This window comes from Citrobacter sp. Cpo030, from assembly GCF_030333005.1.
Lineage (GTDB): Bacteria > Pseudomonadota > Gammaproteobacteria > Enterobacterales > Enterobacteriaceae > Citrobacter > Citrobacter portucalensis.
The window spans coordinates 1-57,671 of sequence record NZ_JAOWGT010000060.1 but is presented as its reverse complement, the minus strand read 5'-3'; the positions used below and the strand labels follow the sequence as shown (position 1 = coordinate 57,671).

Annotated in this window: 52 protein-coding genes, 1 tRNA gene and 1 pseudogene (1 of these 54 running past the window's edge); 31 read left to right on the top strand and 23 right to left on the bottom strand. The window is 53.0% G+C overall.

Translation table 11 applies throughout. The annotated features are described in order from the left end of the window. Positions 1 to 731, bottom strand: the 5' end (the start) of a protein-coding gene (locus tag OGY37_RS11490; protein WP_003846749.1) for an EmmdR/YeeO family multidrug/toxin efflux MATE transporter. Its footprint begins 757 nt before the window's first position; only the first 731 of its 1,488 coding nucleotides appear in the window; it begins with the start codon at positions 729 to 731; its stop codon lies off the left edge, out of view. Positions 732 to 891: 160 nt separating this feature from the next. On the opposite strand from OGY37_RS11490, the gene OGY37_RS11485 reads away from it, so the two are divergent. Next, positions 892 to 967: transfer RNA gene (locus OGY37_RS11485), tRNA-Asn, on the top strand. Between the two features lie 82 nt (positions 968 to 1,049). On the opposite strand, the gene paaZ is transcribed toward OGY37_RS11485, so the two are convergent. Further along, positions 1,050 to 3,095, bottom strand: coding sequence for a phenylacetic acid degradation bifunctional protein PaaZ (gene paaZ, locus OGY37_RS11480; RefSeq protein ID WP_286620824.1), 2,046 nt, complete (start codon positions 3,093 to 3,095; stop codon positions 1,050 to 1,052). A gap of 285 nt (positions 3,096 to 3,380) precedes the next feature. Here paaZ and paaA point away from each other — a divergent pair, with 285 nt between their 5' ends. From paaA to paaY, 13 genes are all read left to right on the top strand, one after another. Continuing rightward, on the top strand, positions 3,381 to 4,310 hold the full coding sequence (paaA, locus tag OGY37_RS11475) for a 1,2-phenylacetyl-CoA epoxidase subunit PaaA (protein WP_032942998.1): 930 nt from the start codon (positions 3,381 to 3,383) through the stop codon (positions 4,308 to 4,310). Positions 4,311 to 4,320: 10 nt separating this feature from the next. Continuing rightward, on the top strand, positions 4,321 to 4,608 hold the full coding sequence (gene paaB, locus OGY37_RS11470; protein WP_286548355.1) for a 1,2-phenylacetyl-CoA epoxidase subunit PaaB: 288 nt from the start codon (positions 4,321 to 4,323) through the stop codon (positions 4,606 to 4,608). 7 nt (positions 4,609 to 4,615) lie between these two features. Further along, a complete protein-coding gene (paaC, locus tag OGY37_RS11465) occupies positions 4,616 to 5,371 on the top strand; it encodes a 1,2-phenylacetyl-CoA epoxidase subunit PaaC (protein WP_020996485.1) in 756 nt (251 codons plus the stop codon). Positions 5,372 to 5,383: 12 nt separating this feature from the next. After that, complete coding sequence (gene paaD, locus OGY37_RS11460) at positions 5,384 to 5,881, top strand: 1,2-phenylacetyl-CoA epoxidase subunit PaaD (RefSeq protein ID WP_286548353.1); 498 nt, start codon at positions 5,384 to 5,386, stop codon at positions 5,879 to 5,881. 7 nt (positions 5,882 to 5,888) lie between these two features. Next, complete coding sequence (gene paaE, locus OGY37_RS11455; RefSeq protein ID WP_286548352.1) at positions 5,889 to 6,959, top strand: 1,2-phenylacetyl-CoA epoxidase subunit PaaE; 1,071 nt, start codon at positions 5,889 to 5,891, stop codon at positions 6,957 to 6,959. Next, positions 6,956 to 7,723, top strand: a complete 768-nt coding sequence (gene paaF, locus OGY37_RS11450; RefSeq protein ID WP_286620822.1) for a 2,3-dehydroadipyl-CoA hydratase PaaF — start codon at positions 6,956 to 6,958, stop codon at positions 7,721 to 7,723. The genes paaE and paaF overlap by 4 nt, the downstream gene beginning before the upstream one ends. A gap of 2 nt (positions 7,724 to 7,725) precedes the next feature. After that, a complete protein-coding gene (gene paaG / locus OGY37_RS11445) occupies positions 7,726 to 8,514 on the top strand; it encodes a 2-(1,2-epoxy-1,2-dihydrophenyl)acetyl-CoA isomerase PaaG (RefSeq protein ID WP_126318447.1) in 789 nt (262 codons plus the stop codon). Positions 8,515 to 8,517: 3 nt separating this feature from the next. Further along, complete coding sequence (paaH, locus tag OGY37_RS11440; RefSeq protein WP_148362110.1) at positions 8,518 to 9,936, top strand: 3-hydroxyacyl-CoA dehydrogenase PaaH; 1,419 nt, start codon at positions 8,518 to 8,520, stop codon at positions 9,934 to 9,936. After that, the gene (gene paaI / locus OGY37_RS11435; protein WP_148362109.1) at positions 9,929 to 10,351 is read left to right on the top strand and encodes a hydroxyphenylacetyl-CoA thioesterase PaaI; all 423 of its coding nucleotides are present in this window, start codon (positions 9,929 to 9,931) and stop codon (positions 10,349 to 10,351) included. Before paaH ends, paaI begins: the two co-directional genes overlap by 8 nt. Next, a complete protein-coding gene (gene pcaF, locus OGY37_RS11430; RefSeq protein ID WP_148362108.1) occupies positions 10,351 to 11,556 on the top strand; it encodes a 3-oxoadipyl-CoA thiolase in 1,206 nt (401 codons plus the stop codon). Before paaI ends, pcaF begins: the two co-directional genes overlap by 1 nt. 28 nt (positions 11,557 to 11,584) lie before the next feature. Continuing rightward, positions 11,585 to 12,904, top strand: a complete 1,320-nt coding sequence (gene paaK, locus OGY37_RS11425) for a phenylacetate--CoA ligase PaaK (RefSeq protein WP_003832244.1) — start codon at positions 11,585 to 11,587, stop codon at positions 12,902 to 12,904. Between the two features lie 144 nt (positions 12,905 to 13,048). Continuing rightward, entirely contained in the window at positions 13,049 to 13,975 is a 927-nt protein-coding gene (gene paaX, locus OGY37_RS11420; protein WP_020996484.1) for a phenylacetic acid degradation operon negative regulatory protein PaaX, read from the top strand. 11 nt (positions 13,976 to 13,986) lie between these two features. Next, positions 13,987 to 14,583 (top strand): phenylacetic acid degradation protein PaaY, encoded by a 597-nt coding sequence (gene paaY, locus OGY37_RS11415; RefSeq protein WP_003832248.1) that lies wholly within the window; start codon positions 13,987 to 13,989, stop codon positions 14,581 to 14,583. 22 nt (positions 14,584 to 14,605) lie between these two features. On the opposite strand, the gene fhuE is transcribed toward paaY, so the two are convergent. Beyond that, positions 14,606 to 16,771, bottom strand: a complete 2,166-nt coding sequence (gene fhuE, locus OGY37_RS11410; protein WP_198579735.1) for a ferric-rhodotorulic acid/ferric-coprogen receptor FhuE — start codon at positions 16,769 to 16,771, stop codon at positions 14,606 to 14,608. 349 nt (positions 16,772 to 17,120) lie between these two features. On the opposite strand from fhuE, the gene hinT reads away from it, so the two are divergent. The 8 genes from hinT to OGY37_RS11370 all read left to right on the top strand — a co-directional run bounded on the left by hinT (position 17,121) and on the right by OGY37_RS11370 (position 23,899). Next, positions 17,121 to 17,480: a purine nucleoside phosphoramidase gene (gene hinT, locus OGY37_RS11405; protein WP_003030826.1), complete on the top strand. Its 360-nt coding sequence runs from the start codon at positions 17,121 to 17,123 to the stop codon at positions 17,478 to 17,480. A 2-nt stretch (positions 17,481 to 17,482) separates the two neighbouring features. Then, the gene (locus tag OGY37_RS11400; protein WP_003832254.1) at positions 17,483 to 17,857 is read left to right on the top strand and encodes a YcfL family putative periplasmic lipoprotein; all 375 of its coding nucleotides are present in this window, start codon (positions 17,483 to 17,485) and stop codon (positions 17,855 to 17,857) included. Positions 17,858 to 17,870: 13 nt separating this feature from the next. Continuing rightward, entirely contained in the window at positions 17,871 to 18,512 is a 642-nt protein-coding gene (lpoB, locus tag OGY37_RS11395) for a penicillin-binding protein activator LpoB (protein ID WP_003832255.1), read from the top strand. Beyond that, complete coding sequence (gene thiK / locus OGY37_RS11390; protein ID WP_149385045.1) at positions 18,493 to 19,317, top strand: thiamine kinase; 825 nt, start codon at positions 18,493 to 18,495, stop codon at positions 19,315 to 19,317. The genes lpoB and thiK overlap by 20 nt, the downstream gene beginning before the upstream one ends. Positions 19,318 to 19,327: 10 nt before the next feature. Further along, complete coding sequence (nagZ, locus tag OGY37_RS11385; protein ID WP_149385044.1) at positions 19,328 to 20,353, top strand: beta-N-acetylhexosaminidase; 1,026 nt, start codon at positions 19,328 to 19,330, stop codon at positions 20,351 to 20,353. A gap of 21 nt (positions 20,354 to 20,374) precedes the next feature. Next, positions 20,375 to 20,917: an alpha/beta hydrolase YcfP gene (gene ycfP, locus OGY37_RS11380; protein ID WP_003030817.1), complete on the top strand. Its 543-nt coding sequence runs from the start codon at positions 20,375 to 20,377 to the stop codon at positions 20,915 to 20,917. 970 nt (positions 20,918 to 21,887) lie between these two features. Continuing rightward, a complete protein-coding gene (ndh, locus tag OGY37_RS11375) occupies positions 21,888 to 23,192 on the top strand; it encodes an NADH-quinone dehydrogenase (RefSeq protein ID WP_003832263.1) in 1,305 nt (434 codons plus the stop codon). A gap of 167 nt (positions 23,193 to 23,359) precedes the next feature. Then, the gene (locus tag OGY37_RS11370) at positions 23,360 to 23,899 is read left to right on the top strand and encodes a glycine zipper 2TM domain-containing protein (protein ID WP_003030814.1); all 540 of its coding nucleotides are present in this window, start codon (positions 23,360 to 23,362) and stop codon (positions 23,897 to 23,899) included. A 57-nt stretch (positions 23,900 to 23,956) separates the two neighbouring features. Here the strand turns inward: OGY37_RS11370 and OGY37_RS11365 are convergent, their stop codons facing one another. After that, positions 23,957 to 26,137, bottom strand: coding sequence for a TonB-dependent siderophore receptor (locus OGY37_RS11365; RefSeq protein WP_148362100.1), 2,181 nt, complete (start codon positions 26,135 to 26,137; stop codon positions 23,957 to 23,959). 255 nt (positions 26,138 to 26,392) lie between these two features. After that, positions 26,393 to 27,028 carry a TetR family copper-responsive transcriptional repressor ComR gene (comR, locus tag OGY37_RS11360; RefSeq protein ID WP_008784432.1) on the bottom strand — a complete coding sequence of 212 codons (636 nt, stop codon included), beginning with the start codon at positions 27,026 to 27,028 and terminating at the stop codon, positions 26,393 to 26,395. Between the two features lie 243 nt (positions 27,029 to 27,271). Between comR and bhsA the strand changes: the two genes are divergently transcribed. Continuing rightward, positions 27,272 to 27,529 (top strand): multiple stress resistance protein BhsA, encoded by a 258-nt coding sequence (gene bhsA / locus OGY37_RS11355; protein WP_003030810.1) that lies wholly within the window; start codon positions 27,272 to 27,274, stop codon positions 27,527 to 27,529. 86 nt (positions 27,530 to 27,615) lie between these two features. Here bhsA and ldtC read toward each other — a convergent pair whose 3' ends face one another. The 3 genes from ldtC to OGY37_RS11340 all read right to left on the bottom strand — a co-directional run bounded on the left by ldtC (position 27,616) and on the right by OGY37_RS11340 (position 33,366). Then, positions 27,616 to 28,581, bottom strand: a complete 966-nt coding sequence (gene ldtC / locus OGY37_RS11350; RefSeq protein ID WP_032944376.1) for a L,D-transpeptidase LdtC — start codon at positions 28,579 to 28,581, stop codon at positions 27,616 to 27,618. Positions 28,582 to 28,736: 155 nt separating this feature from the next. Further along, positions 28,737 to 32,183: a transcription-repair coupling factor gene (mfd, locus tag OGY37_RS11345; protein WP_126956043.1), complete on the bottom strand. Its 3,447-nt coding sequence runs from the start codon at positions 32,181 to 32,183 to the stop codon at positions 28,737 to 28,739. 118 nt (positions 32,184 to 32,301) lie between these two features. Next, positions 32,302 to 33,366, bottom strand: coding sequence for an acyltransferase family protein (locus OGY37_RS11340; RefSeq protein ID WP_286620820.1), 1,065 nt, complete (start codon positions 33,364 to 33,366; stop codon positions 32,302 to 32,304). A 261-nt stretch (positions 33,367 to 33,627) separates the two neighbouring features. Between OGY37_RS11340 and lolC the strand changes: the two genes are divergently transcribed. The 5 genes from lolC (at position 33,628) to cobB (ending at position 38,603) form a co-directional block, all read left to right on the top strand. Next, positions 33,628 to 34,827, top strand: a complete 1,200-nt coding sequence (lolC, locus tag OGY37_RS11335; RefSeq protein ID WP_032934420.1) for a lipoprotein-releasing ABC transporter permease subunit LolC — start codon at positions 33,628 to 33,630, stop codon at positions 34,825 to 34,827. Next, on the top strand, positions 34,820 to 35,521 hold the full coding sequence (gene lolD / locus OGY37_RS11330) for a lipoprotein-releasing ABC transporter ATP-binding protein LolD (RefSeq protein ID WP_003832278.1): 702 nt from the start codon (positions 34,820 to 34,822) through the stop codon (positions 35,519 to 35,521). The genes lolC and lolD overlap by 8 nt, the downstream gene beginning before the upstream one ends. After that, positions 35,521 to 36,765: a lipoprotein-releasing ABC transporter permease subunit LolE gene (lolE, locus tag OGY37_RS11325; RefSeq protein WP_003030804.1), complete on the top strand. Its 1,245-nt coding sequence runs from the start codon at positions 35,521 to 35,523 to the stop codon at positions 36,763 to 36,765. The genes lolD and lolE overlap by 1 nt, the downstream gene beginning before the upstream one ends. An 89-nt stretch (positions 36,766 to 36,854) precedes the next feature. After that, positions 36,855 to 37,766, top strand: a complete 912-nt coding sequence (gene nagK / locus OGY37_RS11320) for an N-acetylglucosamine kinase (RefSeq protein WP_149335811.1) — start codon at positions 36,855 to 36,857, stop codon at positions 37,764 to 37,766. A 15-nt stretch (positions 37,767 to 37,781) separates the two neighbouring features. Further along, positions 37,782 to 38,603 carry a Sir2 family NAD+-dependent deacetylase gene (gene cobB / locus OGY37_RS11315; RefSeq protein WP_003832281.1) on the top strand — a complete coding sequence of 274 codons (822 nt, stop codon included), beginning with the start codon at positions 37,782 to 37,784 and terminating at the stop codon, positions 38,601 to 38,603. A 103-nt stretch (positions 38,604 to 38,706) separates the two neighbouring features. On the opposite strand, the gene potD is transcribed toward cobB, so the two are convergent. The 4 genes from potD to potA are packed head-to-tail and all read right to left on the bottom strand — an operon-like array spanning position 38,707 to position 42,534. Next, a complete protein-coding gene (gene potD, locus OGY37_RS11310; protein ID WP_149281618.1) occupies positions 38,707 to 39,753 on the bottom strand; it encodes a spermidine/putrescine ABC transporter substrate-binding protein PotD in 1,047 nt (348 codons plus the stop codon). Between the two features lie 27 nt (positions 39,754 to 39,780). Next, a complete protein-coding gene (gene potC / locus OGY37_RS11305; protein WP_003030794.1) occupies positions 39,781 to 40,560 on the bottom strand; it encodes a spermidine/putrescine ABC transporter permease PotC in 780 nt (259 codons plus the stop codon). Continuing rightward, positions 40,557 to 41,414: a spermidine/putrescine ABC transporter permease PotB gene (potB, locus tag OGY37_RS11300; protein ID WP_003832285.1), complete on the bottom strand. Its 858-nt coding sequence runs from the start codon at positions 41,412 to 41,414 to the stop codon at positions 40,557 to 40,559. Before potB ends, potC begins: the two co-directional genes overlap by 4 nt. After that, positions 41,398 to 42,534 (bottom strand): spermidine/putrescine ABC transporter ATP-binding protein PotA, encoded by a 1,137-nt coding sequence (gene potA, locus OGY37_RS11295; protein ID WP_003832287.1) that lies wholly within the window; start codon positions 42,532 to 42,534, stop codon positions 41,398 to 41,400. Before potA ends, potB begins: the two co-directional genes overlap by 17 nt. 250 nt (positions 42,535 to 42,784) lie before the next feature. On the opposite strand from potA, the gene pepT reads away from it, so the two are divergent. Then, positions 42,785 to 44,011 carry a peptidase T gene (pepT, locus tag OGY37_RS11290; protein ID WP_020996480.1) on the top strand — a complete coding sequence of 409 codons (1,227 nt, stop codon included), beginning with the start codon at positions 42,785 to 42,787 and terminating at the stop codon, positions 44,009 to 44,011. Between the two features lie 100 nt (positions 44,012 to 44,111). On the opposite strand, the gene roxA is transcribed toward pepT, so the two are convergent. The 9 genes from roxA to rluE form a co-directional block, all read right to left on the bottom strand. Then, positions 44,112 to 45,233: a [50S ribosomal protein L16]-arginine 3-hydroxylase gene (gene roxA / locus OGY37_RS11285; protein WP_003030786.1), complete on the bottom strand. Its 1,122-nt coding sequence runs from the start codon at positions 45,231 to 45,233 to the stop codon at positions 44,112 to 44,114. Positions 45,234 to 45,325: 92 nt separating this feature from the next. Further along, positions 45,326 to 46,789 carry a two-component system sensor histidine kinase PhoQ gene (gene phoQ / locus OGY37_RS11280; RefSeq protein WP_126318419.1) on the bottom strand — a complete coding sequence of 488 codons (1,464 nt, stop codon included), beginning with the start codon at positions 46,787 to 46,789 and terminating at the stop codon, positions 45,326 to 45,328. Further along, positions 46,789 to 47,460: a two-component system response regulator PhoP gene (gene phoP, locus OGY37_RS11275; RefSeq protein WP_003846709.1), complete on the bottom strand. Its 672-nt coding sequence runs from the start codon at positions 47,458 to 47,460 to the stop codon at positions 46,789 to 46,791. The genes phoQ and phoP overlap by 1 nt, the downstream gene beginning before the upstream one ends. 195 nt (positions 47,461 to 47,655) lie before the next feature. After that, the gene (purB, locus tag OGY37_RS11270; RefSeq protein WP_003832400.1) at positions 47,656 to 49,026 is read right to left on the bottom strand and encodes an adenylosuccinate lyase; all 1,371 of its coding nucleotides are present in this window, start codon (positions 49,024 to 49,026) and stop codon (positions 47,656 to 47,658) included. Positions 49,027 to 49,029: 3 nt separating this feature from the next. Beyond that, positions 49,030 to 49,671, bottom strand: coding sequence for a high frequency lysogenization protein HflD (hflD, locus tag OGY37_RS11265; RefSeq protein WP_003832401.1), 642 nt, complete (start codon positions 49,669 to 49,671; stop codon positions 49,030 to 49,032). A gap of 34 nt (positions 49,672 to 49,705) precedes the next feature. Beyond that, complete coding sequence (mnmA, locus tag OGY37_RS11260) at positions 49,706 to 50,812, bottom strand: tRNA 2-thiouridine(34) synthase MnmA (RefSeq protein ID WP_003832402.1); 1,107 nt, start codon at positions 50,810 to 50,812, stop codon at positions 49,706 to 49,708. 53 nt (positions 50,813 to 50,865) lie between these two features. Next, on the bottom strand, positions 50,866 to 51,327 hold the full coding sequence (locus OGY37_RS11255; protein WP_286620817.1) for an NUDIX hydrolase: 462 nt from the start codon (positions 51,325 to 51,327) through the stop codon (positions 50,866 to 50,868). A 9-nt stretch (positions 51,328 to 51,336) separates the two neighbouring features. Continuing rightward, a complete protein-coding gene (locus OGY37_RS11250; protein WP_126318416.1) occupies positions 51,337 to 52,275 on the bottom strand; it encodes a hypothetical protein in 939 nt (312 codons plus the stop codon). Positions 52,276 to 52,309: 34 nt separating this feature from the next. Next, complete coding sequence (rluE, locus tag OGY37_RS11245; RefSeq protein WP_003832405.1) at positions 52,310 to 52,933, bottom strand: 23S rRNA pseudouridine(2457) synthase RluE; 624 nt, start codon at positions 52,931 to 52,933, stop codon at positions 52,310 to 52,312. A gap of 202 nt (positions 52,934 to 53,135) precedes the next feature. Between rluE and icd the strand changes: the two genes are divergently transcribed. Continuing rightward, the gene (gene icd, locus OGY37_RS11240; protein ID WP_003030769.1) at positions 53,136 to 54,386 is read left to right on the top strand and encodes an NADP-dependent isocitrate dehydrogenase; all 1,251 of its coding nucleotides are present in this window, start codon (positions 53,136 to 53,138) and stop codon (positions 54,384 to 54,386) included. A 309-nt stretch (positions 54,387 to 54,695) separates the two neighbouring features. Beyond that, positions 54,696 to 56,012 carry a hypothetical protein gene (locus tag OGY37_RS11235; RefSeq protein ID WP_148362096.1) on the top strand — a complete coding sequence of 439 codons (1,317 nt, stop codon included), beginning with the start codon at positions 54,696 to 54,698 and terminating at the stop codon, positions 56,010 to 56,012. Positions 56,013 to 56,136: 124 nt separating this feature from the next. Here OGY37_RS11235 and OGY37_RS11230 read toward each other — a convergent pair. Then, positions 56,137 to 56,466, bottom strand: a pseudogene (locus tag OGY37_RS11230) (tyrosine-type recombinase/integrase); the annotation flags it as partial. 14 nt (positions 56,467 to 56,480) lie between these two features. Beyond that, positions 56,481 to 57,592, bottom strand: a protein-coding gene (locus tag OGY37_RS11225; protein ID WP_103848104.1) for an IS3 family transposase whose coding sequence is annotated in 2 segments (ribosomal slippage) — positions 56,481 to 57,331 and positions 57,331 to 57,592 — 1,113 coding nt in all. Because the reading frame shifts where the segments join, the coding sequence is not laid out codon by codon here. Positions 57,593 to 57,671 lie beyond the last annotated feature (79 nt).

The window sequence follows — 57,671 nt, the reverse complement described above, 5'->3', positions numbered from 1 at the left end:
ACCCAGATGATGGCAATCGCCCCGATGTAGCGCGAAATGGTCAGTCCCAGGCCTGCTCCCACAAATCCCAGACCTTGCCAGGAAAAGATCCCGTAAATCAGGATGCTACTGATGATGATATTCAGGATGTTCATGCCGCCGTTAATCAACAACGGTATTTTTGTATTTCCGGCTCCACGTAGTGCGCCACTGCCGATCAGCGCAATGGCTGCCGCCGGGTAGCTGAGCACCGTCAGCTCCAGATAGGTGAGTGCCAAAGCTTTAACGTCTGGCGTTGCTTCACCTGCCACAACGTCAATAATCTGTTGACCAAAATAGTGAATGACAGCTGCCAGAACGGTAGCAAAAATTGTCATGATCACCAGCGATTGTCTGGCCGCGGCTCTGGCCCGTCGACGATCTCGTTTCCCGAGGCTAAATGCTACAACCACGGTGGTGCCCAGATCGATGGCGGCGAAAAATGCCATGATGACCATATTAAAGCTGTCGGCGAGTCCGACACCGGCCATCGCTTCTTTTCCCAACCAGCTGACCAGGAAGGTACTCAGAACACCCATCAATAGCACACAGGTGTTTTCCAGAAAAATGGGGACAGCCAGCGGAGTGATTTCGCGCCAAAAGAGAACCTTATAGCTCTTGCGTTTGGCATACCAGGGCGTGCGGGAAGCGACCTGGCGTAAGGCAGCGGAGACGTTCAAAGTGGACCTTAACGAAGAAAGTTGAAACCTCATTTCAAATGATGAGGGAGAATCAAAAAAGCTGCAAAGTTTTTTCTATTTAAAATGTCTGTAAATGCAACAAACTGTCGAGAGAAGCATCAATTGATTCGCATTCGAGGAAATGGGGTTTGACAAAATTTTTTTCGCCGCTAAGATAAGCCTCCACAACGATTCCTCTGTAGTTCAGTCGGTAGAACGGCGGACTGTTAATCCGTATGTCACTGGTTCGAGTCCAGTCAGAGGAGCCATATTTAAGAAGCCTGCTTAGGAAACTAAGCAGGCTTTTTGCTTTTTGTTTCAAGCCTGATCGAGCGAACCTACACCGGAATCTTACGCCGGGAAATCCCCATGCTGACGCGCAACCAACGTCAGAATGGAATACAGCGCCACCGCCTGCTGGTGCTGATTAAAGATCTCCACCGACCACTCCACCACGCCGGTCGCTTTTTCTTCGGCATTGCGCTGACGTTTCACTGTTTTGCGTTTGCAGGTTAAACGCACCTGGATAGTGTCGCCCGGCTTAACCGGCTCGATAAAGCGCAGGTTTTCCATGCCATAGTTGGCAATCACCGGACCGACGCCCGCGTCAACAAACAGACCGGCTGCGGCGGAAATCAGGAAGTAACCGTGCACCACGCGCTCGCCGAAAATGGAATCGGCTGCTGCAATCTTGTCCATATGGGCGTAGAAGTGGTCACCGCTGAGGCAGGCAAAGTTAACGATATCCGCTTCGGTCAGTGTACGACGTGGCGTCAGCAGGCTGTCGCCCGGCTGGATCTCTTCGAAGTATTTACGGAACGGGTGAATACGATCTTCCTCTACCCGAGCGCCACGCACCCACTGTTGGCTTACCGCCGCGAGCATGGTTGGGCTGCCCTGAATGGCGGTGCGTTGCATGTAGTGTTTCACCGCACGCAGACCGCCCAGCTCTTCACCGCCGCCTGCACGTCCAGGCCCGCCGTGGACCAGCTGTGGCAGCGGAGAGCCGTGACCGGTCGATTCCGTCGAGGACTCTTCGTTCAGCACCTGAATACGCCCGTGGGCGCGGGCCGCACCGAGGATAAACTCTCGCGCCAGTTCGCCGCTCGCCGTCACCAGCGTTCCTGCCAGACTGCCTTCACCGGCGCGCGCCAGCGTCATGGCATGCCCGGTATTTTGATACGGCATCAGCGTGGCGACCGGACCAAAGGCTTCAATTGCATGTACCGCGGCAATTTCATCCGGCTGCGGACAAAACAGCAGCGTTGGCGGGAAGAAAGCCCCAGCCGTGCTCAGATCTGCTTTTCCGCCCAGCAGCACCTCACACCCGGCTTCAACCAGACGATTCACATTATCCTGCACGTCCTGACGCTGATCATTATTCACCAGCGACCCCATCTTCACGCCTTCCTGCGCCGGATCGCCCACTACCACTTTTTGCAGACGGGTAATCAGCGCCTCGCTGACTGCTTTCACCTGCGCCTGTGGCACGATAATGCGGCGGATAGCGGTACATTTCTGCCCGGCTTTGGTCGTCATCTCGCGCACGACTTCACGTACAAACAATGCAAACTCAGGCTGTTCTGGGGTGACGTCATCACCAAGCACACAGCAGTTGAGTGAATCCGCTTCCATGGTGAATGGAACCGATTTAGCCACCAGGTTGGGGTACACGCGCAACTGCTGCCCGGTATGAGCAGAACCGGTAAAGGTCACCACATCCTGGCTGTCGAGGTGATCGAGCAGGTCACCCGCGCCGCCACAGATAAGGCTAATTGCGCCGTTCGGTACCAGGCCACTGTCGATAATCGCTTTCACCATTGCCTGAGTGAGCTGCGCGGTGGCGGTTGCAGGTTTGATAATGGCTGGCATCCCGGCAAGCCAGGTTGGCGCCAGCTTCTCCAGCATACCCCAGCAGGGGAAGTTAAAGGCGTTGATATGCACCGCAACACCGGATTTGGAGGTCAGCACGTGGCGTGCGGCAAAACCGCCCTGTTTGGACAGCGGGATCAGTTCGTCTTCCGGCCACAGTGTATCGTCCGGCAGCTCGCGGCCACCGAGACTGGCATAAGTGAAAAGCGTGCCAATGCCGCCTTCGATATCGACCCAGCTGTCACCGCGCGTTGCTCCGGTTTGCGCAGATATGGCATAGAAATCGGCTTTCAGTTCCATTAAATGCTTCGCCACCGCTTTTAGCATCGCGCTGCGCTCAATAAAACTCATTGCCTGTAACGCTTTGCCGCCGTGCTCAATAGCAAAGCGGCGCGCCTGCGCCATATCCAGTCCAACGCTTGTCACTTCCCAAAGCGCTTCACCGGTAAGGGCGTGGTGGATGGTGCGGGTGCGGCCCCGGCCTGTCTGCCAGGCACCGGATAAATAACTGGCTAACTGCTGCATCGTTAATCTCCAGATGTGTTCCGTAATATCTCTTTAAATAGTTCTTTTATGAATCACAAAATGCAAGCGAGATTTTAATAATTTATTAACAATGAGATCGCGAACACTTTACCTTTATTGGTTATCTATCTGTTATTAATGGATAAACAAAAACCATTTGCGACAAGTATCGCAAAACCAGCAAACAAAATTTGTGGTTTTATTTAACCAAGATGTAACTTTTATAAAATAAAGTGATTCGCAAATATTGATTTGTTGAAATTATCGGAATCATAAGGTGATGACGTGACAGAAGAACAACGCTTTGACCAGCGCATCGCGCAGGAAACGGCCATCGAGCCGCAGGACTGGATGCCGGACGCATACCGTAAGACGCTGATCCGCCAGATTGGCCAGCATGCGCACTCGGAAATTGTCGGCATGTTACCGGAAGGCAACTGGATAACCCGCGCACCCACGCTGCGGCGTAAGGCCATTCTGCTGGCAAAAGTACAGGACGAGGCCGGACACGGACTGTACCTCTACAGCGCGGCGGAAACACTGGGCTGCGCGCGTGAAGATCTGTACCAGAAGATGCTCGACGGCCAGATGAAATACTCCTCCATTTTCAACTACCCAACTCTGAGCTGGGCGGATATCGGTGTGATCGGCTGGCTGGTCGATGGCGCGGCGATTGTTAACCAGGTGGCGCTGTGTCGTACCTCCTACGGCCCGTATGCCAGGGCGATGGTCAAAATCTGCAAAGAAGAGAGCTTCCATCAGCGTCAGGGCTTCGAAGCGTGTATGGCGCTGGCTACCGGTAGCGAGGAACAGCGTCAGATGCTGCAGGACGCCATCAACCGTTTCTGGTGGCCTGCGCTGATGATGTTTGGCCCGAACGACGACAACTCACCGAACAGCGCCCGCAGCATGGCGTGGAAAATCAAACTGCACTCCAACGACGAACTGCGTCAGCGCTTTGTTGATAACACGGTCCCGCAGGTAGAAATCCTCGGTATGACCGTGCCGGACGCCGACCTACAGCTTGATGAAGCGACGGGGAAATATCGATTCGGCGAGATCGACTGGCAGGAATTTAATGAGGTCATCAACGGTCGTGGTGTCTGCAACCACGAACGTCTGGGCGCAAAGCGTAAGGCCTGGGAAGAAGGGGCATGGGTGCGCGAGGCCGCACTGGCGCACGCCGAAAAGCAACAGGCCCGCGACGCGGCGTAAGGAGAGAGTCATGAGCAAAATATACTGGCCGTTATACGAAGTTTTTGTCCGCAGCAAACAGGGGTTATCGCACCGTCACGTTGGCAGTCTGCATGCCGCCGATGACCAGATGGCGCTGGAAAATGCCCGCGACGCCTACACTCGCCGCAGCGAAGGCTGCTCCCTCTGGGTGGTGAAAGCCAGCGAAATTGTTGCGTCGCAGCCGGAAGAACGCGGTGAATTTTTCGACCCGGCGGAGAGCAAAGTCTATCGCCATCCCACGTTCTACACCGTGCCGGACGGCATGGAACATATGTGAGGCAACGATGAATAACCTGAATCCCGTTGCAACCTATGCCTTGCGTCTGGGCGATAACGGCCTGGTGCTGGCTCAGCGTCTGGGTGCCTGGTGCGGCCATGCGCCGGAGCTGGAGATTGATCTGGCGCTGGCTAATATCGGCCTCGACCTGCTGGGGCAGGCGCGCAACTTCCTCAGCTACGCAGCCGAACTGGCGGGTAGCGGCGACGAAGACACGCTGGCTTTTGGCCGTGACGAGCGTCAGTTCCGCAACCTGTTGCTGGTAGAACAACCTAACGGCAACTTTGCCGACACGATCGCTCGCCAGTTCTTTATCGACGTCTGGCACGTGGCGCTGTTCACTCGTTTGGTTAACAGCCGCGATAAGCAGATTGCGGCTATCGCTGCCAAAGGACTGAAAGAAGTGCGTTATCACCTGCGCTTCAGCCGCGGCTGGCTGGAGCGACTGGGGAATGGTACTGACTACTCCGCGCAACTGATGCAGAAGGCGGTGGACAATCTGTGGCGTTACACCGGCGAATTGTTCCTTGCCGACGAACTGGAGATCGCTCTGGCCAGGCAGGGCATTGCCGTCGATCCGCGCGAACTGCAAACCGAATGGCAGACGACGGTACACACTGCGCTGATTGATTCTGGTTTACACGTTCCGCAAGAGGCGGCGTTTCGCAACGGCGGTAAGCAGGGGCTACACAGCGAACATCTCGGGCCGATGTTGGCCGAGATGCAGTACTTGCAGCGTGCGTATCCTGGTCAGCAGTGGTAGCAGGGGGTGGCTATGCAACGTCTTACCGCGGTCGCACCGCCAGAGGTGCACACCGTTTGGGGGCTGTTAAGTGCGATTTCCGATCCGGAAGTGCCGGTGCTGACCATCACCGATCTCGGCATGGTACGCAGCGTTGAGCGCTGCGGCGACGGCTGGGTAATCGGCTTTACGCCGACATACTCCGGCTGCCCGGCCACCGAGCATCTACTGGGTGAAATTCGCATGGTGATGGCGGAGCACGGCTATACGCCAGTACATATCGTCTTGCAGCTTGACCCACCGTGGACCACTGACTGGATGAGCCTGGACGCCCGTGAACGCCTGCGCCAGTATGGTATCAGCCCGCCGCAGGCCCACGCCTGTCATGCCGAAATGCCAACTGACGTACAGTGCCCGCGCTGCGCCAGCACCCATACCTCGCTGATTAGCGAATTCGGTTCCACGGCCTGTAAAGCGTTATATCGCTGCGACAGCTGCCGTGAACCCTTTGATTACTTTAAATGTATTTGAGGTTGCGATGACAACATTTCATTCGCTTACCGTGGCCAACGTCGAAGCGGAAACGCGCGATGCGGTGACCATCACTTTCACCATTCCTGACGCGCTGCGTAATGACTACGCCTTTCGACCGGGCCAGCATTTGACGCTGAAAGCTCACCTCGGTGGAGAAGAGCTGCGTCGTTGTTACTCCATTTGTCGCAGCCGCTTGCCGTCGGAAATTAGCGTCGCGGTTAAAGCTATCGACGGTGGGCGTTTCTCCCGCTATGCCCAGCAGGATATCCAGCAGGGTATGACGCTGGAAGTGATGGTGCCGCAAGGCCATTTTGGCTACCAGCCGCAGGCCGAGCGCGAAGCCGAATATCTGGCGATTGCCGCCGGGTCCGGCATTACGCCGATGATGGCGATTATTGAAGCGACGCTGACGACCGAACCGGCCAGCCAGTTCACGCTGATCTACGGCAACCGCAGCAGCCACAGCATGATGTTCCGTCAGGCGCTGGCCGATCTGAAAGACCGCTATCCGCAGCGTTTACAGGTGGTGCACCTGTTCAGTCAGGAGTCGATGGACAGCGATCTGCTACAGGGTCGTATTGACGGCGACAAACTGCGTGCGCTGGGCAAAAACTTGCTCGATTTCAGCCGCTTTGATGACGCCTTTATCTGTGGCCCATCGGCGATGATGGATGAAGCCGAAGTGGCACTGCGCGAACTGGGTATAGCGGAAAAATCCATTCACCTTGAGCGTTTTAATACGCCGGGGACCAGCGTGAAACGCGCCACCGGCATCCAGGCGGAAGGCCGCACGGTCACCCTTCGTCAGGATGGGCGCGATCGCCTGATTTCACTGAATGCGGAAGATGACAGCATTCTCGACGCCGCGCTGCGCCAGGGCGCTGACCTGCCGTTCGCCTGTAAAGGCGGCGTGTGCGCCACCTGCAAATGCAAGGTGGTCAGTGGCGAGGTGGCGATGGCCGCCAACTACAGCCTTGAAGCCGATGAACTGGCGGCGGGCTATGTGCTGAGCTGCCAGGCGCTGCCAACCAGCGGTGACGTAGTGGTCGACTTCGATGCGCGGGGGATGGCATGAGCGAACTGCTGATTTCCCGTCACGACCGTGTACTGCAACTGACTCTGAACCGTCCGCAGGCGCGTAACGCCCTGAACAATGCGCTGCTAACGCAGATTGCTGACGCGCTGGAAAGCGCGGCGGCGGACGCCAGCATCAGCGTTTGCGTGATTGGCGGTAACCCGCGCTATTTCGCCGCCGGGGCCGATCTCAATGAAATGGCGGAAAAAGATCTGCCCGCCACTTTCGACGATATTCGCCCACGCCTGTGGGCACGTATTGATGCCTTCAACAAGCCGTTGATCGCGGTGGTTAACGGTTACGCACTGGGCGCGGGCTGCGAGCTGGCGCTGCTGTGCGACCTGGTGATTGCCGGGGATAACGCGCGCTTTGGTCTGCCGGAGATTACTCTCGGCACCATGCCAGGGGCGGGCGGTACGCAGCGGCTTATCCGTTGTGTTGGCAAAGCGCTGGCCAGCCGAATAGTGCTGAGCGGTGAAAGCATTGATGCCGAACGAGCACAACGGGCCGGGCTGGTGAGTGACATTCACCCGGCGAACCTCTCTGATGAATACGCGCTCAAGCTGGCGGCGACCATCGCCCGTCACTCACCGCTGGCGCTGCGGGCGGCAAAACAGTCTCTACGCGCTGCGCAAGAAGTGGGTCTCCAGGCCGGTCTGGTGCAGGAACGTCAGCTGTTTACGCTGCTGAGCGGCACCGAAGATCGTCGTGAAGGCGTCAGCGCCTTTTTAGAAAAACGCACACCGGAATTTAAAGGACGCTAATCGTGGACGCATTTATTCTCAGCGAAGTGGAGCAGGGCGTGATGACTATCACCCTGAACCGCCCGGACCGACTCAACAGCTTTAACGACGTGATGCACCAGCAGCTCGCCGACTGCCTGAAACAGGCCGAGCGCGACGACACCATTCGTTGCCTGCTGATCACCGGTGCCGGACGCGGGTTTTGCGCCGGACAGGATCTGAACGACCGTAACGTTGACCCGAGCGGCCCCGCGCCGGATCTGGGCATGTCGGTGGAACGCTTCTACAACCCGCTGGTGCGCCGCTTAGCCGCGCTGCCGAAGCCGGTTATCTGTGCCGTCAACGGCGTTGCCGCTGGTGCCGGTGCCACGCTGGCCATGGGCTGCGACATCGTCCTCGCCGCGCGCTCGGCGAAGTTTGTCATGGCCTTCAGCAAGCTCGGCCTGGTGCCGGACTGCGGCGGAAGCTGGGTGCTGCCGCGCGTAGCCGGTCGCGCTCGCGCCGTCGGCTTACTGATGCTTGGCGATAACCTCAGCGCCGAACAGGCCGCGCAGTGGGGCATGATCTGGCAAGTGGTCGACGATGCCGAGTTGAAAGATACCGCGTTGACCATGGCGCGCCGTTTCGCGACGCAGCCGACCTATGGCCTGGGGCTGATTAAGAAAGCCTTGCAGCTTTCCGAAACCAACACGCTGGATCAGCAGCTTGAGCTTGAGCGCGACTACCAGCGCATGGCCGGTCGCAGCGACGACTATCGCGAAGGGGTCAGCGCCTTTCTCGGCAAACGCCCACCACAGTTCAGCGGGAAATAAGCCATGACGAAAACACTTCACCGCGTTGCCGTGATCGGCGGCGGAACAATGGGTGCAGGCATTGCCGAGGTGGCTGCCAGCGCCGGGCATTCGGTCCTGCTGTATGACATTTCCGCTGAGGCGATTACTCGCGCTATTGAGGGTATTCGCCAGCGACTCGACGTTCGTGTTGGTCGTGGAAAAATTAGTGCGGAACAGGCCAGTGAGCTGCTGGCACGAATCGTACCCGCGACTGAACTGAATCAGCTTGCCGATGCACAACTGGTGATTGAAGCCGCTTCCGAGCGGCTGGAAATTAAAAAAGCGCTGTTTAGTCAGTTGGCGGAGATCTGTTTGCCGTCAACGCTGCTGACCAGTAATACCTCGTCGATCTCAATCACCGCAATTGCGGCGGGAGTGAAGCATCCGGAACGTGTGGCGGGGCTGCACTTCTTTAACCCGGCACCGGTGATGAAACTGGTGGAAGTGGTGAGCGGCCTTGCCACCTCAACTGAGGTAGTCGAGCTGCTTTGCCAGTGCGTAATCGCCTGGGGCAAGCAGCCGGTGCGCTGCCGCTCAACGCCGGGTTTTATCGTCAATCGCGTGGCGCGTCCGTACTACGCTGAAGCCTGGCGCGCGCTGGAAGAACAGGTTGCGTCAGCGGAAGTGATTGATGCGGCGCTGCGTGACGGCGGCGGCTTCCCGATGGGACCGCTGGCGCTGACCGACTTGATTGGTCAGGACGTCAATTTTGCCGTGACCTGTTCGGTGTTTAACGCCTTCTGGCAGGACCGCCGTTTTCTACCGTCTTTGCTGCAACAGGAGCTCGCTCTGGCGGGGCGTCTGGGCAAGAAGAGCGGCCACGGCGTCTATTGCTGGCCTGCTGAAGTATCGCCTGAACTGGCTGTTGCAGCGGTAGCGCCTGAAAATGCAGCAAAAAATATCAAGCGTGACGTTGTCACTGAACTGGATGATGTGCTGCTCCTTGAAACAACCGGTGAAACCGCGCTGGCCTTAAGCGTGCAGCACCAGCGCCCGGTGGTGGTGTATGACCATGCTGTGGGCGACACCGTCGTGCTGGCAAGCGCACCAACCAACCCGGCTTCAGCCACCGACAAAGCGGTGTACTACTTCCAGCAGCAGGGCAAAAAAGTGCTGCGTATTGCCGACTACCCTGGGCTGCTGGTATGGCGCACGGTAGCGATGCTGGCGAACGAAGCGCTGGATGCGCTGCAAAAAGGAGTTGCCAGCGCCGAGGATATCGATATCGCTATGCGCTTGGGGGTTAACTACCCGCACGGGCCGCTGGCCTGGGGCGAATCGCTCGGCTGGGGACGTGTGCTGCGTCTGCTGGAAAACCTACAACAGCACTATGGCGAAGAACGCTATCGCCCGAGTGCGCTGCTGCGCCAGAAAGTGCTGATGGAGATGCGTCATGAGTAATGAAGCCTGGCGCAACGCCCGCGCCATGTATGTGAAAGACACCTGCGCGCAGGCGCTGGGGATTGACATTATTGAGATGGACGACGGTTATTCGCAGATGACCATGACCGTGTCGCCGTCGCAGCTGAATGGCCATCAGACCTGTCACGGCGGGCAACTGTTTTCACTGGCGGATACTGCCTTTGCTTACGCCTGCAACAGTCAGGGACTGGCGGCAGTAGCCTCAGCGGCCAGTATCGACTTTCTGCGTCCGGCCTTTGCAGGTGACAAACTGACCGCCACTGCGCGGGTTAAGCAGCAAGGCAAACTCACTGGCGTTTACGACATTGAAATTGTCAATCAGCAACACAAAACCGTGGCTCTGTTTCGCGGCAAATCTCACCGCATCGGTGGCACGATTACAGGAGAAGTCTAATGCGTGACGCATTTATTTGTGACGGTATTCGTACCCCGATTGGTCGCTACGGCGGGGCGCTGGCAGGCGTGCGTGCCGACGATCTGGCGGCCATCCCGTTGCGTGAATTACTCAACCGCAACCCACGCCTGGATCCCAGCGCTATTGACGATGTGATCTTCGGTTGCGCCAACCAGGCGGGCGAGGATAACCGCAACGTGGCGCATATGGCGACCCTGCTGGCGGATTATCCGCACAGCGTTGCCGGCACGACCATCAACCGTCTGTGCGGCTCCGGGCTTGATGCGATCGGCTTCGCTGCTCGCACGATCAAAGCCGGTGATGCCGACCTGCTGATCGCTGGTGGTGTTGAGTCAATGTCACGCGCGCCGTTTGTAATGGGCAAAGCCACCGCGCCGTTTCAGCGTCAGGCCGAGATGTTTGATACCACCATTGGCTGGCGTTTTGTGAACCCGCTCATGCAGCAACAATTCGGAACTGACAGCATGCCGGAAACGGCGGAGAATGTAGCTGAATTGTTAAATATAAGCCGAGAGGACCAGGACGCCTTTGCGTATCGCAGCCAGCAGCGCACGGCGAAAGCCCAGCGTGACGGCATTCTGGCGCAGGAAATTGTGCCGGTACAAATCATTGGCAAGAAAGGGGCAGTTAGCGCAGTACGTGAAGATGAACATCCGCGTGCAGAAACCACGCTGGAGCAACTCGCACAACTGAAAACACCGTTTCGTAAGAACGGCGTGGTTACCGCAGGCAATGCCTCTGGGGTGAACGACGGCGCGGCAGCAATGATCGTAGCCAGCGAGCAACACATAAAGGCCCAGGGACTAACGCCGCGTGCACGCATTGTCGCGATGGCGACGGCGGGCGTGGAGCCGAAGTTTATGGGGCTTGGGCCAGTTCCTGCGGTACGAAAAGTGCTGGAGCGCGCCGGGCTGAATATCAACGATATGGATGTGATTGAGCTGAATGAAGCCTTTGCCGCCCAGGCGTTGGGTGTGATGAGACAGCTTGGACTGGCAGATGACGCAGAACACGTGAATCCCAATGGGGGGGCTATCGCTTTAGGTCACCCGCTGGGGATGAGCGGTGTGCGGTTAGCGCTGGCTGCAACGCTGGAGCTGGAACGACGCAATGGACGTTATGCGCTGTGTACGATGTGTATTGGCGTGGGTCAGGGCATTGCCATGATCCTTGAGCGAGTGTGAGCTAATTGACCTGCGAGTGCCCTACAAAATGACAACGACAACAACAAAATTAGATCCGATTGAAACCGCATCGCGTGACGAATTACAGGCTTTGCAAACCGAGCGCCTGAAATGGACGTTAAAACACGCCTATGAAAATGTCCCGATGTACCGCCGTAAGTTCGACGCGGCGGGGGTTCACCCGGATGATTTCCGTGAGCTGAGCGATCTGAGCAAGTTTCCCTGCACCACCAAGCAGGACCTGCGTGACAACTATCCCTTCGACACCTTCGCGGTACCGATGGAGCAGGTGGTGCGTATCCATGCATCATCCGGCACCACGGGTAAACCGACGGTGGTGGGCTATACGCAAAATGATATCGATACCTGGGCTAACATTGTCGCCCGCTCGCTGCGTGCCGCAGGCGGTACCGCGAAAGATAAAATCCACGTCGCTTATGGCTATGGCCTTTTCACCGGCGGCCTGGGCGCGCACTACGGCGCGGAGCGCTTAGGGGCAACGGTTATCCCAATGTCCGGCGGGCAGACTGAAAAGCAGGCGCAGCTGATTCGCGATTTCAAACCTGACATGATTATGGTCACGCCGTCTTACTGCCTGAACCTGATTGAAGAGCTGGAGCGCCAGATGGGCGGTGACGCGCGGGGTTGTTCACTGCGTACCGGTGTATTTGGCGCAGAGCCGTGGACCACGGGGATGCGCGCGGAGATCGAACGTCGCCTCGGTATTACGGCGCTGGATATTTATGGCCTCTCGGAAGTGATGGGGCCGGGCGTGGCGATGGAGTGCATCGAAACGGGTGATGGTCCGACAATATGGGAGGATCATTTCTTCCCGGAAGTGGTCAATCCGGATGACGGTACGCCACTGGCCGACGGCGAGCACGGCGAACTGCTGTTCACCACGCTGACGAAAGAAGCGCTACCGGTCATTCGTTATCGTACCCGCGACCTGACGCGCCTGCTGCCGGGTACCGCGCGCACGATGCGTCGTATGGATCGCATTAGCGGGCGCAGCGACGATATGCTGATTATTCGCGGCGTCAACGTCTTCCCATCGCAGGTGGAAGAAGAGATCCTCAAGATTGAGCATCTGGCTCCGCATTACCAGTTGGAAGTGGATCGCCGAGGGCATCTTGATTCGCTTTCGGTACGCGTGGAGCTTAAAGAGAGTAGCCTGGTGCTGAGCCATGAGCAGCGTTGCCAGATTTGCCATCATTTGCGTCATCGTATTAAGTCGATGGTCGGTATTTCCACCGACGTAAGCATTGTTAACTGCGGCAGCATCCCGCGCTCAGAAGGTAAAGCGTGCCGGGTGTTCGACCTGCGCAAAGTTGCCGCCAACGGTTAATACTTTCTCCCGGAGGCGGCGCGTTGCGCCTGTCCGGGCTACCCGATGCCTCAAGCCCGTAGCCCGGACAGGTGCGTAGCACCGCCTCCGGGATTTCCTGTGCTATGATTCAAAAAGGAAGAAAATGACAACAGTATGAATCATATGGAAAAACTCGATAGTTTTATTCAGCAGGCGGTCACCGCGATGCCGGTCAGCGGCACCTCGCTTATCGCCTCGCTTTACGGGGACTGTTTATCGCAACGCGGTGGAGAAGTCTGGCTCGGTAGCGTTGCCGCGCTGCTGGAAGGGCTTGGCTTCGGTGAACGTTTTGTACGTACCGCACTGTTTCGCCTTAATAAAGAAGAATGGCTGGACGTAGTACGTATCGGCCGCCGCAGTTTCTACCGCCTGAGTGATAAAGGGCTACGCTTGACGCGCCGCGCCGAGAGCAAAATCTATCGTGCCAGCGCCCCTGAGTGGGACGGTACCTGGCTGCTGCTGCTGTCGGAGGGGCTGGAGAAAAATACCCTGGCCGAAGTTAAAAAGCAGCTGTTATGGCAAGGTTTTGGCGTACTGGCGCCGAGTCTGCTGGCGTCGCCATCGCAAAAGCTGGCGGACGTACAGTCGCTGCTCCATGAGGCTGGGGTGGCGGAAAATGTCATCGTTTTTGAGGCGCATTCGCCGTTGGCACTCTCCCGCGCTGCGCTGCGTGAGCGGGTAGAAGGGTGCTGGCACTTAACCGAACAAAATGCCATGTACGAGGCGTTTATCACGCTGTTCCGTCCGTTGTTACCGCTACTGCGTGACGCCGGGCCGGACGAACTTACACCAGAGCGCTGCTTCCAGATCCGCCTGTTGCTTATTCACTTCTATCGTCGGGTTGTGCTCAAAGATCCGCTGCTGCCGGAAGAATTGCTGCCTGCTCACTGGCTGGGTCAGACGGCGCGTCAGCTGTGCATTAATATTTATCAACGTGTTGCGCCCGGCGCCCAGGTTTTCGTCAGCGAAAAAGGCGAGAGTTCGGTGGGGGAACTGCCCGCGCCGGGGCCGCTCTATTATCAACGTTTCGGCGGATTAGCCGAGGTGTAACAGGAGAAGCCATGCCGATTTACCAGATTGACGGGATGATCCCGGTAGTTCCTGCAGAAAGCTATGTTCACCCAACCGCAGTGCTGATTGGCGATGTCATTCTCGGCAAAGGTGTTTATGTTGGTCCCAACGCCAGCCTGCGCGGAGATTTTGGGCGTATCGTGGTTAAAGATGGGGCGAATATCCAGGATAACTGCGTGATGCATGGATTTCCCGGCCAGGATACGGTAGTGGAAGAGGACGGACATATCGGCCACGGCGCGATTCTGCATGGCTGCGTGATTGGGCGTAACGCGCTGGTCGGCATGAGCGCGGTGATTATCGATGGCGCGACCATCGGTGAAAACAGTATCGTTGGTGCTTCGGCGTTTGTGAAAGCGCGCGCTGAGATGCCTGCCAACCATCTGATTGTCGGTAGCCCGGCGAAAGCGATTCGCATGTTAACTGAGCAGGAACTGGTGTGGAAAAAACAGGGCACTCGCGAGTATCAGGTGCTGGTGGAGCGCTGTCAGCAGACGCTTGCAGAAGTGGAGCCGCTGACTGCGGTAGAACCTGACAGAAAGCGGCTGGAGTTTGATGAGAATTTGCAACCTAAGTCAGCGAGTTAGCGATTCTACGCAATACCCGATGTCAGAACTGATAGCTGGCGGTGATGCTGACGTTGCGCGGCTCACCATAAACGATAGAACCGTCGATATTCGTGTCGTAGGTTTTATCGAACAGGTTATTAAGGTTACCCTGCACTGAGAAGTTTTTTGTTACCTGGTAGCGGGTGAACAAATCTACCAGGGCGTAGCTTCCCTGTTCCGCGCGGAATGTGCCATAAGGCGTGACCGTATCGCTGTAAACACGATTCTGCCAGTTAACTCCACCGCCTACGGTCAGTTCCGGCATGGCTGGCAGGCGATAACGGGTAAACAGTTTTACCGTGGTACGCGGCAAGTTCGGGTTCACCGCATTGCCTTCGTTGTCTTCTGCAACATAGCGTGTCGCACCAAATGTCATCTGCCAGTTATCAGTGATTGCACCGTTAACTTCGAATTCGACCCCTTTGCTGACCGTTCCATCCATCGCTTTATAGGCCGTGTCGCCATTGCTACCAGCGATTGGCACGCCGGTTGATTGCGCTACGTTATCCTGTTCAATGCGGAACACCGCGAGCGTGGTGGTTAAACGGCTGTTCATCCAGTCGGACTTCAGACCAAGCTCATAGTTGTTGCCGGTAATCGGAGAGAGATATTTACCGGAACTGTCGCGCTTGTTCTGCGGCTGGAAGATTGAGGTATAGCTGGCGTAGGTAGACCAGTTATCGTCAATGTCATATACCAGACCCGTATACGGCGTGGTGTGGTTTTGCTCCATGCTGTAGGTCAGGGTGTCGATACGCCAGTTGGTATAACGCGCGCCGACAATCAAATGCAGTGGGTCGGCCAGCGAAATACGCGTTGCGGCGTACAGCGATTTCATGTGCGTGGTATCGTCCTGAGCCAATGACTGCGGGTTCCAGTTGGTTTCCGGGAAGTTACCATCGTAGGTATAGAAGCTGCCGATTTCGTTGGGGAAAACGTTCGCCCACGAGCTTTCATAACGGTTATTCTGTTTACTGTAGCTGCCGCCCAACATCAGATTATGCTGACGACCAAACAGATCGTAACCGCCGTCGGCGAATAGATCGACAGCATCCACTTTACGTTTGCCGCTGTTCCAGCCGGTTCCTCCGACGTTGCCATATGGGCCAATCAGCGTGCCGTCGGCCTTATTAACATAGGCATCGACGTACATCATTTTACTGTCGAACTTGACCTCGGAGTGGGTGGCGTTCATGGTCGCCTGCCAGGTATCGGCAAAACGTTGTTTGATGGTGACAAACACTTTGTTGAAGTCTTTATCGTTGTAAGCCCAGTCCGGCGCAGTGCTGCGCGAACGGTCATAGCTGTTTTTACTGCCATCGGTATTCCAGCGCGGCAATCCACCCCAGGTTGGGCTGTTGATATCAATGCGCTGATATTCATAGCCCGCAGACAGGCTGGTGGTGTCACCCAAATCGGCATCGACAATCCCAGAAAAGAACATTTTTTCGCTATTGTAGCGATCAAGCCAGGAGTCGTTATTCTGGTAACCCGCCACGATGCGGCCGCGCACGTTGCCGTCTGCCGTAAGCGGGCTTTGCAGATCGGTCACATAGCGTTGTTTATTCCAGCTGCCATATTCCGCTGAAACATTACCGGTGAACTCGCGGCTGGTGGCATGCTTACGGATCATGTTAATGGAGGCTGAAGGGTTACCCGTCCCGGTCATTAGCCCGTTTGCGCCACGGACCACTTCGACACGCTCAAAAAGGGCGGTGTCAGAAAGGGCGTCACCGAGATTCCAGCGGGATTCAAAATAGGTCGGGATCCCATCGACCATATAGTTATCAATCTGAAATCCGCGCGAGTAATAGCTGCTGCGATCTGAATCCGCCTGGCTTTTGCTTATCCCCAACGTGTTGTCCATCACATCGCCCAGCGTTTGCAATTGCTGATCTTCCATGCGTTGCTGGCTGACAATGCTGACCGATTGCGGAATATCGCGCTGTGTCATCTGCATTTTTGTGCCAGCGGTGGTCGATTTAACGCTGTAATCCTGCTCCTCACTGGATGCGGATGGAGCAGAACCCTCCACGATCACTGTCTCTTCTGCAGGGGCTGCGAGGCTGGTGGAAGGTAAAAGCGCTAGCGTGATGCATGCTGCCAGCAAAGAAGGGGCAAGCCCCGGTTGGCGTTGAACATTCCCGTTGAGTGTTGTGAAAGACATCGAAAAGTCCTTGATAATTATTAATATTAAGTTCGAATCACCGGTAGTTGTGATGAACCCTTTGGTTGTAAATTATTAAATGCGCATGTAAATACAAATGCGAAATATACGCATTAGCAGTCAATGTGTAAACAGATGCTACGGCATAAATGAAATATTGTTTCAGTACTATGCTTGAGCGATAGCGCAGGGAAATGGTTATAAGAGCAGCACTGACTGGGGTTTTCGCTTAAAAAATCGAGGGTTAAAGTTGAAAGAGCGTGAGTAACTCGCTCATACTCTATACTCGCAGAGTTACCCGGCGTAGCATGGCAAAACGCCTGGGCTGTTAATGAAAAAGGAAAACGTCGTGGCAGAAGAAACTATATTCAGCAAAATTATTCGTCGTGAGATTCCGTCGGATATCGTATACCAGGATGAACTGGTCACTGCGTTTCGTGACATTTCCCCTCAGGCACCAACGCATATCCTGATCATTCCTAACATCCTGATCCCAACTGTCAACGATGTGACGGCGGAACATGAACAGGCATTGGGCCGCATGATCACCGTTGCAGCGAAAATTGCAGAGCAGGAAGGTATTGCTGCTGATGGGTACCGCTTAATTATGAACACCAACCGCCACGGGGGGCAGGAGGTGTATCACATTCATATGCACCTGCTGGGTGGACGTGCGCTTGGCCCAATGCTCGCGCATAAAGGTCTGTAAACATGACCAGAGGATGCATTGCGCTTTCAATGGGCTTGCTGTTGCTGGCGGGTTGTCGAACACATCCTGAAATTCCGGTAAGTGATGAACAGTCGCTGGTGATGGAATCAACGATTCTGGCGGCGGGTATAACAGCAGAACAGCCGACGTTAACCACGTCTGATATTCAGGCCTCGGCATCCTCTCGACTCTATAACGAAAGACAAGAACCCGTTACCGTTCATTATCGGTTTTACTGGTATGACGCCAGAGGGCTGGAAATGCACCCTCTGGAAGCGCCACGCAGTGTGACTGTTCCGGCTCATTCGTCGGTGACGCTGTACGGCAGCGCCAATTATCTGGGGGCGCACAAGGTTAGACTTTATCTTTATCTGTAAGGGGTGAATCTTGATGAACAAAATGAATCGCTACGCACTGATTGCCGCGCTGGCGATGTTTCTCTCTGGCTGTGTGGTGCAACGTGAGCCCGCGCCGGTAGAGGAAGTCAAACCGGTGCCGGAACAGCCTGCGCAGCCGCAACAGCCGGTGCCGGTTGTGCCAACGGTGCCAACCATACCGCAGCAGCCGGGTCCGATTGAGCACGAGGACCAAACGGCGCAGCCGACGCCACGTCAACGTCACTATGACTGGAACGGGGCTATGCAGCCGATGGTCGGCAAAATGCTGCAGGCCGACGGTGTCAAAGCGGGCGGCGTTCTGCTGGTGGATAGCGTGAATAACCGTACTAACGGTTCGTTGAACGCGGGGGAAGCCACCGAGACCTTGCGTAACGCGCTGGCGAATAACGGTAAGTTTACTCTGGTTTCCGCTCAGCAACTGGCCGTCGCCAAGCAGCAGTTAGGTCTGTCACCGAACGATAGCCTGGGAACGCGCAGTAAAGCGATTGGTATCGCCCGTAACGTTGGCGCGCAGTATGTGCTCTATTCCAGCGCATCTGGCAACGTCAATTCGCCTGCGCTGCAAATGCAATTAATGCTGGTACAAACTGGCGAGATAATCTGGTCAGGTAAAGGTGCCGTTCAGCAACAATAACAAACTCACGCGCGGCGAAGTGTTGTCGCGCTATTTCCCGCAGTATCATCCCGTCGCAGCCAGCCAAACCGGTCTGAGCGGCGGGAGCTGCATCATTGAACACCGTTCCCACCGGCTGGTGCTGCGCTGCCATCACGACCCTGACGCGCCGGAATCTCATTTCTTACGCCAATATCATGCGCTAAAACACCTGCCAGAAAGCCTTGCGCCACGTCCTCACTTTTATACGCGTGGGTGGATGGCAGTCGAGTTTTTTCACGGTAAGGTAGAATCCAGATTACCGGACGCCGACGAACTCGCAGGCTTACTGTATCATCTGCACCAGCAACCCCGATTGGGCTGGCGAATCAGCCTGCTGCCGCTACTTGAACAGTACTGGCAGTGTGGCGATCCGGCGCGTCGTACACCATGCTGGCTGCGCGCGCTGAAGCGGCTAAGGAAACGAGGTGAGCCTCGACCTTTGCGCCTGGGGCCGCTGCATATGGATGTTCACGGTGACAACATCGTACGTACGGCATCAGGGCTGCGGCTGATTGACTGGGAATACGCCGGAGACGGTGATATTGCCCTGGAGCTGGCGGCAGTATGGGTTAGCGATGAATCCCAGCGCCAACAGTTGGTTAGCACCTACGCCCAACGAGCGCACATTGAGCCAGACGTTTTGTGGCGACAGGTCAGACAATGGCAACCCTGGATAATGATGCTGAAGGCGGGGTGGTTTGAGTATCGCTGGCGGCAAACCGGCGATCGACAATTTATCAGGCTGGCCGATGAAACCTGGCGGCAGCTAACAATTAAAGGATAAGGAGAGCAGTGTGGGCCCAGTAATGTTGGATGTCGAAGGGTATGAGCTGGACGCTGAAGAGCGTGAGATTCTGGCACATCCGCTGGTAGGTGGGTTGATCCTCTTTACCCGAAATTATCATGACCCGGAACAGCTGCGTGAATTAGTGCGCCAGATCCGGGCTGCGTCACGTAACCATCTGGTGGTGGCGGTAGATCAGGAAGGCGGACGCGTACAGCGTTTTCGTGAAGGCTTTACCCGCCTGCCTGCGGCTCAATCCTTTGCTGCGCTGCACGGCCTGGAAGAGGGCGGCAAACTGGCTCAGGACGCCGGGTGGTTGATGGCCAGCGAAATGATCGCGATGGACATTGATATCAGCTTTGCACCCGTGCTGGATGTGGGCCATATCAGCGCGGCAATCGGCGAGCGTTCTTATCATACCGATCCGCTAAAAGCGCTGGCGATGGCGACCCGCTTCATTGACGGGATGCATGCTGCTGGCATGAAAACGACCGGTAAACATTTTCCTGGACATGGGGCGGTGACGGCGGATTCACACAAAGAAACCCCAACCGATCCTCGTTCAGAAGCCGAGATTCGTGCGAAAGATATGTCCGTGTTCCAGACGTTGATTACGGAAAACAAACTGGATGCCATTATGCCTGCGCACGTCATCTACAGTGATGTCGATCCGCGTCCGGCGAGTGGTTCACCTCACTGGCTGAAAACGGTGCTGCGCCAGGAGCTTGGCTTCGATGGTGTCATTTTCTCCGACGATTTGTCGATGGAAGGGGCGGCGATTATGGGAAGCTATGCGGAGCGTGGACAGGCATCGCTGGATGCAGGTTGCGATATGATCCTGGTCTGCAATAATCGTAAGGGAGCGGTCAGTGTGTTAGATAATCTGTCGCCGATCAATGCAGAACGTGTTACACGTTTGTATCATAAAGGTTCATTTTCACGTCAGGAACTGATGGACTCGGCACGCTGGAAGACGGTAAGCGCTCAACTTAACCAACTTCATGAGCGCTGGCAGGAAGAGAAAGCAGGTCATTAACGCAAGTTTGGCGAGGATGCGATGATTATCTATTTACACGGTTTTGACTCTAACAGCCCGGGCAACCATGAGAAGGTGTTGCAGCTGCAATTCATCGACCCGGATGTCAGGCTGATTAGCTACAGTACGCGGCATCCTAAACATGATATGCAGCATCTGCTGAAAGAAGTGGACAAAATGCTGCAGCTGAATGTGGATGACCGTCCGCTGATTTGTGGTGTGGGGCTCGGGGGATATTGGGCTGAACGGATTGGTTTCCTGTGTGATATTCGTCAGGTAGTGTTTAATCCCAACCTGTTCCCGTATGAGAACATGGAAGGCAAAATCGACAGACCTGAGGAGTATGCAGACATCGCAACAAAATGCGTGACCAATTTTCGTGAGAAGAATCGCGATCGCTGCCTGGTGATCCTGTCACGTCATGATGAAGCGCTTAACAGTCAGCGTTCGTCGGAAGAGCTGCATCATTTTTACGAGATAGTCTGGGACGAAGAGCAGACGCATAAGTTTAAGAATATCTCTCCGCATTTGCAGCGCATCAAAGCGTTCAAGACGTTAGGTTAATTCTTATTGAGCGTTTAAAAAAACAGCCTCCAGGCTAATGCTCGTCAGTTACGAACGTATGGTGAACATGTGATCCCGGCTCAGGGTTCCGTTCACCTCAGCGGTGTCATTTCTCTGAAGCGCAGATACCTGTGAACGTGCAAGGGAGGCTCACCGCCGCCTCCCTTGCAACCCAGGCTCCCGGCGGGAAAATTGTCGCTGCGCGAGTTATTCGTCTTATGCCGTCTGCCTGTCGGGTCGGGGTCGAGCCTGCGTCCATGCAGGCCGTCCCCTCTGTCCGCATCCCTGCGGACAGACCCGGTCAGTCGTCAACGCCTCATCGATTTTCAGCCGGACCGGGGTCATCGCTTCAACGCACTGACTTCCAGTTAAATCTTTTTTGCTGTTTAAACAAAAAAACGCAGATGGTCAGGTGTGGGCTGGTCCGGCTGAAAATTGCCGACGTGTTTCCGTAAGGCCGGGAGAGCCAGCATGGATGCTGGCTCAGGGCGCGCTTTGCAAGGACGCTTCCTCGCGCCCGGCCCGGTAGCCTGGAGGAATAAGCGGAGGGTATTGCGCAGCAACAATTTTCCTGCCGGGAGCCGGGATTGTAAAGGGCGTGGCGGAGAACGCCCTTTACACGTTCACAGGAATCGGTGCTTAAGAGAAATGATGAGCATGAGGTGAACGGAACTCTTTCTCCGAGATAGCATGTTCTTTACCTCGGGCAGCACAGCTTGAAGCTTTCTGAAACTGAGGCGCTAACTGACTGGCATTACAGCCATTGGGCTGGTTTTTTTGTTCTTAAAGTTCCTGTTGTCTATCTTTTCAGCATCAAAACTTGATACACATCAATTTTGGTATGACCAATGCACCGTTCGTGTTATTCTCACTCTCGAAGAACATTTTCATTACCGTAACTTGTTGTTAATTAAAGGCTACGCTCATAACCTTTAATTAACAATTGGTTAATAAATTTGAGGGGGTCACGTTGACTACACCATTGAAAAGGATCGTGATTGTCGGCGGCGGTGCTGGCGGACTGGAAATGGCGACGCAGCTGGGTAAAAAACTCGGGCGTAAGAAAAAGGCCAAAATCACACTGGTAGACAGAAACCACAGTCACTTGTGGAAACCGTTACTGCATGAAGTGGCGACGGGTTCACTGGACGAAGGTGTGGATGCGTTGAGTTATCTGGCTCATGCCCGTAACCATGGCTTCCAGTTCCAGTTAGGCTCGGTGGTGGATATCGATCGTGAAGCGAAGACCATTACTCTCGCTGAGCTGCGTGATGAGAAGGGTGAGCTGCTGGTTCCTGAGCGTAAAGTGCCGTATGACACGCTGGTGATGGCGTTGGGCAGTACGTCCAACGATTTCAACACCCCTGGCGTGAAAGAAAACTGCATTTTCCTCGATAACCCGCATCAGGCGCGTCGTTTCCACCAGGAGATGCTGAATCTGTTCCTGAAGTATTCCGCGAATCTGGGCGCTAACGGAAAAGTGAATATCGCCATTGTGGGTGGCGGTGCGACGGGGGTTGAACTCTCCGCTGAGCTGCACAATGCGGTAAAACAACTGCACAGCTATGGTTACAAAGGGCTGACCAACGACGCGCTGAACGTTACGCTGGTCGAAGCCGGTGAGCGTATTCTGCCTGCGTTGCCGCCGCGTATTTCCGGTGCTGCGCATAATGAGTTAACCAAATTGGGCGTACGCGTACTGACCCAGACGATGGTAACCAGCGCTGACGAAGGCGGACTGCACACCAAAGATGGCGAATACATTAAAGCCGATCTGATGGTGTGGGCGGCGGGTATCAAAGCGCCAGACTTTATGAAAGACATTGGCGGTCTGGAAACGAACCGTATTAACCAACTGGTGGTTGAGCCAACTCTGCAGAGCACGCGCGATCCTGACGTGTACGCGATTGGCGACTGCGCTTCCTGCGCCCGTCCGGAAGGCGGTTTTGTGCCTCCGCGCGCTCAGGCTGCACACCAGATGGCGACCTGTGCGATGAACAATATTCTGGCACAGATGAACGGCAAGCCGCTGAAAGCGTATCAGTACAAAGATCACGGCTCTCTGGTCTCGCTCTCTAACTTCTCTACCGTGGGTAGCCTGATGGGCAACCTGACCCGTGGTTCGATGATGGTAGAAGGGCGTATTGCGCGCTTTGTGTACATCTCATTGTACCGCATGCACCAGATTGCTTTGCACGGCTACTTCAAAACCGGCCTGATGATGCTGGTCGGCAGTATCAACCGGGTGATTCGCCCACGTCTGAAACTGCATTAATATCGACTTGTGGCGTCGGATGATTTTACGCATCCGGCGCCTTCCTTCAGAGTTGTCTGAATCATTCCGCTTTCGCTCCACCTCCGCTATTTTCATCCGTAATCTGATTGGCATTCCTTACCTTCTGTTGCAAAGTTGTTGCTAATAGCAAAAAAGGAGGAAGTCCCGTGAATAAATCAATGTTGGCGGGTATAGGGATTGGCGTAGCTGCTGCGCTGGGTGTTGCAGCGGTGGCCAGTCTGAACGTTTTCGAGCGTGGCCCACAGTATGCGCAAGTTGTCTCTGCAACACCGATTAAAGAGTCAGTAAAAACACCACGTCAGGAGTGCCGGAACGTAACGGTCACGCACCGTAAGCCGGTACAAGATGAAAACCGTATCGCGGGTTCCGTGCTGGGCGCGGTTGCGGGTGGTGTTATTGGGCATCAGTTTGGTGGTGGACGTGGTAAAGATATTGCCACCGTGGCCGGTGCTTTAGGCGGCGGCTATGCAGGTAACCAGATTCAGGGTTCGATGCAGGAAAACGATACTTACACCACCACGCAGCAACGTTGTAAAACGGTGTATGACAAATCTGAAAAGATGCTGGGCTACGACGTGACGTACAAAATTGGCGATCAGCAGGGGAAAATCCGTATGGATAAGGACCCCGGTGCGCAAATTCCGTTGGATAACAACGGACAGTTGGTACTGAATAACAAAGCGTAAAATAGCATTATCCTGAACATTAGCCCCCCATTCGCTCAGGCTGGGGGGCTTTTTTTATCAGAAGGTTAAGGCGTAGTTCAGACCAAAAGTACGACCCCGGCCCTTGTATTCATACAGTGACGGGCTGCCGTAGGTTGGGCTGTACAGCAGTGGCGCACGTTGTCCCCACAGTGTGGTGTACTCTTCATTCAGCAGGTTTTCCACGCTGAAGGTCAGCTTACCCAACGGGAGCTGATAGCTGCCGATAAAGTCCATGGTGTTATAGCCATCCAGCTTGTTACCGCTGGCGTCGGTCAGATCAAATGTTTGCTGGCTCTGTACGCGCAAGGTCCACGGTTCTGGTGCCCAGCCGACCCACGCGGTTGCTTTGGACGGTGAGGCCAGCGTGACATCCCATTTTTGCCATTTACCGTTCTGCTTCACTTCCGATTTAATGACATTGAAGTTGCCGCCCAGGCTCCAGTCCGTATCCGCAATGAAATAATCCACTGCACCTTCAAGGCCATAAATGCGGCGATCGTCGGGCTGAACGTTAATGGTCATATCGCTGCGGTTGATAACGATCGATTTATCCGAAGTCGAGTAGTAAGCGGCGAGTTGCGTGCGCAGACTATCGCCGGTGTAGCGCCACCCCAGTTCGTACGAGTTCACTTTAATCCCTTCCAGACGTGAATCCGCCACGTTGACGCTGCGCTGGAGCTGGTAATGATCGCCAACCAGCGAATAGGTACCGTTACCGTAATATTTCCCTGGGTCCGGAAGCTCCACGCCCTGAGAAAAGTTAAACCACGTTTGCTGACGGTCGGTCAGGTGGGCGAGGATACCAGCGTTGAACAGGAAATTATCGTAATCGGTTTTGCCGCCCGGAATGGTATCGGCAGAGTTCGCAATCCCGGTCGCGATTCCCTGCTGTTGGGCATAGCCAACGAAATCATCAACCCTGTTTTCGGTCCACTGATAGCGCACACCGCCGCTGAGGGTAAAGATGTCGTTAATGTCATAGCTGTTTTGCAGGAAAGGCGCGAAGTTGGTGATGCTGTAACCGGGGTAACGTCCGGTGGTATAAGCTGTACGGTTATCCATACCGCCGGAGGGCAGGGACCAGGCCAGATCGAAGAATTTCTGATTGGAGTCGAAGGTTTCGTGATCGGCATCGACACCCCACGTCAGCTCCCAGTTATCCATCAACTGGCTGTTGAGAGTAATTTTGGCACCAAACTGGTCTGTGTCCTGCTGTGATGCGGAGAAACTGGTGACCTTACCTTTGCTGAGCGTAGGGAAGGGGTAGAATTTCAGTGATTCATCACGGTAATAGATTTGGCTGACCAGGTTCTGGCCATAAAAATCCGCATCTGAATATTGCAGGCTAATAAGATGACGTTCGGTGCCGGGAATACGATCGGAATTCAGTCCGCTGCTGGTGTATGCTTTGCCGTTTCCGGTCACGGCGGACATGTTCTCGCCGAGATCCAGCCCGTAATCGTCATCCCCCTGACTCTTATAGTACTGAGTAACCAGTTGCAACTGACGGTTGTCGTCAAGTTCAATTGTCCCGGTGCCCATGATGTCCAGACGATCGGAGTGCTGTAGCCCGGTTTGGGTGTTATCCAGCAGCAGGGCATCGTGATTACCGTCATACCAGCCGCCAAATCGTTGATACGCGACGGACATACGCCCGGAAGCGCGATCGGTTCCGCCACTCACCGCCGCGGCAACACGTTCATCATGATCGTTGCTATTGTTGAAACCGCTTTTGCTCCCCAGTTCGAGTTCTACTTCACGCTCCGGCTGGCCTTTTTTGGTGACAATGTTGATTAATCCGCCGGTACTGCCACCGCCATAAAGTGAGGTTGCGCCTGAAATGACTTCAATGTGCGCAATATTAAACGGGTCAATGGAGTCAAGTTGACGGCTGTCGGTTCGCGAGGAGTTCAGACGGACGCCGTCAATGAGCACGACAATGGCGCGACCACGCATGTTCATGCCGTAGTTTGTGCGTCCCTGGCTACTAACATCGATTCCTGGGATTAGCTGAGCAAGAACATCCTTGAACTCTTTTCCTCCCTGAACCTGTTGTTCAATCTCGCTTCCTTCAATAACCCAGGTCGTTTGCGCCATTTCTGCCACGGTGCGCTGGCTACGGTTGGCGCTGACGATGAGATTCTCTTCCTCAGCCGCAATGGCCGGAAGGGTTAAAGACAACAGGAGAGGATTGAGCACCCAGAGACGCTTATGCATTTGTATTCCTTTTAAAAAAGAGTCGATCTGTTTTTGTTATGACGGTAAAGAAACCGATGGTTACATTGTGAAACAGGCGTTAAAACAAATGCGAATATTGCTGATAATAATTGTCGTTATCAATACATTTTACAAAAAATGATCGGGTAAGATGATGAAAACAATGAAGAATGTAGGGTTAATGCGTGAAATTCTAACCGGGGGCTTTATCAGCTCCCGGTGGTGTGAGTACTGCGGGGGAATTGTGGGAAAGGGTTAAGCTTTGACGAGTTCGGGCCACAGCCGCAGGGTTGTGTGTGCGATCTGCATCAGTTTTTCGAACGTTGCACCTTCCCGGGCGCTGATCGACATACCCTGTAAAATACAGTTCAGGTATTCAGCCAGTTTTTGCACGTCGCAATGGGCCGGAATTTCGCCTCGTTGCTGGCGTTGGTGAAGGAACTGGGTAAGCGTCTGTTCCTGCATTGCATGGCGGGATTTCACCGTGTGCGCAATATCGCGGGAAGAGGCTGCCAGCGTCGCAGAAGTGTTAATCATGAAACATCCCGCCGGGGTGTCCTTGCTGGTAAAGCAGGTTGCTATGGCGGTGAAATAGTCTTCCAGTGCGGACTCAAGGCTTTTTTCTTCACAAAATAGCTGGGCTTCGTGTTTCGCCGCAAAGCGGGTGATGTAGCGGTCTAGTACGGCACGGAACAACCCTTCTTTATTGGTGAACTCCGCATACAGCGTGGGCGCTTTTGCGCCGGTGGCTTCCACGAGATCGGCGAGCGAGGTCGCTTCATATCCGTGCTGCCAGAAGAGTGTCATGGCCTTATCAAGCGCGGCTTCCCTGTCGAACACTTTTGGTCGGCCACGGCTTTTTTTAGCACAACCTGTCGTTTCAGTTGTCATGGCGCCGATGTACCTTTGTTGGGTTTATTGAATAACCATTATAAAAATATTCGACTGCACACTCCAGCGGATTCACGATAAAAATAATTTATAGCTATTAGCATGAAAAATAAGACCTTTATATTTTATATAACGATCATTATAAAAAAATGTTGACGTGTGACCTGGATCACACCTATGATTTACCTATCGATCGTTAAGTTAATCTTTTCGACACCCATTCATCTGCTAAAGGTCACTATCATGAAAAACGTAAAAACACTGTTTGTCGCTGCTGTTCTTAGCTCACTGTCATTTGCAAGCTTTGCCGCTGTTGAAGTTCAGTCCACTCCTGCGGGTCAAGAGAAAGTCGGTACTATTTCTGCGAATGCGGGGACTAACTTAGGTTCTCTGGAAGATCAACTGGCGCAGAAAGCCGATGAGATGGGTGCGAAGTCTTTCCGTATTACTTCCGTTACCGGTCCTAACACTCTTCACGGAACTGCTGTTATCTACAAATAAGATTTAACCCATCGCAATGCCACTGCGAGTTAAATAAAAAACCCCCGCGGAATAAAATCCAGCGGGGGTTTTTTTATACGCTACGATTACAGCGGTTGTTGAGCAACGTCATGATGACGGGTCACATCGACCGGCATGCCTGAGCGAATCTCCATCGCATGATCCATGACGGCGGTATCTGTTTGCGCCGCATTTTTAAATGTCTGCATGGACGCGTTCAGCACGATCGGCAGCAGTTGCGGATCGTCATTGATTTTTTCGGACAGCGGTTGGTGTACTTCCACCAGGCGCACGCCATTAGGCTCAACGGATGCTTTAATCGGCGTATTGATAATATTGACCTTAGTTCCGGGCGTTACCTGACGGAACAGGGTTTCGATATCACCGTCGCGCAGACGAATACAGCCGGAACTGACACGCATTCCGATGCCAAAATCAGCATTTGTACCGTGCAACAGGTACACGCCGCCGTATGCCGCTAAGCGAATCGCATGATGGCCCATCGGGTTATCCGGACCGGCAGGCACAACGGCAGGCAGGTCAATCCCGTTTGCTTTGTATCGCGCGCGGATATTTGCCGTTGGCGTCCAGGTGGGGTTGGCGCGTTTATCAGAGATGGTGGTTACCATCGTAGGCGTCAGCGTGTCACCACCTAACTGGCCAATACCAATAGGATACACGGTCACCGAATTGGTCCCCGGCTGGTAATAATAAAGACGCAGTTCGGCGAGGTTGATAACAATACCTTCGCGCGGAGCGTCAGGTAGCAAAGTTTGTAATGGGATCGTCAAAACGCTGCCCGGACGTGGTACGTAAGGGTCAACGCCAGGGTTGGCCTGCAGTAGCGCGAGAAAGCCGACATTGTACTTTTTCGCAATCGCCTCCAGAGAACCGCCATTGTCTTCAACAACATGAACGGCATTCTGACCCACCAGACGGCTTCCCGGTGGCGGCAGCGGCCAGGTGTTTGCCTGAGCCGGAAGTGCTAACGCGAATGTCGCTGCAAGCGTAAAAAACGCGAGCCAGCGAGAGAGTCGTTTATTGTTTAACATCACCATAAATCCATTGTTTTTACGTGGTTTTTATTATGTAAAAGTAAACGAGAATTATGGCTGTTTGCTGTGTCGGGAAGTGCAGGGAAGTGCAAAGAGTTTGTAAATTCATCAGGCCGGGTGAGTGGTGTGTTCACCCGGCCTGTTCGCTATGCTTATGCTACGGCGTTTTCTTCAAGCTGACGCATAAACTGGCGGACCCAGTCGATCCGCGTTTTACGCTCGCTCAACTCCTGCATGAATTTCAGCCGGGTTGGACCGTCCAGACGGAAGTGCTGCGGCTGCTTTTGCAGTAAACCAATCAGCCAGACCGGGTTGACGTGGTTTTTCTCGGCAAATTCAATGGTACCGCCTTTTTCATTGCCTTCGAGCTTTCTGATCCCCAGTTTCTGCGCCTGCTGGCGTAAACGGGCGATATCCAGCAGCGTACGAGCCGGGTCGGGCAGCAGGCCAAAACGGTCTATCAGCTCGACCTTAATTTCTTCCAGCTCGTTTTCGCCTTTCGCACTGGCAATGCGCTTGTAGAACGACAGTCGCGTGTTTACATCCGGGATATAGTCGTCCGGCAGCAGAGACGGCATGCGCAGTTCAACTTCGGTTTGCTGGCTGGTGAGATCTTCCAGTGACGGCTCACGCCCTTCTTTGAGCGCATCGACCGCGTTTTCCAGTAGTTCCATATACAGCGAGAAGCCGATGCTTTCCATGGAACCACTTTGATCTTCACCCAGCAATTCCCCGGCGCCACGAATTTCGAGGTCGTGGGTCGCCAGCGCAAATCCTGCACCCAAATCTTCCAGCGAGGCGATGGCTTCCAGGCGTTTTTGCGCGTCGGTGGTCATTGCTTTCGGATGCGGCGTCAGCAGCCAGGCGTAAGCCTGGTGGTGAGAACGTCCCACACGACCGCGCAGCTGGTGTAATTGCGCTAAACCGAAGTGATCCGCTCGTTCGATGATGATGGTGTTAGCGGTGGGGATGTCGATCCCGGTTTCGATAATGGTGGTACACACCAGCACGTTAAAACGCTGATGGTGGAAATCGTTCATCACGCGTTCCAGTTCGCGCTCGCGCATTTGTCCGTGACCGATACCAATACGCGCTTCCGGCACCAGTTCAGCCAGCCTGTCAGCGGTTTTCTGGATGTTTTCGACGTCGTTAAACAGATAATAAACTTGTCCCCCGCGCAGAACTTCACGCAGGATCGCCTCGCGTACCACCAGGTTGTCGTATTCGCGCACGAAGGTTTTGACCGCCAGACGACGAGCGGGCGGCGTGGCGATAATCGACAGATCGCGCATGCCGCTCATTGCCATATTGAGCGTACGTGGAATTGGCGTTGCCGTCAGGGTCAGAATATCGACATCTGCGCGCATCGCCTTGATGCGTTCTTTGTGGCGAACGCCGAAACGGTGCTCTTCATCGACAATCAGCAGACCCAGATCTTTTAACTTCACATCCGCTTGCAGCAGTTTGTGCGTGCCGATGAGAATATCAATTTTTCCCTCGGCAACTTGCTCCAGAATCTGCGCTTGCTCTTTGGCGCTACGGAAACGGGACAACATCTCAATGCGTACCGGCCAGTTGGCAAAGCGGTCGCGGAAGTTGTCGAAGTGCTGCTGTGCGAGCAGGGTGGTCGGCACCAGCACGGCAACCTGCTTGTGGTTCTCTACGGCGAGAAAGGCCGCGCGCATCGCGACTTCGGTTTTACCAAAGCCGACGTCGCCGCACACCAGGCGGTCCATGGCCAGCGGTTGACACATATCGCTGAGTACCGCGTTGATCGCCTGCGCCTGGTCAGGCGTGGTTTCAAACGGGAAGCTGTCGCAAAACAGCTGGTATTGTTCACGGTCATGCTTAAAGGCAAAGCCTTCTTTTGCCGCGCGCTGGGCATAAATATCCAGCAGCTCTGCCGCGACATCGCGCACCTTCTCAGCGGCTTTCTGTCGGGCGCGTGACCAGGCATCGCCGCCAAGTTTATGCAGCGGCGCATTCTCTTCCGCGCCACCGGCATAGCGGCTGATCAGATGCAGTGACGACACCGGCACGTACAGTTTGGCGTCGTTGGCATAAGTGAGCATCAGGTATTCACCGGTGATGCCGCCCGCTTCCAGCGTGGTCATACCGGCATAACGTCCCACGCCGTGCTCCAGATGCACCACCGGTTGACCGGGATGCAGCTCTGCGAGGTTACGAATTAACGTATCCGGGTTGATGGTGCGACGAGAATCCTGGCGGCGGCGCGCCACGCGTTCCCCAAGCAGATCGCTTTCACAAATCAGCGCCAGATTGCGTTTGCTATCGATGAAGCCGTGCTCAGCTGCGCCAATCATCAGATAACGACCGTTATCTACGGCTTCATCGAGTCGCAATATCCGCTTCGGCGCCACTTTGATACGGGCGAGCAGTTCGCCAAGCGCTTCACGGCGGCCTTCACTTTCCACCGAGAAAATCACCGGACCGGTGAAGCCTTCAAGGAATTTACGTAACGCATCTAACGGCGCTTTTTGCTGCGCCTGAACGGCAATATCCGGCAGCTTCTGGAACCCGAGGTTGGTATTTGCTGCTTTGTTCGCCAGACTCTCGGTTTTCAGTTGAACGCGCGGCCAGCGTTTAAGTTCAGAAAACAGCTCATCAACCCGCAGCCACAGCGATTCCGGCGGCAGAAGCGGGCGCATCGGATCAACACCTCGATTTTCAAAGCGTGACAGGGTATCGGCCTGGAAGCGTTCTGCGCTGGTCTCGATATCACCGGTATTCACCAATAATGTATTGGAGGGGAAGTAGCTGAACAGCGGCGGCAGCGGCTCGCAGAAAAACAGCGGTTGCCAGTATTCAATACCCGCAGGTAACGTGCCTTTGCTGACCTGCTGGTAAATATGTTCGGCGTCGCGTTTCACCTCAAAGGTATCGCGCCACTGGCTACGGAATAGCTCGATGGCCGTTTTGTCAGTCGGGAATTCGTGCGCGGGAAGCAAATTAATGGCATCGACTTCTTCCAGCGTGCGCTGGGTGTCGGTATCAAACAGACGCAGGCTGTCGATTTCGTCATCAAAGAAATCCAGACGATAAGGCAACTCGCTGCCCATCGGGAACAAATCCAACAACGCGCCGCGGGTGGCGTATTCGCCGTGTTCCATGACCTGATCAACATGGCGATAGCCCGCACTGTCCAGCTGTTCACGCAGAGCGTCACGTGAAAGTCGCTGGCCCTTTTTCATGACCAGCGCATGGCCGTGCAGATAGCTGTGCGGACAAACGCGCTGCATCAGTGTATTTACCGGAACGATCAGCACGCCGCGCTGCATGGCAGGCAGTTGATACAGCGTGGAGAGCCGCGAGGAGATAATCTCCTGATGGGGAGAAAAGCTGTCGTAGGGTAGCGTTTCCCAGTCGGCCAGGTTCATCACCATCTGGTCGGTAAACTGACGAATTTCATCATGCAGACGCAGCGCATTTTGCATGTCCGGCGCGATCAGGACCACTGGACCCGCGTGATGTTCGGCGATTTCGGCGACCAGCGTTGCGCAGGCTGCACCGGTAAGCTCACCTAACTGGCGCTGATCGCCAGCTTTCGCCGGGAGCGTATAACGATGTTGTTCAGGCATTCGGTTGTCAGGATCTCGTTTAGATATACATCTGATAAGCAATGTTCTTTATTATCCGTGATCGTTTCTCATAAGCAAATTGATTCGCCCCCTGATGGGGGCAAAAAGCGCGTAGGGGTTAGCGCGAGACAGCCGATAAATAAGGCGGGGAAAAGAGCAGATCGGCCACTGTTTTTTGTGAAATTTTACGTACCAACAGGCCAAACAAGGTGCACAGCAGCAGGCAGGCGAACGGATACACCAGCAGCAGGGCCAGCTCCGCATAGGCAGGCCAGGCGGTATAATTGATTTTAGGGATTAGCGTTAAGCTGAACAGCTCAACCAAAATACGGTGGGTGGTGTAGATGGCAATGGTATTGGCACCAATCACGCTTAACGGGCCGGACTCACGCATACCAAAGCGCAGCTCAAATTGATAAAACAGCTTCATGATCAGCACAATGGAAAGCAGAGAAAGTAATAGTGAGACATTTGCCAGCCACGCGACGACGGCGGCGATTGCGCTAACCAGAACAATGACCGCATGGCGGCGCAGAGGCACCTCCTTGATCCATACCATCAGCGTTGCGCCAAACCATGCACCGAGGCTGTACCAGGGCAGATTGCGAATCACGCTGTTCATTCCCCACCACGGCGTCGGGACAAAACTGATCGCCACGCTCAGCACCACAAATAACGCCAACAGCGGCGCCGCCCAGCGGCTGAAAATCTTACACAGAACAAAATAGACAATCAGCGCATACAGATACCACAAGCTGGTGCTGGCGGTCAGCATTCCGTGGGTAAAACCTGTGATCGAATCGGCATAAGCGGCGTTGGCGGCATGGCTCAGATCGCGCTGTGGGGCCAACCAGTTATTGAGCGCGACTAACGCCAGCCATTGCACCACACCCCAAAGTACCAGCACCCAGGAAATGCTCCAGATCCGTTTTTCCACGCAGGTTGTCCACGGGACGCTATCAATGTAGCGACGGATCAGATATCCCGAAATAAAGAAAAACACCGGCATGCGAAATGGCGCCAGGTACAAATTGAGGTAAATCCAGCATTTGCTCAGCAGCTCTGAAAGCGGATGCTGAAAAGTAGTAAGGTGCGGGTAAAATGTGATTACCGAGTGGTAAATCACCACCAGGCAAATACATAACCCTTTGATTTGATTAATCCATAGTTCTTTTTTCTTCATCGAGACGGCGTATCCATATTGTTGGCTATAGCCTGCCATCCTGCGCAACCCACTGTGCGCTGTAATGCGTAACTGTCTGCATTTTGTTTTTTTAAGATAAAGATCAGGGTCCCGGGCTGAAGGGAAGAGGGACAACTTTAGCGAATTGATTTATTTATACTTTTAGGAATAGTGCTGACGAACACTTACGGTTCAGTCATTTACCCATTCCGCTTTCGCTTATATACTCGTGACTTTGCTAACAGCAACCAGACGGATTTCATGTACCAACCTGTCGCTCTATTCATCGGCCTGCGTTATATGCGTGGGCGTGCAGCAGATCGCTTCGGTCGCTTCGTTTCCTGGCTCTCCACCATAGGCATTACTCTCGGGGTAATGGCGCTGGTCACGGTGTTGTCGGTGATGAACGGTTTCGAGCGCGAGCTGCAAAACAATATTCTTGGCCTGATGCCTCAGGCCGTACTCTCGTCTGAACAGGGTTCCCTCAACCCGCAACAACTGCCGGAAAAAGCGGTGGTGTTGAACGGCGTCAACCGCGTTGCACCCATAACTACGGGAGATGTGGTGCTGCAAAGCGCGCGTAGTGTGGCGGTCGGCGTGATGCTCGGTATCGATCCGGCACAAAAAGATCCGTTAACGCCGTATCTGGTCAATGTGAAGCAAACAGATCTGCAACCGGGTAAGTATAATGTCATCCTCGGCGAGCAGCTTGCCGGGCAGTTGGGCGTGAACCGTGGCGATCAAATCCGTGTGATGGTGCCCTCGGCCAGCCAGTTTACGCCGATGGGGCGTTTGCCGAGCCAGCGTTTGTTTACGGTGATTGGCACTTTCGCCGCCAACAGCGAAGTCGATGGCTACCAGATGCTGACCAACATTCAGGATGCCTCGCGTCTGATGCGCTATCCGGTGGGTAATATCACCGGCTGGCGTCTGTGGCTGAACGAACCGTTAAAAGTTGACACGCTGAGCCAGCAAACGCTGCCGCAAGGCACCAAATGGCAGGACTGGCGCGAGCGCAAAGGGGAACTGTTCCAGGCCGTGCGCATGGAAAAGAACATGATGGGGCTGCTGCTTAGCCTGATCGTGGCGGTGGCGGCTTTTAATATTATTACCTCGCTGGGTCTGATGGTAATGGAGAAGCAAGGGGAAGTGGCGATTTTACAAACGCAGGGGCTAACGCCGCGGCAGATAATGATGGTGTTTATGGTTCAGGGGGCCAGTGCCGGGGTGATTGGCGCGCTGCTGGGCGCTGTACTGGGTGCCTTGCTCGCCAGCCAACTGAACAATCTGATGCCAATTATTGGTGTGCTGCTGGATGGCGCTGCGCTGCCGGTCGCTATCGAGCCGCTGCAGGTTATCGTCATTGCGCTGGTGGCGATGGCCATCGCGCTGCTGTCTACGCTTTATCCTTCCTGGCGCGCTGCCGCCACTCAACCCGCTGAGGCTTTACGTTATGAATAAGATCCTGTTGCAATGCGACAACCTGTGCAAACGCTATCAGGAAGGCACTGTGCAGACCGATGTACTGCACGATGTCAGTTTTTGCGTCGGCGAAGGTGAGATGATGGCGATTGTCGGCAGCTCAGGCTCCGGCAAGAGTACGTTGCTGCATCTGTTAGGTGGGTTGGATACCCCGACTTCCGGCGACGTCATTTTTAGCGGTCAGCCAATGAGTAAGCTCTCGTCGGCGGCGAAAGCGGAACTGCGTAATCAGAAGCTGGGCTTTATTTACCAGTTCCACCATTTGCTGCCGGATTTTACGGCGCTGGAAAACGTAGCGATGCCGCTGCTGATCGGCAAGAAAAAACCGGCTGAAATCACCGAGCGCGCACGGGATATGCTGAAAGCAGTAGGGCTGGATCATCGTGCCAGTCATCGTCCGTCTGAACTGTCTGGCGGCGAACGCCAGCGTGTGGCCATCGCGCGTGCGCTGGTGAATAACCCGCGCCTGGTCCTGGCAGATGAGCCAACAGGTAACCTGGATGCGCGTAACGCGGACAGCATTTTTGAGCTTCTGGGCGAGCTGAACCGCTCTCAGGGCACGGCATTTCTGGTGGTGACGCACGATCTGCAACTGGCGAAGCGGATGAGTCGCCAGCTTGAAATGCGCGATGGTCGCCTGACGGCTGAACTGAGCTTGATGGGAGCTGAGTAATGGCTTCGCCTTTATCGTTATTGATTGGTCTGCGCTTTAGCCGTGGTCGGCGTCGCGGCGGTATGGTTTCTTTGATTTCGGTGATATCTACCGTTGGCATCGCGTTGGGTGTGGCGGTGCTGATCGTCGGTTTAAGTGCCATGAACGGATTTGAGCGTGAGCTGAACAACCGTATTCTGGCCGTAGTCCCACACGGAGAGATTGAAGCCGTAAATCAACCGTGGAATAACTGGCAGGAAGCGCTCGACAAGGTACAAAAAGTGCCGGGTATTGTCGCCGCGGCGCCTTATATCAACTTTACCGGACTGGTGGAGAGCGGGGCGAACTTACGCGCGGTGCAGGTGAAGGGCGTTGACCCGAAACAGGAACAGCGTTTAAGCGCGCTGCCATCCTTTGTGCAAAACCACGCCTGGGATAATTTTAAAGCCGGTGAACAACAAATCATCATTGGTAAGGGTATTGCCGATGCGCTGAAGGTGAAGCAGGGCGACTGGGTGTCGATTATGATCCCTAACGCCAGTGCGGATCATAAGCTACAGCAGCCTAAACGCGTGCGTTTGCACGTGACGGGGATCCTGCAACTGAGCGGTCAGCTCGATCACAGCTTTGCCATGATCCCAATGGAAGATGCGCAGCAATATCTCGATATGGGAACCAGCGTTTCCGGGATCGCGCTGAAGGTTAACGACGTGTTTAACGCCAATAAGCTGGTGCGAGACGCGGGTGAAGTCACCAATAACTATGTTTACATCAAGAGCTGGATTGGCACCTACGGCTATATGTACCGCGATATTCAAATGATCCGCGCCATTATGTATCTGGCTATGGTGCTGGTGATTGGCGTGGCCTGTTTTAATATCGTTTCCACGTTAGTGATGGCGGTAAAAGACAAAAGTGGCGATATTGCGGTATTAAGAACACTCGGGGCGAAAGATGGGTTGATCCGTGCCATTTTTGTCTGGTACGGCCTGCTGGCGGGTCTGTTCGGTAGCCTGATAGGCGTCGTCATCGGGGTGGTTGTCTCGTTGCAACTGACGCCGATCATAAACGGGATTGAGGCGCTTATCGGCCATCAGTTCCTGTCCGGCGATATCTATTTCATTGACTTCCTGCCATCGGAATTACACTGGCTGGATGTGATTTACGTGCTGGTGACAGCACTCGTGCTGAGTCTTTTGGCAAGTTGGTATCCGGCGCGTCGCGCCAGCAATATTGATCCTGCGAGAGTACTTAGCGGCCAATAACAACAATAATACACGACAGCATTCATGCTGCATCAAGGCGTAGCCAACGTAGAGGCATCTTGAAGGATGACGTGTATCAAGGAGCGGTGATGTATTACGGATTTGACATCGGCGGGACCAAAATTGCGCTGGGCGTGTTTGATAAGCAACGTCGTCTGCAATGGGAAACTCGCGTTCCTACGCCTCGCGACAGCTACGACGCTTTCCTTGATGCGGTCTGCAACCTGGTGACGGAAGCGGATCAGCGGTTCGGCATCAAAGGTTCGGTAGGCATCGGCATTCCAGGCATGCCGGAAACCGAAGACGGCACGCTGTACGCGGCCAACGTTCCTGCCGCCAGTGGCAAACCGCTCCGCGCCGATCTCAGCGCTCGCCTTGACCGCGATGTGCGTCTGGATAACGATGCGAACTGTTTTGCTCTCTCCGAAGCCTGGGATGACGAGTTCACCCAGTATCCGCTGGTGATGGGGTTGATCCTCGGTACGGGCGTCGGCGGCGGCCTGGTGCTTAACGGGAAATCCATCACCGGACGCAGCTATATCACCGGTGAGTTTGGTCATATTCGTTTGCCGGTCGATGCGCTGACGCTGATGGGCTTTGATTTCCCGCTGCGCCGCTGCGGATGCGGTCAACTGGGATGCATCGAAAGCTATCTTTCCGGCGGTGGATTTGCGTGGTTGTATCAGCATTACTACCATCAACCGCTGGATGCCCGCGAAATTATCGCGCTGTGGGAGCAGGGTGATGAGCACGCGCGGGCCCACGTTGAACGCTATCTGGATTTGCTGGCGGTGTGTCTTGGGAATATCCTGACTATCGTCGATCCTGATTTGGTGGTGATTGGCGGAGGCTTGTCGAATTTTACCGCTATTACGACGCAACTGGCGAACCGACTGCCGCGTCATCTGCTGCCGGTTGCCCGGGTACCGCGTATTGAGCAGGCACGGCACGGTGATGCCGGCGGGATGCGCGGGGCTGCTTTCCTACATCTTACCGATTAATACAAAGAGGTTGTTATGCTGTCGCGTCGGGGTCATCGGTTAAGCCGCTTTCGTAAAAATAAACGCCATTTGCGCGATCGCCTGCGTCAACGAATCTTTTTCAGAGACAGAGTGGTGCCTGAATTGATGGAAAAACCAAGAGTGCTGGTACTGACTGGAGCGGGAATCTCCGCTGAGTCAGGAATTCGAACATTTCGCGCGGCGGATGGTCTCTGGGAAGAACATCGGGTTGAGGACGTTGCGACTCCGGAAGGATTTAGCCGAAACCCGGAGCTGGTTCAGTCGTTTTATAACGCCCGTCGCCATCAGTTGCAACAGCCAGAAATCCAGCCCAACGCGGCGCATATCGCGCTGGCAAAACTCGAAGCCGAACTGGGCGACCGTTTTTTACTGGTGACGCAGAACATTGATAATCTGCATGAGCGTGCGGGCAGCCAGAACGTTATCCATATGCATGGCGAACTGCTTAAAGTTCGCTGTTCGCAAAGCGGGCAGATTCTGGAGTGGACGGGCGATGTGACCCCGGAAGATAAATGCCATTGCTGCCAGTTTCCGGCACCGCTGCGACCCCACGTAGTGTGGTTTGGTGAAATGCCGCTGGGCATGGATGAAATTTATATGGCGCTGGCAATGGCAGATGTGTTCATTGCGATTGGCACATCGGGACATGTTTATCCGGCAGCCGGTTTTGTGCATGAGGCGCGGCTGCATGGGGCACATACGGTAGAACTAAATCTCGAGCCGAGCCAGGTAGGCAGCGAGTTTGAAGAGAAGTATTACGGCCCGGCAAGCCAGGTGGTGCCTGAGTTCGTTGAGAAGTTATTGAAAGGGCTGTGATTTTTTATTGCCGGATGGCGGCAAATGCCTTATCCGGCCTACGGTTTGCATTGATGTAGGCCCGATAAGCGTCGCGCCATCGGGCATTCCTTACAACGCTGAATTAGCGTCCTGCTTTTAGCTTTTGATAATACTCTTCATAGATAGCGCTGGCGGAACCAACATCGTTCTGCCATTCCCCTTTGTTGATGGTTTCTGCGTCAGGGTAGAGCGTTTTGTCGTTCGCGACCTCAGGATTTAACAGCTTGCGTGCTGCCAGGTTTGGCGTCGGGTAACCGATAGTTTCTGCGACTTCTTTCGCCACGTCCGGGCGCAGCAGGAAGTTAATCAGCTTCAGCGCACCTTCTTTGTTTTTCGCGTTAGCCGGAATAGACAGGCTGTCCATCCAGAAAATGCCACCTTCTTTTGGCCAAACCACTTCCAGCGGTGTGCCCGCCTGACGCGCAACATACGCGGAGCCGTTCCACACCATCCCCAGATTAACTTCGCCTTCCATATACGGGTTGGCCGGGTTGTCAGAGTTAAATGCCGCAACGTTAGGCATCAGCTTCTTCAACTCGTTATAGGCGGCTTCAATCTCTTTAGGATCGGTGGTATTGCCGGAATATCCCAGCTTGCGCAGCGCCATCTGGAACACTTCTCGCGCATCATCCGTTAACAGCAGACTGCCTTTATACTCCGGCTTCCACAGATCGGCCCAACTGGTGACGGTTTTAGGATCGATAGCATCGCTGTTGACGCCAATGGCCGTTGCACCCCAGATATACGGGATGGAGTAGTCATTGTTCGGGTCAAACGGCTTGTTGAGCATTTCCGGATCAAGGTTGTGGAAGTTGGTCAACGCCGACTTGTCGATCTTCTGGATCATGCCTTCTTTACGCATTTTATCGACGTAATAGGTGGACGGAACCACCAGATCGTATGCGCCGTCTTTATAGGTTTTGAGCTTGGCGTACATGGTTTCATTCGACTCGTAGGTCGAATAGATAACCTTAATGCCGGTTTCTTTGGTGAACTGTTCCAGCAGACCCGGTGGTACGTATTCAGTCCAGTTATAGAAATAGAGCGTGTTGTTGTCATTCGCGTGAGCGGCGCTCATGCCCAGTGCCAGAGCACCCGCCGCGAGCAGGTGGCGTGACCATTTTTTCATCATTTAACGTCCCCTGAATTAAGGGCCTTAGCGGCCCTTGGTTTTATCACGTGCAATAAGCTGGCTGGCAATCACCATAACCAGCGACAGAACCAACAAAATGGTCGCCAGCGCGTTTACCTCTGGTGATACGCCGACTTTAACCATTGAGTAGATTTTTAATGGCAAAATTTCATAACCCGGTCCGGTGACGAAAGATGAAACAACGACATCATCCATCGACAGCGTAAAGCTCAGCAACCAACCTGCAGCCACCGCAGGCATAGCCAGTGGCAGTATTATCTTGCGCAGAATAGTTACTTCGCTGGCACCCAAATCTTTAGCCGCCTCAAGCATGCGGACATCAAAACCTTTCAGGCGAGAGTAAACCGTCACCACCACAAAAGGCAGACAAAAAGTGATATGCGAGAACAGCAGCGACCAGAAACCCAGTTGAATGCCGATCAGCATAAACAGCACCAGCAGAGATATTGCCATCACAATATCCGGCGACATCATCACCACGAACAGCATGCCACTGACGAACGGTTTACCGCGAAAACGGTAACGGTACAGCGCAACCGCAGTAAGTGAGCCGATCAAGGTGGCAAACGTGGCGGATAGCACCGCCATCGTCAGCGAGTGCTGTGCTGCCTGCAACAGGCTGTCGTTATTCATCAGCAGGCCGTACCATTTGGTAGTAAAACCCTGCCAGTTGATGCCAAAGCGCGAACTGTTAAAGGAGTTCACAATCAGAATGATGATTGGAATATACAGATACGCGTAGATAGCGGTCATAAAACCGCCGCGAAGCAGTCGACCGATCATTCGAGTTCCACCTTCTTGTTCAGTAAGCGGGAGGCGCGCCAGTAGATCAGCAGCATCAGACCCATCACGATGGTCAGCGTAATGCTGGTGGCTGCACCAAACGGCCAGTCGCGGATGTTCAGGAACTGAACTTTAATTACGTTACCAATCAGCAGGTTTTTCGCACCGCCCATTAAGTCGGAAACGTAAAACAGCCCCATTGCGGGCAGCATGACCAGCAGGCATCCGGCGATAATCCCCGGCATCGTCAACGGAATAATGATGCGAGTGAAGGTCTGAAGCTTATTGGCACCTAAATCGCGTGCGGCTTCCAGCAGCGGTTTATCGAGCTTTTCAATGCTGGAATAGAGCGGCATCACCATAAACGGCAGCAGGATGTATACCAGCCCGATAATCACCGCGCTGGGGGTAAACATAATGCGAATGGGTGTATCGATAACGCCGAGCCATAACAGAAACTCGTTGAGATAGCCTTTGGTACTGAGGAAAATTTTGAGTCCGTAGATGCGAATAAGGGAATTGGTCCAGAACGGAACAATCAGCAGGAATAGCAGCAGCGGACGTACTTTTTCCGGCAGTTTCACCAAAAACCAGGCAAACGGGTAGCCGAGTACCAGACAGGCGAGCGTGGCAATCAGCGCCATATTGAGGGAGTGAACCAGCACCTCAAAATAGAGCGGATCGAGCAGACGCGTATAGTTCTCCAGCGTAAAGACCATTTTGACGAAATTGGCGTCGTCACGGGTCAAAAAGCTGGTGCCGATGATCATCAGGTTGGGCAGAAAGACAAATAACACAAGCCAACCGACAATGGTGAAGATCACCACACTCTGGAATTTACTTGTGCTCTTCATCAGCCAGTACGACCTCCCAGCTTTCTACCCAGTTAATTGCCATTTTCTGGTCGAGCGAGTGGTCAAAGTCAGGATCATCTTCGTTGAAGAATTCGCTGACCATCACCATCTTGCCATTTTCCAGTTCTACAACCGACTCCAGCGTCATGCCTTTGTAGTTGCGTTCGCGCACGTAGCCGATCAGGCCTTCGATATGATTATCATCGTTGATTTCATCAACGCGTAAATCTTCAGGGCGTAACAGAACGTGCAGCTTTTGTCCGGGAACTACCGCGAAGTTGACATAAATATTGCACTCGCGGCCTTCAACGTTAGCACGAACACGCTGTTCATCCAGACGTTCAATCACCGTGGCGTTAAACATATTGATCTCGCCGATAAACCCGGCGACAAACAGATTCTTTGGCTCTTCGTAGATTTCGCGCGGCGTACCGTCCTGCTCAATCTTACCATCGCGCATCACCACGATGCGGTCAGACATAGTCAGCGCTTCTTCCTGATCGTGTGTGACAAAGACAAAAGTGATACCAAGCTTACGCTGCAGCGCTTTCAGTTCGTTCTGCATCTGCTTACGCAGCTTGTAGTCCAGCGCAGAGAGGGATTCATCTAACAAGAGTAAGCGGGGTTTGTTGACCACTGCTCGGGCAATCGCTACGCGCTGCTGCTGTCCGCCGGAAAGTTGATGCGGTTTTCGCTGGGCGAACTCTTCCAGTTGCACCATGCGCAAGGCTTCGGTAACGCGGGGAGAAATGTCGGCTGCGGGCGTTTTTTGCATGCGCAAACCAAAGGCCACATTCTCAAACACAGTCATGTGGGGGAATAGCGCATAGCTTTGGAAGACGGTATTCACGTAGCGATTTTCCGCTGGAACGTGAGTGATGTCCTCGTTGTCCAACAAAATATGACCGGAATCAACCGTTTCCAGACCGGCAATCAGGCGAAGAACGGTTGTTTTACCGCAGCCAGAGGGGCCAAGCAGCGTAAGAAACTCGCCATTATTGATGGTCAAATCCAGGCTGGAAATCACCTCTTTGCCATCGAAACTTTTGCGAATTCCCGCTAATTGCACCAGTGGAGAAAGCGAACGCGGTTGTTTATTCAATTTTTTACTCTGTCCCATGTAAACGCAACGGATGGCTGACCGATGCGGGGTTTGTGGTTAACCACCTTGATGACTCTTAATGAGGGCCGTTATTCTACGGCAAACCATTGTAATCGCCAATCCTTGTTGCGAATTACTGACTTAGCCCTATAGTCAGAGGGGATGTCAGGGCGAAATATTCTCACTTGCGGGGATAAAAGTGACCTGACGCAATATTTGTCTTTTGTTGCTTATTGATAATGTTGTCACAAAAAGTGAGGGTGACTGCATGGATAAACTACTTGAGCGTTTTTTACACTACGTGTCGCTGGACACCCAATCAAAATCGGGCGTGCGGCAGGTTCCCAGCACCGAAGGACAGTGGAAATTATTACAACTGCTCAAACAACAGCTTGAAGAGATGGGGCTGGTTAATATTTCACTGAGCGAAAAAGGCACGCTGATGGCAACGTTACCCGCTAACGTTGCAGGCAATATTCCCGCGATCGGCTTTATTTCTCATGTGGATACCTCACCGGATTTCAGCGGTAAAAATGTTAATCCGCAAATCGTTGAAAACTATCGCGGTGGCGATATTGCGTTAGGCATTGGTGATGAAGTTTTATCGCCGGTGATGTTCCCGGTGCTGCATCAACTTTTGGGGCAAACGCTGATCACCACAGACGGTAAAACGTTGCTGGGGGCGGATGATAAAGCAGGCGTGGCGGAAATCATGACCGCGCTGGCTGTGCTTATCCAAAAAGATATTCCGCACGGTGATATCCGCGTGGCCTTTACGCCGGACGAAGAGGTGGGGAAAGGGGCGAAGCATTTTGACGTTGCGGCATTCGATGCGCAGTGGGCCTATACCGTTGACGGTGGTGGCGTAGGTGAGCTGGAGTTTGAAAACTTCAACGCCGCGTCGGTTAATATCAAAATTGTTGGCAACAATGTGCATCCCGGCACCGCAAAAGGGGTGATGGTGAATGCGCTGTCCCTGGCGGCGCGTATTCACGCTGAGGTTCCGGCAGATGAAAGCCCTGAAAAGACGGAAGGCTATGAAGGCTTTTATCATCTGGCGAGCATGAAAGGGACGGTCGATCGGGCGGATATGCACTACATTATTCGTGATTTTGACCGTAAGCAGTTTGAAGCGCGTAAACGCAAGATCATGGATATCGCCAAGAAGGTTGGCAAAGGGTTACACCCAGACTGCTATATCGAACTGGTGATTGAAGACAGTTACTACAATATGCGCGAAAAAGTGATTGAGCATCCGCACGTGCTGGATATCGCCCAGCAGGCGATGCGCGATTGTGATATTGAGCCGGTGCTGAAACCGATCCGTGGCGGCACTGACGGCGCGCAGCTGTCGTTTATGGGATTACCGTGTCCAAATCTGTTCACCGGCGGCTACAACTATCATGGCAAGCATGAGTTTGTGACGCTGGAAGGAATGGAAAAAGCGGTGCAGGTGATTGTGCGTATTGCTGAATTGGCCGCGAAACAAAAATAAAGCATGTGTAGTTGCCGGATGGCGCTTTGCTTATCCGGCCTACAATATTTCACTCCAGTAGGCCTGATAAGACGCATGGCGTCGCATCAGGCACAGTCTATTACCCTTCGAAGAACCAGTACCCGCTGTTGACCAGCGCGGCAAGCATGGCAAGGAAAGAAGGATCTTCCAGCGCATCCTCAAAGTTCTCAGCCGTCAGCACAATATGACTGGCCAGCGCTTCCAGCGCAGGACGATGTGGCGAGTCAATTTTCTCACCGTTAGCGTAGACGTCATCGCCAATGCGCAATACGCGCAATCCGCCCAGACGCACTAAAACATCACCTTGTTTCAGGGCATCATAAATTTCGTCTGGCTGATACGGTGGCTCCGGCGGGGCAATATCCAGCTCATGACGAGACTGAGAGATAAACTCGCCAAACCACTGCTGAAAATGTTCTGGCTGATTAATCAGACCCAGCATCATTTCGCGCAGCTTGTCCATTTCCTGCGGCAGAACATCTGCCGGATGATCGCGCGGTGGCAGGTCAGGATCGCTGTAATAGGTGCTGCCCAGTTCGCGTTGCAAAACGTAATCGGCGAACCCGCTGATCAGCTCGCGAGTGTTTGGCGCGCGGAAGCCAACCGAATAGTTCATCGCGTTTTCTAACGCATAGCCTTCGTGCGGGAATCCCGGTGGAATGTACAGGATATCGCCGGGTTCCAGCTCTTCATCAATGATGGCTTCGAACGGGTCGACCTGAAGAAGATCCGGGTGAGGGCAGTGCTGCTTCAACTGCAGCTTTTCGCCTACGCGCCAGCGACGACGACCGGTTCCCTGAATGATAAATACATCGTACTGATCCAGGTGCGGGCCAACGCCGCCGCCGGGTACAGAGAAAGAAATCATCAGATCGTCGATTCGCCAGTCCGGTAATTCACGGAACGGGCGCATCAGCGCGGCGGTAGGTTCGTGCCAGTGGTTGACCGCCTGCACCAGCAAAGACCAGTTGTTCTCGCCAAGATGGTCGTAGCTTTCGAAGGGACCATGGCTAACCTGCCATTTACCATCCTGATGGCTGACGAGTCGGCTGTCGACCTCGCTTTCCATTGCCAGTCCAGCCAGTTCGTCAGGAGAAAGAGGATCAATAAAGTTATTAAACCCGCGTTTTAAGACCACCGGGCGTTTCTGCCAGTGGCGTTCAAGAAAATCGGGCCAGTTAAGTGTGAGTTGGTATTCCATAGTGAGCATCCCGCAGGCTGGTATCTGCAACCGATTATAACGGATACTTAACCTCAAGCGTGAAGTCAGTACATATTTATTACATGCGACGATTACTCGTCTTTCTGGCCCGGCTGCTGGCGGCCAAAAATAACTTCCATGCGCGCGCCACCCAGCAGGCTATCACCAGCAATAATTTGCCCGTCATACTGTTCGGTGATTTCTCGCGCCACCGCCAGACCGACGCCTTGTCCGGGACGTAGTGTATCTACGCGCTGTCCACGGTCAAACACCACTTCCCGTTTGCTTTGCGGAATACCAGGACCATCGTCTTCGACCAGAATATGCAGCTGATCCTCAGACAGTTGCGCCGAAATCTCGACAAACTCCAGACAATATTTACAGGCGTTATCCAGGACGTTGCCCAACACCTCGACAAAGTCATTCTGTTCGCCCACAAAGCTGATCTCAGGTGAGATATCGAGATTAATGTTGACCCCTTTACGCTGATACACTTTATTCAGCGCCGAGGTGAGCTTATCCAGCAACGGCGCGACCGGGTGCAGCTCGCGGCTGAGTAGGGCACTGCTGCCACGCATACTGGCGCGATGCAGGTAATAGCCTATCTGTTGGGAAATACGACTAATTTGTTCCAGCATGATAGGCTCTGCGTCGCTGACGTTCATCTTTTCGTTACGCATTGAGCGCAGCGTACTTTGCAGTACCGCCAGTGGCGTTTTCAGGCTATGGGTGAGATCGGTTAACGTGGTGCGGTATTTATCGTAGCGCTCACGTTCGCTTTTTAAAAGTCGATTGAGATTGCGAACCAGGCTGGTCAATTCGCGTGTGGTGGCGGGGTTTAGCATCTCACGATGATGTTCCTCAAGCTCACGGACTTCACGCGCTAGCGACTCAATTGGCCGCAGGCTCCACCAGGCGGCCACCCATAACAGCGGAATGACCAGCAACAGATTGGCGACCAGGACATAAATAAACCAGCTCCAGACCATATACGAGCGCTTTAGCTCTATAGGAATGGTGTCGACAACCACAATGGTCAGTTGCGGCATTCTGGCTGTGGCGGGGTAGACGTTCACCGCCACGGAGTGGGTCATTTCGGCGTCGTCATCATCTTCTCTGACTTCTTTTAACTGCTGCTGAGCGGAGTGATCTTCGCCCAGTAAAGTGCTGGTGGCGTTTACATTGGCTTCAATTTCATGAAAACCGTTCGTTTTTAGCCAGTCCGGTTGGATACTTTTCGTCAGCCAGGGAACATTGCGCTGCGCCCACAACAATTCACCGCTTTCGTTATAGATCAGCGACATTGTTGGACTTTGCATATCGAGATGTTCAGGCAGCTCGACGTTTATCTTGCCGTTTTCCCACTTTGCCAGGGTATAAAACAGATTACTTTCACCCCGCAGCAGGCGGAACGTTGTCTTATCAAAGCTGACGCTGTAGCCCACCAGGGCAACCATGCCGTAGGCCAGTGAGAGCACCAACACCACGCCCGCAGTTGCCAGTAAAAAGCGCAACCGCAGCGATAGCGGGAAAAAATGACGCAATAGTTTATTCATTAGCGCAGTTCAAAAAGATATCCCTGACCACGCACGGTGGTGATGACGTCGTCCGGATACTGCGCCTGTATTTTCTTACGCAGACGTCCCATTAGAACATCAATGGTGTGACTTTCGCGCAGCTCGGCATCCGGATAAAGCTGCAGCATGAGCGAATCTTTACTGACCACTTTGCCATTATTACGGATGAGCGTTTCCATAATGGTGTATTCAAACGCAGTGAGCTTGATAACTTCATCATTGACGGATAACTCGCGTCGAGAGAGGTCCACCTGAAAAGGCGGAAGGGAGATAATTTGCGATGCCAGACCGCTGTTGCGGCGCATCAGTGCCTGCATGCGCGCAGCCACTTCTTCGATGTGAAACGGTTTGGTGACATAATCGTCAGCGCCAGCGCTGAGGACTTCCACCTTGTCCTGCCAGCCTTCGCGCGCGGTTAATACCAGAATCGGCAGCGAAACCTCATTACTGCGCCAGCGGCGGATCAGCGACAAACCATCTTCATCGGGGAGTCCTAAATCAACGATCGCGATATCCGGCAGATGTTCATTCAGATAATAGTCCGCTTCCTTCGCATCTTCTGCATCATCCACCTGATGCCCTAAATCCTGTAACTGAACCTTGAGGTGGTGGCGTAATAAAGCATTATCCTCGACAACCAGTACGCGCATCATCGTTTCTCCCTAAAATAATGGTATGAATAGTTTAACGCTGATTATGTGGCTGTGGGGATAAACATTTAATAAACCGGGGGAAGGGATAATCTCGCGGACAATAAAAAAGCCGGAAGCGCTGATGCTTTCCGGCTTACTACGATATGAACGGAAGACCGGAACAGGCTCAAGCACGCTCCGGCATCAAACAGATTACTTCAGTTCATCAACCATGGTGATGGCGCGACCAATATAATTGGCAGGCGTCATTGCTTTCAGGCGAGTTTTCTCTTCTTCCGGCAGCGCCAGACCGTCGATAAACTGCTTCATACCTTCGGCGTCAACGCGCTTACCGCGGGTCAGCTCTTTCAGTTTCTCGTACGGCTTCTCAATACCGTAGCGACGCATCACGGTCTGAATCGGCTCTGCCAGAACTTCCCAGTTATGATCCAGTTCATCCAGCAGATGATCGCGGTTCACTTCCAGTTTGCTCACGCCTTTCAGCGTGGACTGATACGCGATCAGCGCATAGCCAATACCTACGCCCAGGTTACGCAGAACGGTAGAGTCAGTCAGGTCACGCTGCCAGCGGGAGACCGGCAGTTTGCTCGCCAGGTGCTGCAGAACCGCGTTAGACAGACCCAGGTTACCCTCGGAGTTTTCGAAATCGATGGGGTTAACTTTGTGCGGCATGGTGGAAGAGCCGATTTCACCCGCGATGGTTTTCTGTTTGAAATGGTTCAGCGCCACGTAACCCCAGACATCGCGGTCAAAGTCGATCAGGATGGTGTTGAAACGGGCGATGCAGTCAAACAGCTCGGCAATGTAGTCGTGCGGCTCAATCTGCGTGGTGTACGGGTTCCACTGGATGCCCAGCGAGGTGACAAACTCTTCGCTGAACTGATGCCAGTCAACTTCCGGGTAAGCGGCGATGTGGGCGTTATAGTTACCGACTGCACCATTGATCTTACCAAGAATTTCAACCTGGTTGAGCTGACGATACTGACGCTCCATACGGTAAGCCACGTTAGCCATTTCTTTGCCTAGCGTAGAAGGGGTGGCTGGCTGACCGTGGGTACGGGAGAGCAGAGGAATATCGCGATACTGTACAGACAGATCTTTCACCGCGTCGATAAGCTTACGCCAGTACGGCAGAACCACTTCGTCGCGTGCGGTTTTCAACATCAGCGCGTGAGACAGGTTGTTGATGTCTTCTGAAGTACACGCAAAGTGGATAAATTCGGAAACAGCGTGCAGTTCCGGGATATCCGCCACTTTCTCTTTCAGGAAATACTCAACTGCCTTCACATCATGGTTGGTCGTACGCTCAATGGTTTTGATGCGCGCAGCATCTTCTTCATTGAAGTTAGCGACGATCGCATCAAGGAAACCGATTGCGTCGGCAGCAAAAGCAGGAACTTCCTTGATCGCTGCGTGCGCGGCCAGTTTTTGCAGCCAGCGTACTTCAACCTGTACACGGAATTTCAGCAAACCGTATTCGCTGAAAATCCCGCGCAGCGCGCTGACTTTATCGCCGTAGCGTCCATCGACAGGGGAAACGGCGGTCAGTGAGGATAATTCCATAGATCACAACTCCGGGGTTAAATGAGCAAGAATTTGTTTTGCCTGAGTCGTCAGGCGATTACGAGAAAACATGAGTTGCAGACGGCCTCCACCAACCTGATGCCAGAGCACGGCAGCACGGATGCCAGCCAGCAGCGAAGCGCGTACTTTAGCCTGTACTTGTGGGCTCTGAAGGATGGCCGGGGAACCCGTGACCTGAATACGCGGGCCGAGTGGGCTGATGACGTCAACATAAATACCAGCCATCGCACTCATCAACGTTTCTGACTGCAAATCAAAATGGTCTAGTTGGCGCTGCAAGCCGCTAATACGGTCTCCCAGCGTGTCCATAGCGCCCTTGGCCGCTGACAGCTTACGCTCCAGCACCATCAGGCTTAGCGTATAGCGGGTGAGTTCCGCGTTCAGTCCCTGACGACTGCTGGCGTTCAGTACGCCAAGCAGCGTTTCAAGGCCAAGACGCAGATTGGCTTCGCTGCCGCCAAACACGCCCAGCGTAGAGCTGGGATTCATGTCGATGACACTGTTCAGTGAAACGTGTAATGCATCGGCATCACAATGCCCCTGGTGCGCCAGTTCCTGCACCAGGCGTGCCGACTGACAAATGCCTGCCAGGGCGAGGGTGATGTCATAATAATTCTTTGCCACGTTCACTGCTTCCTTGTATCAAATGTGTAAGTAATTATACCGGCAGAGGCAATCGTTGTTCGATAATGCCGCCGCCGAGGCACACTTCGCCATTGTAAAAGACAGCCGACTGACCCGGCGTGACCGCCGCGACTGGCTCGTCGAAAATGACTTCAATACGCTCAGCATCCAGTGCCTTAACGGTGCACGGAATGTCGGTCTGACGATAGCGGGTTTTCACCGTGCAGCGCATGGTGCCGGTGAACGGTTCGCGATCGACCCAATGCAGCTGTTGCGCCACCAGCCCAACGGACATCAGACGTGGATGTTCATGACCCTGAGCGACAACCAGAATGTTGTTCTCAACGTCTTTATCCACCACATACCATGGATCTTCTGTCCCTTCTTTCGTTCCGCCAATACCCAGACCTTTACGCTGACCCAGAGTGTGGTACATCAGCCCCTGATGCTGGCCAATCTCTTCGCCGTCAACGGTGATGATTTTGCCTGGCTGAGCCGGCAGGTAACGACCAAGAAACTCGCGGAACTTACGTTCGCCAATGAAGCAGATGCCGGTGGAGTCTTTTTTCTTGGCCGTAATCAGACCAAGATCTTCGGCAATTTTACGCACCTGCGGTTTTTCCAGTTCACCGACCGGGAACAGGCTTTGCGCGATTTGCTCATGGCCGAGTGTGTAGAGGAAATAACTCTGGTCTTTATTGCCATCGAGCCCACGCAGCAGGCGGCTTTTGCCGTCGACATCCGCGCGACGCACGTAGTGACCGGTGGCGATGTAATCGGCACCTAAATCTTCTGCGGCAAACTCAAGGAAGGCTTTAAACTTAATTTCTTTATTGCACAGAATATCCGGGTTCGGCGTACGGCCCGCTTTGTACTCTTCAAGGAACAGTTCAAAGACGTTGTCCCAGTATTCTGCGGCAAAGTTGACGGTATGCAGTTCAATACCGAGTTTGTCACAGACAGCCTGCGCATCCGCAAGGTCGGCGGCCGCTGTGCAGTATTCCTCGCCATCGTCCTCTTCCCAGTTCTTCATGAACAGGCCTTCTACCTGATAGCCCTGTTGTTGTAACAGCCAGGCAGAAACGGAGGAATCGACACCGCCGGACATGCCGACGATCACTTTTTTTGGGCTTTCAGACATAGGAATACTCACGACATTGAACTTCAAGGCGGCATATTCTAGCACGCAGCCCTTTACTTGACACCCTCTGTAAACGGCCAGTTAAATTCGCCGATCATGGCCAGTGGGTAGCGCTGTCCGCTCTGATAACAGCGAATACTCTCTGCAACCAACGGCGAACGCAGGTTTGGCGCAGAGAAAATCTCTTCTGCGCTGACCCAGCGACAGCAATCTATATCGCTGTCATGGGGTTCTGTAGCGCACATATTGGCAAGCTCGATAGAGAAAAGAAAACGCAAAAAGGGCGTTCTGTCCGGCGCAATCCATTGATGCATACGAATGAAATGCTGCGGCTGCCCTTTAATGCCCGTTTCTTCCCACAGTTCGCGTGTTGCGGCTTGCACCAGCGTTTCATCGGCTTCCAGGTGTCCTGCAGGCTGATTCCACAAGGCTTTGCCATTGATCGTTTCTTCAACGACTAAGAATTTATCTTCTGCATGCACAATGCAGGCGACCGTGACGTGCGGTTTGAACATGTTTTCCCCTTATTCCTCAGCAAATCCTTCGGTAACATCAGGCCAGCTAATTTCACCGCTGGCCTTGTCGATACTGGTATAAGCCACGGGAGGTGACGTTTGTGGGTCGGCCCCTCCACGGCACAATGCGGTTTGATGATCCTCGCGCACGATAATTTCAATGGCCTTTTTAGCATTCCAGCTTTCATAAAAGATACATTGGTGGTCGTGACGTAGCCCAAGGGTGGCGACTCTTGTTGCTTTGTCTGTCGACAACGGGTTGATGTCGCCGCGATAGTGGTCACCGCTGTTTATAGCCTGTAACTGCGACTTTTTTAACCAGCCGCGTATGATTTGGCGATCGGTGGTGTAATAGACCGCTTCCATAAAATCATCGTTGGATTGTTCTTGTACAGAGACGAGGTCGCCGGGCACTAAAAATACGGACGGGCTGCGACACTGTTCGGTTGGCATCGCATAGAACCATGCGCGGGTGTCTCCTGTTACCTGATAGTGGTTTGCGGAGGAGGAGGGTAAGAACCCGCGCTGCGACATCGCTTTATTTGCCCATGTCTGGCAAGACGCGCTTACTGCAAGCGGACTGGATAACGGCGTTAACCCAACTACCGAGACCCAGCCGGTGGCGAAGGTTCCTTTAGCGTCCCGATAACGTACGTAACGATAAGGTTCATCTTTGGAAAGCATGCCCGTGCTTTTGTAGCGCTGTGAACTCCTGAGCACCTCGACGGTGTCGCCATTGACCATGAACGCGGGGAGTTGACACTCTGTTGCTGGTGCAGAATAGAAATGCAGGCGTGAGTCGGTTTTTACTTTGGCAGACTCATAAAGGTAGTTTGCCTCTCCGGCTGCTGTTCCGGCAATCGTCTCACAGTCCAGTTTTGCTGAACAAAACGGTGACGCGCCGAGCAGGATGAATGCTGCAAAAAGCTGCTTATCCATTTTTTTCATTCTGCCCTGTTAACACTCACGTTAAACCGTACGGTTACGATTTCAGTTCCCGCCACTCGCCGTTAGCAAGATTTTCCAGCGTGTAATCCCCCATGGCATAGCGGATGAGGCGCAGCGTAGGAAATCCAACATGCGCTGTCATACGACGTACCTGACGGTTGCGGCCTTCATATAAGGTAACTTTCAACCAGCTGGTGGGAATGTTTTTCCGTTCCCGAATCGGCGGATTTCTCGGCCACAGCCATACGGGTTCCTCTACTACTTCAATGCCTGCGGGTAGCGTGGGGCCATCATTGAGCGTTACTCCGTTACGCAGGGCGTCCAGCGCTTCTGCTGTCGGCTCGCCTTCAACCTGGACGTAATAAATTTTCCCGGTACGCTTACCGGGTTGCGTTAACCGCGCCTGCAGCGCGCCGTCATTGGTTAGCACCAAAAGCCCTTCGCTGTCCCGGTCGAGTCGGCCCGCCGCATAAATTCCCGGCACGGGAATAAAATCTTTTAACGTGCTTCTGCCAGCCTCGTCAGTAAATTGTGGCAAAACATCGTAGGGTTTATTGAACAAAACCACGCGTTTTGGCTGGTTTTCTTTACGCTGCTTAGTGACTTGTCGTGAGCTGAATCGCTCAACCCGGTGATTTCTAAAAGAAGTTTTTTGCATGGTATTTTCAGATTATATCAATTGCCGCATTATAGCCTAAGAACGAGTGTCTTTCATGGCGGCGAACAATAGGGTAGTATTGACACGCTCATTACAAATCATTAACAAAAAGTTGCTCTAACGCATCCGTGTAGCAGGACGCAAACGCACATGCAGCGTGATGACAGACGAGCAGAACCAGAAGCGCTCGAAGGAGAGGTGAATGGAAAGCAAAGTAGTTGTTCCGGCGGAAGGTAAGAAGATCACCCTGCAAAACGGCAAACTCAACGTTCCTGAAAATCCGATTATCCCGTTCATTGAAGGCGACGGTATCGGCGTTGATGTAACCCCACCGATGATCAAAGTTGTCGATGCTGCTGTCGAGAAAGCCTATAAAGGCGAGCGTAAAATCTCCTGGATGGAAATCTACACCGGCGAGAAATCCACTCAGGTTTATGGCCAGGACGTCTGGCTGCCTGCTGAAACCTTAGATCTGATTCGTGAATATCGTGTTGCCATTAAAGGCCCTCTGACCACCCCTGTTGGCGGCGGTATTCGCTCTCTGAACGTAGCTCTGCGTCAGGAACTTGACCTGTATGTCTGCCTGCGTCCGGTGCGTTATTATCAGGGCACACCAAGCCCGGTTAAACACCCTGAACTGACCGACATGGTCATCTTCCGCGAAAACTCCGAAGATATCTACGCGGGTATCGAGTGGAAAGCTGACTCTGCCGATGCTGAGAAAGTGATTAAATTCCTGCGCGAAGAGATGGGCGTGAAGAAAATCCGCTTCCCGGAACATTGCGGCATTGGTATCAAACCGTGTTCTGAAGAAGGGACTAAACGTCTGGTGCGTGCAGCGATTGAATACGCCATCGCCAACGATCGTGATTCAGTTACCCTGGTACACAAAGGCAACATCATGAAGTTCACCGAAGGCGCGTTCAAAGACTGGGGTTACCAGTTAGCGCGTGAAGAATTCGGTGGTGAACTGATCGACGGCGGTCCATGGGTGAAAATCAAGAACCCGAAAACCGGTAAAGAGATCGTGGTTAAGGACGTTATCGCCGATGCGTTCCTGCAACAGATCCTGCTGCGTCCGGCTGAGTATGACGTGATTGCCTGTATGAACCTGAACGGTGACTACATCTCCGATGCGCTGGCCGCACAGGTTGGTGGTATTGGTATCGCGCCGGGTGCAAACATCGGTGACGAATGCGCTCTGTTCGAAGCAACCCACGGTACTGCACCGAAGTATGCAGGTCAGGATAAAGTGAACCCAGGTTCCATCATTCTGTCTGCTGAAATGATGCTGCGCCACATGGGTTGGGTCGAAGCGGCTGACCTGATCGTTAAAGGTATGGAAGGCGCGATTAACGCGAAAACCGTAACCTATGACTTCGAACGTCTGATGGACGGCGCTAAGCTGCTGAAATGTTCAGAGTTTGGTGATGCGATCATCGAAAACATGTAATCCACATTCTGGGTTGTATGAGAACGGGAGCCAAGTGGTTCCCGTTTTTCATTATTAGGATTCTAACGGTTATCAAAATTTTATCAAAATAAGTTATCAAAAACAGTTACATTTACAATGTGCATTGTTTGGGAACATAAATGTGCCTCTTTTCTTGATACAGGAATAAAAAAAATAAGTAATAATTATAGATATCATGCAGAATCGTTCGAGATGTCATATGATTACGAATCTTGCTAGTAATAATGACTTTATTTCTGTATCTTAATCTTAAAGCATTTTTTCGTCAAAATTATATTAAGGTTTAATATGCACAGTTCTTTAGAAACTTTGAGAAATGCACTCAATGCACTTTCAGAAGCTGTAAACGATACTATTCCAGATGGTGAGAATACCTTATTGCTTGATAAGAACGGTATAAGCTATCCAGCTCTGTACCCAGGTGATTTAGTTGATCTCGTTAATTATTTGACTGATAGAATTGACAACGATAATCTTGACATATTGACCGATGAGGAAATCAAAGAGATAAAATTTATCACCAATAAGGTTAATAAAATAAAAGAAAGTTTGGTGCCTCATCTATTTAACGGAAATGGTCTTACTGCTATTCCTTCTTTCATAAACTCTCTTAATTACATATCCTTCTTTTTTGATAATTTATTCAGCTTTAGTAGGTTGCAGGACTCCAATTTACTCCCTCAAAAGATGTCTCGAAAAATAAAAATTATGGATGCGAGGGTAAAACAGATTTCACCTGAAATTGATGAGTTAGAGCAAAAAGTGAAAACTATTCTTGATGCTCATGCAACTGCCGACAATTTACCATTGCTTTTAGATGAGTTGCAGAAGTATCGTGAAGATATTATTAAAGGTAAAGATGAAGTTGTAAACTATAAAGAAGATAGCGAACATTCTCTTATACTGATGAAAATAGCTTTGGATGAAAGTGAACAATTAATAGCGAATCTTAAGAAAGATAGTTTAAAGGCTCAAGAATATTTAGCAATGTGTGAAGAAGCTATTAGGGCATCAACCTCGAAAGGTTTGGCTGGTGCTTTTGAAATTAAAGCCGAAAAATTAAATTGGAGTATCCGCTTGTGGGTTGGAGGTTTGGCTACAGCGCTTGGTGTTGGCGGGTTTGTAGGGTATGAAAGACTTAAAGCACTTTCTATTGTGCTATCATTACCTAATCCAAGTGCTATTGTTATCGGTACTCAGCTTCTATTATCTGTATTAAGTATTGGTGCGCCATTATGGTTTGCATGGCTATCTACCAAACAGATAAATCAGCGATTTAAATTGGCAGAGGATTATGCTTATAAATCTTCTGTTGCAAAAGCTTATGAAGGCTATAGAAATGAAGCATCTAAGTTAAATGACGAGACATTTTCAACTCGTTTATTTGATTCAGCATTAACTAGGTTAGAAGAGCCGCCATTACGATTTGTACAAGGTGAGGATCATTCTACACCTTGGATGGAAATGTTAAATTCGAAAGCGTTTGAGCGTTTCTTGGATTCATCGATAGATAATGTTAAATATGTAAAAAATATCATTGATAGAAAGTCAAAGCCTAGTGCTGTAACTGAAACAATTATGGCTACTGATAAGGATTCTAATTAAACTTAATAGAGGGTAGGCATGACTACCCTCTGACTTAAGGAAGTGATTTAATATATCTCTTTAATTACTTACCTTGACTTAAGTTTTTTGATAGACAATTTTATTGTCTGTCACTTCAAAATTATTATTGTAAATCAACTTTTCGCCAACCTTTGCCTCGATCATCGTGATAACGGTCTGTCTGCCTCTGTGATTTATGCCCTAGCAATTCTTTAGTATTGATCCCTTGGGATCTATACAACCGTTCGGCCAATGAACGTTGTTCGTGAAATGTAGCAGGGGTCCCATCACTCCAATCAATTCCTGCTGAATCTCTCGCTTTACTAAAATTCATTGTCAATGTATTGGATTTAACCTGTGCCCCACGCTCTGCCTGTGAAGTTGATCTGAAAAAATGTACTAAGTATGGACTAACTACATAGTCACGGCAGCGAGCTACAACATCGCGCAAGTGTAAATAGACCCGTTTTAGTTCCAGGCATTTTTTGAGATCCCGGCCAAATGATTGTGTTGCCGATATTCCTCCGGCGTCATATTGTTCAGTGATTCATGCGGGCGTTCACAGTTATATTCTGACACCCATCTTTCCGTGATTTCCCGCACTTCATTCAGCGTTCTGAACAGATAAAAATCGAGTATTTCTGTACGGTATGTTCGGTTAAAGCGCTCAATAAAAGCGTTCTGCGTCGGCTTACCCGGCTGAATAAATTCCAGTTTTACTGCATGTTGCTCTGCCCATTCAGCCAGTGCAAGTGAGATAAATTCCGGACCATTATCCATGCGTAGCATGACCGGATAGCCGCGATTTGCCGCGATCCTGTCGAGTACACGGACCACGCGCAAAGCTGGCAGATTCAGATCGATTTCAATCGACAATGCCTCACGGTTAAAGTCATCAACGACATTGAACGTGCGAAAACGACGGCCACAGACCAGAGCATCATGCATAAAATCGACAGACCAGCTCTGGTTCAGCGCTTCCGGTGTGGCCAGTGGCGAGGGATTACGCACCGGCAACCGTTGTTTGCCTTTACGGCGAAAATTCAGCTTCAGCAGACAATAAATACGATGGATCCTTTTGTGATTCCACGGGTATCCCTGCCGCCGCAGAACCTGGAAAAGTTTTGGAAAACCGTACCGTGGGTATCGCTCTGCCACTGCCTGTAACGCGACAATAACGGGTTCGTCACGCGTGGTATCCGGACGGTAATGGTAAACCGTTCTGCTCAGGTTCAGACTCCGGCAGGCCTGACGGATACTGAGTCCAAATGTCGTTATCAGATGAGTGACCAGCTCACGCTTAAAGGCTGGTTTTAAAGCTTTTTTTCGATAACGTCTTTCAGCGCCCGGTTCTCAAGGCTCAGGTCGGCAAACATCTGTTTGAGACGTCGATTCTCGTCCTCAAGATCCTTGATCTTTTTAATATCAGAAGCCTCCATGCCGCCGTATCTGGACTTCCAGTTGTAGTAGGTGGCTTCAGAGATACCGGCCTCCCGGCAGACATCTTTAACGGTTCGTCCGGCTTCAACCGATTTAATTACAGCAATGATCTGATGCTCAGTAAAACGGGCTTTACGCATAGCGATCTCCTTTGTTGGCAGAGTGATTATGCCGGAGGGTCTCTAAATGTGAATGGCACGATTATGCGGGATACTTACA

Excerpts from the sequence above, each read along its gene's own strand:
- paaZ (WP_286620824.1), bottom strand. The coding sequence starts at position 3,095 with ATGCAGCAGTTAGCCAGTTATTTATCCGGTGCCTGGCAGACAGGCCGG.
- paaB (WP_286548355.1), top strand. The coding sequence starts at position 4,321 with ATGAGCAAAATATACTGGCCGTTATACGAAGTTTTTGTCCGCAGCAAA.
- paaC (WP_020996485.1), top strand. The coding sequence starts at position 4,616 with ATGAATAACCTGAATCCCGTTGCAACCTATGCCTTGCGTCTGGGCGAT.
- paaD (WP_286548353.1), top strand. The coding sequence starts at position 5,384 with ATGCAACGTCTTACCGCGGTCGCACCGCCAGAGGTGCACACCGTTTGG.
- paaE (WP_286548352.1), top strand. The coding sequence starts at position 5,889 with ATGACAACATTTCATTCGCTTACCGTGGCCAACGTCGAAGCGGAAACG.
- paaF (WP_286620822.1), top strand. The coding sequence starts at position 6,956 with ATGAGCGAACTGCTGATTTCCCGTCACGACCGTGTACTGCAACTGACT.
- paaH (WP_148362110.1), top strand. The coding sequence starts at position 8,518 with ATGACGAAAACACTTCACCGCGTTGCCGTGATCGGCGGCGGAACAATG.
- paaI (WP_148362109.1), top strand. The coding sequence starts at position 9,929 with ATGAGTAATGAAGCCTGGCGCAACGCCCGCGCCATGTATGTGAAAGAC.
- pcaF (WP_148362108.1), top strand. The coding sequence starts at position 10,351 with ATGCGTGACGCATTTATTTGTGACGGTATTCGTACCCCGATTGGTCGC.
- paaK (WP_003832244.1), top strand. The coding sequence starts at position 11,585 with ATGACAACGACAACAACAAAATTAGATCCGATTGAAACCGCATCGCGT.
- paaX (WP_020996484.1), top strand. The coding sequence starts at position 13,049 with ATGGAAAAACTCGATAGTTTTATTCAGCAGGCGGTCACCGCGATGCCG.
- paaY (WP_003832248.1), top strand. The coding sequence starts at position 13,987 with ATGCCGATTTACCAGATTGACGGGATGATCCCGGTAGTTCCTGCAGAA.
- fhuE (WP_198579735.1), bottom strand. The coding sequence starts at position 16,771 with ATGTCTTTCACAACACTCAACGGGAATGTTCAACGCCAACCGGGGCTT.
- OGY37_RS11400 (WP_003832254.1), top strand. The coding sequence starts at position 17,483 with ATGACCAGAGGATGCATTGCGCTTTCAATGGGCTTGCTGTTGCTGGCG.
- lpoB (WP_003832255.1), top strand. The coding sequence starts at position 17,871 with ATGAACAAAATGAATCGCTACGCACTGATTGCCGCGCTGGCGATGTTT.
- ycfP (WP_003030817.1), top strand. The coding sequence starts at position 20,375 with ATGATTATCTATTTACACGGTTTTGACTCTAACAGCCCGGGCAACCAT.
- OGY37_RS11365 (WP_148362100.1), bottom strand. The coding sequence starts at position 26,137 with ATGCATAAGCGTCTCTGGGTGCTCAATCCTCTCCTGTTGTCTTTAACC.
- comR (WP_008784432.1), bottom strand. The coding sequence starts at position 27,028 with ATGACAACTGAAACGACAGGTTGTGCTAAAAAAAGCCGTGGCCGACCA.
- bhsA (WP_003030810.1), top strand. The coding sequence starts at position 27,272 with ATGAAAAACGTAAAAACACTGTTTGTCGCTGCTGTTCTTAGCTCACTG.
- ldtC (WP_032944376.1), bottom strand. The coding sequence starts at position 28,581 with ATGTTAAACAATAAACGACTCTCTCGCTGGCTCGCGTTTTTTACGCTT.
- mfd (WP_126956043.1), bottom strand. The coding sequence starts at position 32,183 with ATGCCTGAACAACATCGTTATACGCTCCCGGCGAAAGCTGGCGATCAG.
- OGY37_RS11340 (WP_286620820.1), bottom strand. The coding sequence starts at position 33,366 with ATGAAGAAAAAAGAACTATGGATTAATCAAATCAAAGGGTTATGTATT.
- lolC (WP_032934420.1), top strand. The coding sequence starts at position 33,628 with ATGTACCAACCTGTCGCTCTATTCATCGGCCTGCGTTATATGCGTGGG.
- lolD (WP_003832278.1), top strand. The coding sequence starts at position 34,820 with ATGAATAAGATCCTGTTGCAATGCGACAACCTGTGCAAACGCTATCAG.
- lolE (WP_003030804.1), top strand. The coding sequence starts at position 35,521 with ATGGCTTCGCCTTTATCGTTATTGATTGGTCTGCGCTTTAGCCGTGGT.
- nagK (WP_149335811.1), top strand. The coding sequence starts at position 36,855 with ATGTATTACGGATTTGACATCGGCGGGACCAAAATTGCGCTGGGCGTG.
- cobB (WP_003832281.1), top strand. The coding sequence starts at position 37,782 with ATGCTGTCGCGTCGGGGTCATCGGTTAAGCCGCTTTCGTAAAAATAAA.
- potD (WP_149281618.1), bottom strand. The coding sequence starts at position 39,753 with ATGAAAAAATGGTCACGCCACCTGCTCGCGGCGGGTGCTCTGGCACTG.
- potC (WP_003030794.1), bottom strand. The coding sequence starts at position 40,560 with ATGATCGGTCGACTGCTTCGCGGCGGTTTTATGACCGCTATCTACGCG.
- potB (WP_003832285.1), bottom strand. The coding sequence starts at position 41,414 with ATGAAGAGCACAAGTAAATTCCAGAGTGTGGTGATCTTCACCATTGTC.
- potA (WP_003832287.1), bottom strand. The coding sequence starts at position 42,534 with ATGGGACAGAGTAAAAAATTGAATAAACAACCGCGTTCGCTTTCTCCA.
- pepT (WP_020996480.1), top strand. The coding sequence starts at position 42,785 with ATGGATAAACTACTTGAGCGTTTTTTACACTACGTGTCGCTGGACACC.
- roxA (WP_003030786.1), bottom strand. The coding sequence starts at position 45,233 with ATGGAATACCAACTCACACTTAACTGGCCCGATTTTCTTGAACGCCAC.
- phoQ (WP_126318419.1), bottom strand. The coding sequence starts at position 46,789 with ATGAATAAACTATTGCGTCATTTTTTCCCGCTATCGCTGCGGTTGCGC.
- phoP (WP_003846709.1), bottom strand. The coding sequence starts at position 47,460 with ATGCGCGTACTGGTTGTCGAGGATAATGCTTTATTACGCCACCACCTC.
- purB (WP_003832400.1), bottom strand. The coding sequence starts at position 49,026 with ATGGAATTATCCTCACTGACCGCCGTTTCCCCTGTCGATGGACGCTAC.
- mnmA (WP_003832402.1), bottom strand. The coding sequence starts at position 50,812 with ATGTCTGAAAGCCCAAAAAAAGTGATCGTCGGCATGTCCGGCGGTGTC.
- OGY37_RS11255 (WP_286620817.1), bottom strand. The coding sequence starts at position 51,327 with ATGTTCAAACCGCACGTCACGGTCGCCTGCATTGTGCATGCAGAAGAT.
- OGY37_RS11250 (WP_126318416.1), bottom strand. The coding sequence starts at position 52,275 with ATGAAAAAAATGGATAAGCAGCTTTTTGCAGCATTCATCCTGCTCGGC.
- rluE (WP_003832405.1), bottom strand. The coding sequence starts at position 52,933 with ATGCAAAAAACTTCTTTTAGAAATCACCGGGTTGAGCGATTCAGCTCA.
- icd (WP_003030769.1), top strand. The coding sequence starts at position 53,136 with ATGGAAAGCAAAGTAGTTGTTCCGGCGGAAGGTAAGAAGATCACCCTG.
- OGY37_RS11235 (WP_148362096.1), top strand. The coding sequence starts at position 54,696 with ATGCACAGTTCTTTAGAAACTTTGAGAAATGCACTCAATGCACTTTCA.